At 56.4% G+C, this 51,939-nt stretch carries 45 protein-coding genes and 1 tRNA gene; 42 read left to right on the forward strand and 4 right to left on the reverse strand.

The window, feature by feature from the left end; translation table 11 throughout:
- The first annotated feature begins 92 nt into the window (after positions 1 to 92).
- The 5 genes from A4E19_01660 to A4E19_01680 all read left to right on the forward strand — a co-directional run bounded on the left by A4E19_01660 (position 93) and on the right by A4E19_01680 (position 3,960).
- A complete protein-coding gene (locus A4E19_01660; GenBank protein ID OQW35056.1) occupies positions 93 to 461 on the forward strand; it encodes a hypothetical protein in 369 nt (122 codons plus the stop codon).
- 426 nt (positions 462 to 887) lie between these two features.
- A complete protein-coding gene (locus A4E19_01665; GenBank protein ID OQW35057.1) occupies positions 888 to 2,327 on the forward strand; it encodes a hypothetical protein in 1,440 nt (479 codons plus the stop codon).
- 197 nt (positions 2,328 to 2,524) lie between these two features.
- Positions 2,525 to 2,611 (forward strand) — tRNA-Leu (locus A4E19_01670).
- Positions 2,612 to 2,824: 213 nt separating this feature from the next.
- Complete coding sequence (locus tag A4E19_01675; GenBank protein OQW35058.1) at positions 2,825 to 3,571, forward strand: hypothetical protein; 747 nt, start codon at positions 2,825 to 2,827, stop codon at positions 3,569 to 3,571.
- Between the two features lie 128 nt (positions 3,572 to 3,699).
- Complete coding sequence (locus A4E19_01680; GenBank protein OQW35059.1) at positions 3,700 to 3,960, forward strand: preprotein translocase subunit TatB; 261 nt, start codon at positions 3,700 to 3,702, stop codon at positions 3,958 to 3,960.
- Here A4E19_01680 and A4E19_01685 read toward each other — a convergent pair.
- Positions 3,924 to 4,718, reverse strand: coding sequence for a hypothetical protein (locus A4E19_01685; protein OQW35060.1), 795 nt, complete (start codon positions 4,716 to 4,718; stop codon positions 3,924 to 3,926). The genes A4E19_01680 and A4E19_01685 overlap by 37 nt on opposite strands.
- Positions 4,719 to 4,781: 63 nt before the next feature.
- On the opposite strand from A4E19_01685, the gene A4E19_01690 reads away from it, so the two are divergent.
- From A4E19_01690 to A4E19_01870, 37 genes are all read left to right on the forward strand, one after another.
- Positions 4,782 to 5,585 (forward strand): hypothetical protein, encoded by an 804-nt coding sequence (locus tag A4E19_01690; GenBank protein ID OQW35061.1) that lies wholly within the window; start codon positions 4,782 to 4,784, stop codon positions 5,583 to 5,585.
- 18 nt (positions 5,586 to 5,603) lie between these two features.
- Positions 5,604 to 6,995, forward strand: coding sequence for a glutamyl-tRNA reductase (locus A4E19_01695; protein ID OQW35062.1), 1,392 nt, complete (start codon positions 5,604 to 5,606; stop codon positions 6,993 to 6,995).
- Positions 6,996 to 7,026: 31 nt separating this feature from the next.
- Positions 7,027 to 7,968: a hydroxymethylbilane synthase gene (locus A4E19_01700; GenBank protein OQW35099.1), complete on the forward strand. Its 942-nt coding sequence runs from the start codon at positions 7,027 to 7,029 to the stop codon at positions 7,966 to 7,968.
- 2 nt (positions 7,969 to 7,970) lie between these two features.
- Positions 7,971 to 9,533: a HemD protein gene (locus A4E19_01705; protein OQW35100.1), complete on the forward strand. Its 1,563-nt coding sequence runs from the start codon at positions 7,971 to 7,973 to the stop codon at positions 9,531 to 9,533.
- A 49-nt stretch (positions 9,534 to 9,582) separates the two neighbouring features.
- The gene (locus A4E19_01710; protein ID OQW35063.1) at positions 9,583 to 9,975 is read left to right on the forward strand and encodes a hypothetical protein; all 393 of its coding nucleotides are present in this window, start codon (positions 9,583 to 9,585) and stop codon (positions 9,973 to 9,975) included.
- Between the two features lie 8 nt (positions 9,976 to 9,983).
- The gene (locus A4E19_01715; GenBank protein OQW35064.1) at positions 9,984 to 10,955 is read left to right on the forward strand and encodes a delta-aminolevulinic acid dehydratase; all 972 of its coding nucleotides are present in this window, start codon (positions 9,984 to 9,986) and stop codon (positions 10,953 to 10,955) included.
- 6 nt (positions 10,956 to 10,961) lie between these two features.
- The gene (locus A4E19_01720) at positions 10,962 to 11,906 is read left to right on the forward strand and encodes a hypothetical protein (protein ID OQW35065.1); all 945 of its coding nucleotides are present in this window, start codon (positions 10,962 to 10,964) and stop codon (positions 11,904 to 11,906) included.
- Positions 11,907 to 11,958: 52 nt separating this feature from the next.
- On the forward strand, positions 11,959 to 13,389 hold the full coding sequence (locus A4E19_01725; protein OQW35066.1) for a hypothetical protein: 1,431 nt from the start codon (positions 11,959 to 11,961) through the stop codon (positions 13,387 to 13,389).
- Between the two features lie 5 nt (positions 13,390 to 13,394).
- The gene (locus A4E19_01730; GenBank protein OQW35067.1) at positions 13,395 to 13,937 is read left to right on the forward strand and encodes a hypoxanthine phosphoribosyltransferase; all 543 of its coding nucleotides are present in this window, start codon (positions 13,395 to 13,397) and stop codon (positions 13,935 to 13,937) included.
- A gap of 99 nt (positions 13,938 to 14,036) precedes the next feature.
- On the forward strand, positions 14,037 to 15,848 hold the full coding sequence (locus tag A4E19_01735; protein OQW35068.1) for a cell division protein FtsH: 1,812 nt from the start codon (positions 14,037 to 14,039) through the stop codon (positions 15,846 to 15,848).
- A 224-nt stretch (positions 15,849 to 16,072) separates the two neighbouring features.
- Positions 16,073 to 16,882, forward strand: a complete 810-nt coding sequence (locus A4E19_01740; GenBank protein ID OQW35069.1) for a dihydropteroate synthase — start codon at positions 16,073 to 16,075, stop codon at positions 16,880 to 16,882.
- Positions 16,875 to 18,224 (forward strand): phosphoglucosamine mutase, encoded by a 1,350-nt coding sequence (glmM, locus tag A4E19_01745; protein ID OQW35070.1) that lies wholly within the window; start codon positions 16,875 to 16,877, stop codon positions 18,222 to 18,224. Before A4E19_01740 ends, glmM begins: the two co-directional genes overlap by 8 nt.
- Before the next feature lie 31 nt (positions 18,225 to 18,255).
- Entirely contained in the window at positions 18,256 to 20,766 is a 2,511-nt protein-coding gene (locus A4E19_01750) for a hypothetical protein (GenBank protein ID OQW35071.1), read from the forward strand.
- A 421-nt stretch (positions 20,767 to 21,187) separates the two neighbouring features.
- Positions 21,188 to 22,156, forward strand: a complete 969-nt coding sequence (locus A4E19_01755) for a hypothetical protein (protein ID OQW35072.1) — start codon at positions 21,188 to 21,190, stop codon at positions 22,154 to 22,156.
- 11 nt (positions 22,157 to 22,167) lie between these two features.
- The gene (locus tag A4E19_01760) at positions 22,168 to 22,962 is read left to right on the forward strand and encodes a hypothetical protein (protein ID OQW35073.1); all 795 of its coding nucleotides are present in this window, start codon (positions 22,168 to 22,170) and stop codon (positions 22,960 to 22,962) included.
- A 27-nt stretch (positions 22,963 to 22,989) separates the two neighbouring features.
- The gene (locus A4E19_01765; GenBank protein ID OQW35074.1) at positions 22,990 to 25,128 is read left to right on the forward strand and encodes a hypothetical protein; all 2,139 of its coding nucleotides are present in this window, start codon (positions 22,990 to 22,992) and stop codon (positions 25,126 to 25,128) included.
- Positions 25,129 to 25,151: 23 nt separating this feature from the next.
- A complete protein-coding gene (locus A4E19_01770) occupies positions 25,152 to 26,534 on the forward strand; it encodes a hypothetical protein (GenBank protein OQW35075.1) in 1,383 nt (460 codons plus the stop codon).
- Positions 26,531 to 27,718 (forward strand): hypothetical protein, encoded by a 1,188-nt coding sequence (locus A4E19_01775; GenBank protein OQW35076.1) that lies wholly within the window; start codon positions 26,531 to 26,533, stop codon positions 27,716 to 27,718. The genes A4E19_01770 and A4E19_01775 overlap by 4 nt, the downstream gene beginning before the upstream one ends.
- Positions 27,696 to 28,868 carry a hypothetical protein gene (locus A4E19_01780; GenBank protein OQW35077.1) on the forward strand — a complete coding sequence of 391 codons (1,173 nt, stop codon included), beginning with the start codon at positions 27,696 to 27,698 and terminating at the stop codon, positions 28,866 to 28,868. Before A4E19_01775 ends, A4E19_01780 begins: the two co-directional genes overlap by 23 nt.
- A gap of 36 nt (positions 28,869 to 28,904) precedes the next feature.
- Entirely contained in the window at positions 28,905 to 30,392 is a 1,488-nt protein-coding gene (locus A4E19_01785; protein OQW35078.1) for a hypothetical protein, read from the forward strand.
- Positions 30,392 to 31,363, forward strand: a complete 972-nt coding sequence (locus A4E19_01790) for a hypothetical protein (GenBank protein ID OQW35079.1) — start codon at positions 30,392 to 30,394, stop codon at positions 31,361 to 31,363. Before A4E19_01785 ends, A4E19_01790 begins: the two co-directional genes overlap by 1 nt.
- Before the next feature lie 52 nt (positions 31,364 to 31,415).
- A complete protein-coding gene (locus tag A4E19_01795) occupies positions 31,416 to 32,117 on the forward strand; it encodes a hypothetical protein (protein ID OQW35080.1) in 702 nt (233 codons plus the stop codon).
- Between the two features lie 35 nt (positions 32,118 to 32,152).
- On the forward strand, positions 32,153 to 33,445 hold the full coding sequence (locus A4E19_01800; protein ID OQW35081.1) for a hypothetical protein: 1,293 nt from the start codon (positions 32,153 to 32,155) through the stop codon (positions 33,443 to 33,445).
- Positions 33,445 to 34,287, forward strand: coding sequence for a hypothetical protein (locus A4E19_01805; protein ID OQW35082.1), 843 nt, complete (start codon positions 33,445 to 33,447; stop codon positions 34,285 to 34,287). Before A4E19_01800 ends, A4E19_01805 begins: the two co-directional genes overlap by 1 nt.
- Positions 34,284 to 35,459: a hypothetical protein gene (locus A4E19_01810; protein OQW35083.1), complete on the forward strand. Its 1,176-nt coding sequence runs from the start codon at positions 34,284 to 34,286 to the stop codon at positions 35,457 to 35,459. The genes A4E19_01805 and A4E19_01810 overlap by 4 nt, the downstream gene beginning before the upstream one ends.
- Positions 35,456 to 36,346, forward strand: a complete 891-nt coding sequence (locus A4E19_01815) for a hypothetical protein (GenBank protein ID OQW35084.1) — start codon at positions 35,456 to 35,458, stop codon at positions 36,344 to 36,346. The genes A4E19_01810 and A4E19_01815 overlap by 4 nt, the downstream gene beginning before the upstream one ends.
- A complete protein-coding gene (locus A4E19_01820; protein OQW35085.1) occupies positions 36,343 to 36,594 on the forward strand; it encodes a hypothetical protein in 252 nt (83 codons plus the stop codon). Before A4E19_01815 ends, A4E19_01820 begins: the two co-directional genes overlap by 4 nt.
- A 3-nt stretch (positions 36,595 to 36,597) precedes the next feature.
- Complete coding sequence (locus A4E19_01825; GenBank protein OQW35086.1) at positions 36,598 to 38,529, forward strand: hypothetical protein; 1,932 nt, start codon at positions 36,598 to 36,600, stop codon at positions 38,527 to 38,529.
- Positions 38,526 to 39,749, forward strand: a complete 1,224-nt coding sequence (locus A4E19_01830; GenBank protein OQW35087.1) for a hypothetical protein — start codon at positions 38,526 to 38,528, stop codon at positions 39,747 to 39,749. Before A4E19_01825 ends, A4E19_01830 begins: the two co-directional genes overlap by 4 nt.
- Positions 39,718 to 40,947, forward strand: a complete 1,230-nt coding sequence (locus A4E19_01835; GenBank protein OQW35088.1) for a hypothetical protein — start codon at positions 39,718 to 39,720, stop codon at positions 40,945 to 40,947. The genes A4E19_01830 and A4E19_01835 overlap by 32 nt, the downstream gene beginning before the upstream one ends.
- Before the next feature lie 22 nt (positions 40,948 to 40,969).
- Positions 40,970 to 42,478 carry a hypothetical protein gene (locus tag A4E19_01840; protein ID OQW35089.1) on the forward strand — a complete coding sequence of 503 codons (1,509 nt, stop codon included), beginning with the start codon at positions 40,970 to 40,972 and terminating at the stop codon, positions 42,476 to 42,478.
- A 45-nt stretch (positions 42,479 to 42,523) separates the two neighbouring features.
- A complete protein-coding gene (locus A4E19_01845; protein OQW35090.1) occupies positions 42,524 to 43,231 on the forward strand; it encodes a hypothetical protein in 708 nt (235 codons plus the stop codon).
- 16 nt (positions 43,232 to 43,247) lie between these two features.
- Positions 43,248 to 43,895 (forward strand): hypothetical protein, encoded by a 648-nt coding sequence (locus A4E19_01850; protein ID OQW35091.1) that lies wholly within the window; start codon positions 43,248 to 43,250, stop codon positions 43,893 to 43,895.
- Positions 43,896 to 43,908: 13 nt separating this feature from the next.
- The gene (locus A4E19_01855; protein ID OQW35092.1) at positions 43,909 to 44,970 is read left to right on the forward strand and encodes a hypothetical protein; all 1,062 of its coding nucleotides are present in this window, start codon (positions 43,909 to 43,911) and stop codon (positions 44,968 to 44,970) included.
- The gene (locus A4E19_01860) at positions 44,967 to 46,133 is read left to right on the forward strand and encodes a hypothetical protein (GenBank protein ID OQW35093.1); all 1,167 of its coding nucleotides are present in this window, start codon (positions 44,967 to 44,969) and stop codon (positions 46,131 to 46,133) included. Before A4E19_01855 ends, A4E19_01860 begins: the two co-directional genes overlap by 4 nt.
- A 39-nt stretch (positions 46,134 to 46,172) precedes the next feature.
- Positions 46,173 to 47,204, forward strand: a complete 1,032-nt coding sequence (locus tag A4E19_01865; protein ID OQW35094.1) for an S-methyl-5-thioribose-1-phosphate isomerase — start codon at positions 46,173 to 46,175, stop codon at positions 47,202 to 47,204.
- 302 nt (positions 47,205 to 47,506) lie between these two features.
- A complete protein-coding gene (locus A4E19_01870; protein OQW35095.1) occupies positions 47,507 to 47,824 on the forward strand; it encodes a hypothetical protein in 318 nt (105 codons plus the stop codon).
- Between the two features lie 46 nt (positions 47,825 to 47,870).
- On the opposite strand, the gene A4E19_01875 is transcribed toward A4E19_01870, so the two are convergent.
- The 3 genes from A4E19_01875 to A4E19_01885 form a co-directional block, all read right to left on the reverse strand.
- Positions 47,871 to 48,284 (reverse strand): hypothetical protein, encoded by a 414-nt coding sequence (locus A4E19_01875; protein ID OQW35096.1) that lies wholly within the window; start codon positions 48,282 to 48,284, stop codon positions 47,871 to 47,873.
- A 110-nt stretch (positions 48,285 to 48,394) separates the two neighbouring features.
- Positions 48,395 to 49,870: a hypothetical protein gene (locus tag A4E19_01880; GenBank protein ID OQW35097.1), complete on the reverse strand. Its 1,476-nt coding sequence runs from the start codon at positions 49,868 to 49,870 to the stop codon at positions 48,395 to 48,397.
- Between the two features lie 532 nt (positions 49,871 to 50,402).
- Positions 50,403 to 51,770 carry a hypothetical protein gene (locus A4E19_01885; GenBank protein OQW35098.1) on the reverse strand — a complete coding sequence of 456 codons (1,368 nt, stop codon included), beginning with the start codon at positions 51,768 to 51,770 and terminating at the stop codon, positions 50,403 to 50,405.
- Between the last annotated feature and the right edge of the window lie 169 nt (positions 51,771 to 51,939).

The raw sequence follows: 51,939 nt of genomic DNA on the forward strand, positions 1-51,939 counted from the left end.
AGGGGTGGTGTGTGCATCAACGTGTCGCTACGCCCCGCCCTCGTGTGCAGGGCTGGACGAGTCGGGCCAGCCGGAGCAACGAACGATGGGCCATGGATGTGACGCATATTCCCTGTGGGCAGGATGGCTGGGCACATCTCGCGGCGGTGATCGATTGTCATGATCGGGAAGTGATCGGGTACGAGTTTGCGCTCCGCAGTCGAGCAAAGGAGGCGGAACGGGCGGTCGAAGCCGCCTGTCTACAGCGTTTCAGGACGTTGCGTCCTGTGGAGGCGCCGGTCCTCCGCAGCGACAATGGGCTGATCTTTCAGAGTCGGCGGTTCCGGCAAGCCTGTCGCGACTATCGACTCCAACAAGGAATTCATTACACCGTACACGCCGGAGCAGAACGGCATCATCGAACGGTTCTTTCGGAGTCTCAAGGAGGAATGTGTCTGGCAACACGCGTTCCAGACATGTGAGGAGGCGCGGCGGGTCATTCGGGACTGGCTGCAGTGGTACAACCAGGAACGTCCGCATCAGGCGCTGGGCTATCGAAGTCCAGTCCCATACCGAGCCCAACCATTAACCCAGGTGGCTTGATTTCAGGGGAGCACTACAAGAGTTCAAAGACAGGGATTCATCCAGCACGAAACTATCAGGATCTGACGACATGGGTGGGCTGTTCTAAGAACTCAAAACCGCAGTGAAGCACTACCGCGCTGTAGGGCCTATCGTAGAGAGCAATGGCTCCTATATAGTTAAGTAGCTCCCCAATATAATTATAATTGAAGAGTCAATTGCACGCGGGGAACACAGCCAGGGTTTTGGCTAAGATTAGGCGAAGAGGGATATTGTTATTGAGTGAGCAATTTTGCTCCCAATAGAAAGATCATGGGTAGAAGACCATGGGCATCCAGATTCAGTTCAGCTCTGTCCTCGGATGGCCGCCACTCACATGGGTGGCACAATGTTCAAATACTGAAATGGTGCTCTTGCACGGCAGCCGAGTCGAACTCGAGCAGGATTGGTTTGCTGAAGCGGTATGGCCGGGAGCGTTCGCGGAAGGCGGTTTTGACCAAACGGACCTCGTATTCGGGTCCGGCGGTCGAGTGTACGAAAGTAGCGTCACCTTTGTTTCCTCCGGCTCCACCCTCGACCGCTTGGTTTCCATCCAGGTTGGGAAGCATGTTTACGTCTCAAATTCATTGGTCGCGCTGTGTGCCACGCTGAATCTTTCCGTCGACCCACTCTCGGACGAGTACTATCGAAGTTTCCGGTCGATTCAAGACGGCCTTCAGAAATACAATCATCTCCTTCAGACGTCTCAGGGGCCTCTACGCCTGACATATTTTCATAATCTTCGATGGAACGGCCGCTCGCTCGACGTGATAGAGAAGCCTTTTGGGGACCGCACCTTCGGCACCTTCGAAGCATATAGATTTTTTCTGGAAGCCTCCCTCGGCGCCATCGGCCAGAATATGAGGGACCCGCAACGTAAGTATCCATATCTTCCTCTGGGAACCCTTTCCACGGGGTATGACTCCCCAACTATTGCTGTGTTGGCCCGCGCCATGGGCAATACGCAAGTACTGACGTTCCAACAGGGAAGGGAAGGCTTATGCGATAGCGGCGAAACCATCGCGGCCCGCCTCGGCCTGAGTCCCATCGCGCTCGACCGGACCGCCTGGCGACAGGAACCGTACTCTGAGGTTCCATTTCTTGCCGCCGACGCCTATGGGGAAGAAATGCATTTCGTTGCAGCCCGATCCTATTTGCAAGGACGAGTTTTGCTGACTGGGTATCACGGCGACAAAATGTGGGACGCCGGTGCTCATGATCTGTCGCCACATATCGTTCGGGGAGATCCGACCGGCCTTGCTCTGACCGAGTGGCGTTTATGGGTGGGGTTCCTCCATTGCGCCGTGCCCTTCTTTGGAGTGAGGAATATCGAGCAGATCCATCAAGTTTCGACAGGGGACGAGATGAAGCCGTGGAGCATAGGCGGCGACTATGACCGTCCGATCTGTCGACGAATCGTGGAGGAGGCTGGCGTTGAACGCGGACTCTTCGGCCAAAAGAAGAACGCGACGGCTGTCGTGCTTTGGAATCCCAAGGAGGGATTCCTTTCCGAGGAGTCTCTGCAAGACTACGCGCGATGGTTACGATCCCATGTGACGGGATGGTTCATGATCCCGCTGAATTGGAAGATCAACGCGTACAGTCTACTGTGGCGCTTGCCGGGGGGATGGCGTTTTTCCAGATATCCCCCGTATTTCTTCACTCTCTTTCCCTGGGCACTGGAGCACGCCAAGCGGCGGTATATGGGCATGGGCTCCCAGTTTTGACCGAAATCATGTCGGGGCAGGCTACATTCTGGCTGAGTGGCCACTCCCCGCGCGGTGGATGGCTGGGAGGTCCACGGTTGTAATCACCCTTGATTCCCAATCGGGATCACGCGCAGCTCGGGCAGGGTGGATGCCGATTGACCCTCTGACCGCGGCATGTTAGAAACACACCCGCTCTACTCGAAGAGTGAATGTGCGCCCGGATGGCGGAACTGGCAGACGCGCCGGACTCAAAATCCGGTTCTGGCGACAGAGTGGGAGTTCGACCCTCCCTCCGGGCACCAACGAATGTTCAACTGTTCCACTGTTCCACAGCAAGTACCCTCTTGACAGCGATGTACTATTAGCCTAGTTTCTGCCATATTTCTCAAAGGTATGTATGCCGATTGTGATTTCACTTTGTTCAAGTTAACCAAGCTCGATGAAGATCTTCAGGATGATCGCTCGATTCTTTCTACAGGACGACTTGTCCATTTATATTAAGAAGGAGGCAGCACATGCGTAACGTGTTGGCACTGGGAGCCGCCCTACTGTGTGTCGGCTCAATGAATGTTGCAGTGGCTCAAGAGCGACTTCAGCAGTCATCTGGTGGGTCTGCAATGGGTGTGGGAACGGGGGTAGGCGATGTGTCCGGAAATGCCAATCGCGTCCAGACTTTCGATCGTAATGCATTCCTTGATCGCCTCTCCCTTCCTGAGACTATTTACGGCCGTGTCCTGGCCATAGATTTCCCTGGGGGGAAAATGCATCTGGAAACCGGGGGAAGCTCGCATGACGAAGGCCGAGCTGGCGCTGGAGCGATGAGCTCCATGACGGTGTATTTCGACGAAAGAACCAGTCTGGATCAAATCAAGGTATTGAATAACGGTGATGATATCTCTCTCCAGGTAGTCGAGGCAGTCACACCAAGCCAACAGTATGGGGTTGGGCGTAAGATCGTTCGAGAGGTGTACCTATTGCGCGGCAATGAACGACTCGCTGGATTTGGTGGTCTAGGTCAGAGACCGAATCCGTCGACCGAACGAGCCATTGAAACAACCAGTGGCAGTACGACCGGTGGAATAGCAGGATCCGTCCTTCCTGGAAAGATTACAGGTACCGTGGATACCACCATTGGAGAATATACTGCCTCAGCTCCTTGCTGGAATTGCGAGCCGCAACCAGGTTGGGGCTATCAAAATCAAACCAAATCGGATTATGGAACCGATGCGGCGAAGCCCAATCTTGTGAAGGGGATGCAGTAGCCACATCGTGTTTGCGGATCTGGAGGAGGGGGCAGCTTTGGCTGCCCCTTTTTGTTGGGCGTTATTGCTCAACTCCCAGGTTCTTGATAGGCTGACACACAACGTATTGCGTCGCGTTGATTGGCATGATGAACGATCCACAGAAGATGTCCGAAGCGCCGGTGACCGAACTTGATCTACGGGGGGTAATTTGCCCCTACAACTTCGTGAAGACGAAGCTCAAACTGGAGACTCTGAAGGAGGGGCAGGTGTTGGCCGTGCTTCTCGATGACGGAGACCCTATTCGCAATGTTCCCCGGAGTGTCGAGAATGAAGGCCATACGGTATTGTCCCAGGAACGCATCGACCAGGCCTATCGGGTGTTGATCCGTCGAGAGGAGAGTGACTGAGAGCGGCGCACACCTTGGGCGTTCGAATCCGTCCCGGTTTTTTCCCCAAAAACGATTGTGACGTCCCCACCTCCAGCCGGACTGAGTCTCTCGAGTACTTCACCAACGGTCCCACGAATGATGCGCTCGTTTGGTTTCGTCATGTCATAGGCTACAGCGACAGAACATCGAGGCGAGATCGCCTTCAGGATGTGTGGGACCACAGTCCCAGTACAAAAGGCCACGGTCGGGCCCCGCCTTTTGATGGAATCGATAAGGCTTTGGATGGTGCGTGCGGAGGCGCTCGGCAGATGTCCGAAAAAATAGAAAGAATCGCAAGAGAATCCTGCGGCTGTCAGAGCCGTGATGATGGCGGATGGGCCGGGTATGGGAACGACTGGAATGTCATGCGCATGGGCGGCTGCTACGAGGAAAGAGCCGGGGTCGGCGACGAGGGGCGAGCCGCAATCAGAGACCAGCGCCACGTCAATCCCTTGCCGCAACCGTTGTACGAGAACCGCGGCTTTTTCTTTCAGATTTCTGGGTCCGTAGCTTGTCACCGTCGTCTGAATGCCATGATACATGAGGAGCGCTTGGGTGATCTTCGGATCTTCAGAAGCGATCAGGTCTACGTCGCGGAGGGTCCGCACGGCACGCAGGGTCACATCGTCCGGATGGCCGAGGGAGACTGCCACCACATAGAGGATCCCTTTTCGGTTGGAAGGACTGATGGAAGTCCTTGAAGCGCCTACGTTTTGTTGACTCCGTTTCGCTGGCATCGATATAATCCTCCACTTATCTCGTTGACGCTTGATTATTGGGCATCTTGAAGGGCGTTCCCGATGGCAGCGGTCTGTTTCATGATCACGTTAGTCCTGTACATCGTGGCCACGGTGTCATTTCTTTCCTATTCACTGCGACGTTCAGAAGCCTTGTCCCAGGTATCGTTGGGGCTGACCGCCGTGGGCTTCGCTTCCCATACGTTTGTCCTCGGGGCACGAATGTTTGCCGCGTCGTCATCGGCATCTCCCAGTTTTTCCGAAGCGCTCTCCTTTTTTGCGTGGATGATCATTCTCGTGCTGCTCGTGGTTGAGCTGCGTCATCGGATTCATGTGCTGGGGTCCTTCATGGTGCCCTTGGCCTTAGTCTCCTTGGTCTCGGCGGCCGCCCTTCCCGAAACGGAGCCCACCCTCCAGCCCGTGTTCAAGACCTTGTGGTTTCATGTCACACTCAGCATGCTGGGGGCGGTGGGATTTGCCGTGGCATTCGTCGCCGGGGTGATGTACCTGATCCAGGATCGACTCCTCAAGTCCAAACAGTTCAACGTGCTCTACAGCAAGCTGCCCGCGCTCGACTTTCTCGATCATCTCAACCAACAATCCATCGTATTGGGATTCCCGTTGCTCACGTTGGGGATCGTGACGGGAGCCATTTCGGCCCAATTTGCCCGAGGGTCCTATGTCAGTTGGAATCCGGAGCAAACGTGGGCGCTCGTCACCTGGCTGTTCTATTTCATCGTCCTGCTGGGACGATTGACCATCGGGTGGAGGGCCAAACGTGCGGCTTACCTCACGGTGATCGGGTTCGCTTGCGTGATCCTCACGTTGGTCGGCGTCGTCCTGAAAGGACACGGGACATTGTCGTAACATGCTTTTGATCATCCCATGCATCTGATCGTCGTCGGGTTGAGTCACAAAACGGCTCCGGTCGAAATCCGTGAGAGGTTGGCGGTTCCCGAAAGTCGTCTCGGGGAGGCCCTCACTCGCCTCTGTTCGTATCCCGGCGTCAAGGAAGGCATTCTTCTCTCGACGTGCAATCGCGTCGAGGTCTACTCGGTCGTTGATGACATTGAAGCCGGCTATGGGCGCATTCAGGAGTTTCTCGCCGACACGCATCTGTCGTTGTCGTCCGAGCAGTTGACCCCGCACCTCTATTGGCATACCGGCGATCGGGCAATCGGTCACTTATTCAGAGTCGCGGCAAGCCTCGATTCCATGATCATCGGGGAATCTCAAATCCTGGGGCAACTCAAGGATGCCTTTGAAGTGGCGCTGGCTCATAAGACGACCGGCGTGATCATGAACAAGGTCGTCAAAAAGGCCATCTCCGTGGCCAAGCGCGTACGGACTGAAACGAAAATTTCAGAAACGGCGGTGTCCGTCAGCTATGCGGCCGTCGAGCTGGCCAAGAAGATTTTTTCCAACCTCCACGAGAAGACGGTGCTGTTGGTCGGTGCAGGCGAGATGGCCAAATTGGCCGCGAGACATTTGATTGCTCACGGGGTCGGGCACGTCCGCATCACGACGAGGACCGCACAGCATGCGATCGATCTGGCCGACAAGTTCGGAGGGACTCCCGTCCCTTTCGATCAGTTCAAGGACGACATGGCGTCGGCCGACATCGTCCTGGTCTCCACTGGGGCGGCGCACTATATCCTCGACGCCGAGGACGTGGAACGAGCGGTCAAAGAACGGATGAATCGTCCGATGTTCTTGATCGATATTTCCGTCCCGCGAAACATCGATCCATCCGTTCGCCATGTCGACAATGCGTTCCTCTTCGATATCGATGATCTGAAACATCGCGTGGAACAGAATCGCGCCGAGCGACTGCAGGAGGCGGAGCGGGCTGAACGCATGGTATTGGAAGAAGTCGCCACCATGCTCGACTGGATGAAGTCGTTGGAGGTCACGCCGACGATCGTCGCGCTCCGGAGCCGCGTCGACGACATGAAACGGGCGGAGCTCGATAAAGTACTCGCGCGGTTGCCGCATTTGTCGCCTCAGGACCGCGAACTGGTGGAAGGCCTTGCCTCCTCGATCGTGAATAAATTGATTCATCGCACGATGGTCACGCTCAAGACCGAAATCAACTCGTCGAACGGTCCGGCGTTCGTCGAAGCGGCCCGTCGATTTTTTTCACTTGACCGGCAGCCGCCGCCTGTCCAGCAGATCGAGACCTATGCGGACGCGCCGCGCTATCAAGCTGAAGATTCCGCGGAGTCGGGTGCCGGCGATCCGACTCCAGAACCGTCGATTCATAAACAAGCCCGCTGAGCGCGGGGCAACGAAAGAACCCAACGTGTCAATTCCGAACGGCCAACGCTCAACCTTGGTTCTTGGAACGAGAGGAAGCAAATTGGCGCTCTGTCAAAGTGAATGGTTTCAATCCAAGATTCACGAGGTCATGCCGGAAGTCCGAGTCGTGCTCAAGAAGATTCAAACATCCGGCGACAAGATTGTCGACGTGCCGTTGGCCAAAATCGGGGGCAAGGGCCTGTTCGTCAAGGAAATTGAGGACGCGTTGCTCGCCGGTGAGATCGACTTCGCCGTGCACAGTATGAAGGATGTTCCGGCGCAATTACCCGAGGGGTTGGAGATTCTCTGTGTGCCTTCCCGTGAGGATGCTCGTGATGCCTTAATCAGTCGGGAAGGACGTACCTTTCGGGATCTTCCGCAGGGAGCCACCATCGGGACGGCGAGTCTTCGCCGTCAAGCGCAACTGTTACAGGCCAGGCCGGATCTAAGGATCGCGATGCTGCGAGGCAACCTGGACACACGATTGAGGAAACTCAAAGAGGGACAGTTTGACGCCATCGTCTTGGCCGCTGCCGGTCTGCACCGGCTAGGGTGGAGCCAGACCATCACGGAATACCTGCCTCCCATCCTCAGTCTGCCTGCGATCGGGCAGGGTGCCCTCGGTATCGAAGGTCGAGCCAATGATGCATTCGTGCGGTCGGTTTTATTGCGACTCAATCATCCGCAGACCCACACGACCGTGGCGGCGGAGCGGGCCTTCTTGCACCGCCTGGAGGGCGGGTGCCAAGTGCCCATTGCGGCCCACGCCACCCTGTCCGAGGAGCGGCTGGTATTGGATGGTCTTGTCGCCAGCGTGGACGGGAAGACCGTCCTTCGTGATCACATTGAGGGGGCGCGTCAGCAGGCTCACGTTCTTGGCGTTCAGCTGGCCGAGCGACTGCTGAATCGGGGCGGAGACAAAATCCTGCGCGAGATTTACGGATCATCGTGAACGTGGTACGACGAAGCAAGGGAAAAGTCTACCTAGTCGGGGCTGGTCCGGGAGACCCGGGGCTTTTGACCCTTCGAGGAAAAGAGTGCCTTGAGCAAGCCGACGTGGTGCTCTACGATTATCTCGCCAATCCCATCCTCCTTGCTTATGTCCCGGACCAGGCGGAGCGGATTTATGTCGGGCGGAGAGGCAAGGGTAAATATCCAGAGCAGGAAGCCATCAATCGACTATTGATTGAACGAGCCAAGGCAGGCAACGCGGTGGTGCGGCTGAAGGGGGGCGATCCCTATGTCTTTGGACGAGGCGGAGAAGAAGCGGAGGTGCTCGCCTCGGCGGGGATTGAATTCGAAGTCGTTCCTGGGGTGACCGCTGCCGTTGCCGTTCCCGCGTATGCCGGTATTCCGGTAACTCATCGAACGCTGGCTTCTACGCTGACCATTGTCACGGGACATGAAGATTCCGAGAAGCCTACCACGGCCTTGGACTGGTCACGATTGGCGGTGAATCAAGGGACCGTTGTCTTTTTGATGGGCATGAAGAATCTGTCAACGATCACGTCGACCTTAATGGCCGAAGGGCGTCCTGGGTCGACTCCCGTGGCCGTCATTCGGTGGGGAACGAGAGTTTCACAGCAGACCGTCGTCGGCACGCTGGCGGATATCGTGGACAAGGCCGCGGCTGCACACATGGAGCCGCCGACGGTCATCGTGGTGGGAGAGGTCGTTCGGCTCAGACCTCAACTCAACTGGTTCGAGCGGCGTCCCCTCTTTGGGAAACGGGTGCTTATGACGCGGGCGAAAGAACAGGCCGGCGAGTTGGCGGCTCGGTTGGCCGGCTATGGAGCTGAACCGGTCGAAGCTCCGACAATTAAGATCGTTCCTCCGCTGGATTGGGCGCCCATCGATCAAGCGATCTCCGAGCTAGAGACCTACCACTGGATTATTTTTACCAGTGTCAATGGTGTGGATCGTTTCATGACGCGGTTATGGGCCAACGGGTTCGATGCACGCTGCTTGGCGGGACGACGGCTTTGCTGCATCGGACCTCGGACGGCTCAAGAATTGGAACGGTTCGGCGTAAGAGCGGATGTGGTTCCGGCAGAGTATCAGGCGGAAGGAGTGTTGGATATGCTTACCCGGCAGGGTGTGAGCAACGTCCGAATTCTGATCCCGCGTGCCGAGGTGGCGCGGGAACTGTTACCGGACGAACTGCGCGCTGCCGGAGCGCATGTCGATGTGATTCCCGTGTACCGAACGGTCGCGCCGGACCAAGACTTCCGGGAGTGGCGGCAGGAACTCATGGATCGGCAGATCCATGTCGTCACGTTCACCAGCTCTTCCACGGTCCGCAACTTCATCACGATGCTGGGCGGTGTCGAAGCGGTGAAACCGCTCTTGCGATCCGTCTTGATCGCGTGTATCGGGCCCATCACGGCCAAGACCGTAGAAGGCTATGGGTTGACGGTCTCGATCATGCCGAAGGAGAACACGATCCCCGCGATGGTGGATGCGATCGCCCATCATTTTGAAAGCCGTGAACAGGTGACCACGGCCGCACTGCCGTGACGCACATGCGAGAGATGGACGGTGGTCATATACAAGAAGGGAGGGTGAGATGGTTCCTGTAAAGTCGTTCATGATTCCCCGGGAAAAGTTTGTGACGGTGCCTCGTGATACCGATACCCAGACGGCCGCCCGTATCATGCGTGATCGCGGGATCGGCAGCTTATTCGTGACCAATGACCGGGAGATTATCGGCATCATCACGGATACCGACATGATGCGCAGGGTGGTAGCGGCCGGTGCGGATGCCACGAAGACGACGGTCGAGCAAATCATGTCGGCGCCGATCATGACGATCGAGGAGAGCAAGACGTTGCTGGATGCCAATGATCTGATGGCGCAGTCCCATCTGCGGCATTTGGGAGTCACGCGCGACGGAAAATTGGTCGGGATCATCTCTGTCCGCGACCTCGTCGTGTTCTTGACGAACCTTCCACGGAAGTAAGGCGAGCGATGGGATTTCCGATCCAGCGACTCCGCCGCCTGCGACAGCATGATTCGTTGCGGCGGATGGTCCGTGAAACGTCATTGTCACCGGCGGATTTTATTTATCCGCTCTTCGTCGTGGAAGGGCAAGATCGCCGCGAAGAGATTGCATCGATGCCGGGCCAATACCGGTTGTCCGTCGATCTGTTAGTTAAAGAGGCGGCTGACATTCAGGCTCTGGGTATTCCGGCCGTCATCCTCTTCGGCATACCGGCGCAGAAAGACGAGCGGGGGAGCTCCGGGTGGGACCCGAACGGCATCGTGCAGCGGGCGGTCAGAGCCGTCAAGCAACAAGTCCCCGGATTGTTGGTGATTACCGATGTCTGTATCGACGAATATACGACTCACGGGCATTGTGGAATCGTCAGGGATGGGAAAATTCTCAATGATGAAACGCTCGAGTGCCTCATCACCATGGCTCGCACCCATGCGCAGGCTGGAGCCGATATGGTTGCACCGTCTGACATGATGGATGGTCGTGTCGCGGCGATCAGGCGGGAATTGGATCGATCCGGGTTCCCTGACCTGCCGATCCTGGCGTACGCAGCCAAATTCTCTTCGTGTTTCTACGCGCCTTTTCGTGATGCTGCTTTCTCCAGTCCTCAATTTGGGGATCGGCAGTCCTATCAGATGGATCCGGCCAATGCGCGCGAAGCGCTGCGCGAGATCGAGCTCGATATCGAAGAAGGCGCCGATATCGTGATGGTCAAGCCGGCGGGGCCTTATCTGGATATCATCGCGATGGCCCGTGCTCGCACACTGCTTCCTGTGGCGGCGTATCAGGTGAGCGGTGAATACAGTATGATCAAAGCGGCAGCGAGGGCGGGGTGGCTCGATGAATCACGGGCCATGATGGAGTCGCTGTTGGCGATCAAACGGGCGGGTGCCGATCTGATTCTGTCATATTTTGCGAAAAACGCAGTCAAGCTCCTCCATTGATCGACGATGAACGTGACCCGCGGATATTCGGACGAGATCGTGCGGCCGTATCCGGTGGGGACCATCGGGAATTTCGACGGACATCATCTCGGTCACCGTGCGCTCTTGAAACAGGTAGTCGAGACGGCACGTCATGCCAAGGGAACGGCGCTCGTTCTGACGTTCGATCCCCACCCGGTCAAAATTCTTGCGCCTCACGTGGATCTGCGGTTCTTGACGACCGGAGAAGAGAAACGTGCTCGTTTCGAACAGGCCGGAATCGATGAGGTGGTCTCTTTGGATTTCACACCGGCTTTTGCATCCTTGTCTCCGGAGATGTTCGCCGAGCAGGTTCTCTTCAAAGGGCTCGGCCTGAAAGAGATTTTCATCGGACAACATTTCGTGTTCGGACACAAACGAGCCGGACAAATCGACGATTTGATCGCGCTCGGCGAACGATTTGGCTTCCTTGTCCATCCGATTCCTCCCGTGATGATGGATGGAGGAGTGGTCAGCTCGACGAAAATTAGACAACTTATTATGGCCGGACAAGTGGACCGCGCGGCTTGCTTGCTTGGTCGGCACTACGCGTTGAGCGGAGTCGTATCTCCAGGCGACGGAAGAGGGCGAACGTTAGGATGTCCGACGGCCAATCTTCGACTGCCTCCAGACCGTGTGGTCCCCGCCGACGGAATTTATGCCACGGTGACGATGATGGGCGAGGAACGGCATGATTCAGTCGCCTACATCGGCACCAGGCCGACTTTTGACGGCGGTGAACGGGGATTGGAGGTATCCATTCTGGATGGGGTACACGAGCTGTATGGACGAACGCTCACTATCGAGTTTATCGGTCGTATCCGGGGCGATGCTCAGTTTGAGAGCGGAGAAACGCTGAGCCGACAAATCGCGGCCGACGTGAGTTCTGCGAAGAGTATCCTCCGTCGATATCATGAAACAATCAGAGGATGATGAGTTCTTGCCACCGACCCTAAACCGATCCACCAACCCAGTGGTCTGGCCAATGGTCTTGCCTTCCCTGTTGCATCGGGTCGTTCAAACGGTTCGGTCCAGGAACCTCTTTCAATGCGGACAGCATATCGTGGTCGCTATCTCCGGCGGTCCGGATTCCGTCGCCCTGTTGTCGATCCTGCATCGTCTTCGGTCAAGTTGGGACCTGGCCCTCACCGCCGTTCATTGTAACTATGGACTGCGAGGAGTGGAGTCTGAGGCCGACCAACAATTCGTGGAGAATTTCTGCGAAGGGCTCGGAGTGCCGCTCCATGTGCGACGGGTTGGAATCGACGCCGGTAGACGCAAAGACTCACTGCAAGCTGTGGCTCGTGACCTCCGCTATCGGGTGATGCAGGAGATCGCCGACAAGTATAGGGCGGACCGTATCGCCGTCGGCCATACGGCGGACGATCAAGCGGAGACGGTCTTGCTATGGATGCTGCGCGGCGCGGGGCTGACCGGTCTTTCCGGTATGCCGGCGTTTCGCGATAACAAGATTGTTCGGCCTCTCTATGAGACGAAGCGCCAAGAAGTCTTGACGTATCTTCACACGGCAGGGCTGTCATTTCGTGAAGATTCCAGCAATGTCCAGCCGCGGTACTTGCGGAACCGAGTGAGGAAAGAACTGATTCCACTTCTGACGCGGCTCGCCCCTTCCAGCGTGGATGCGCTCTGCAAACTTGCGGATACTTGCAGGGAAGATGATCGTTATCTGGATCAGCAGGCTGATGCCCTTTCATCCTCGGCCGTGAAACAAGACTCTGCCGGAGGTTGGGCAATCGATCGGGGACTTTTCCGGGGGCTTCCGATGGCGCTTCAACGGCGTTGTATCAGAAACCTCTTTCGACAGGCGGACGATCGATTTCGCTCCCCCGGTATCCGAACGGTTGACCGCATCATTCGCTTGGCCTCAAAACGGGGAAGCAGCTCCAGTCTCGACGTGAAGGGAGGACATGTTGCCATCAGCGGCCACGATCTCCGATTTGTTCCGCTTCGTGAAGGAACGAGCTCCCCTGCGAGACCATCCCATGTCAGATGTCAGAAGCTGTTGTCCATACCCGGAGAGATCGTATGGCCTGAAACAGGCCAACGACTTCAGGTACACCAGCAGACAATTGGTTGGATGTGCGGTCCTCTCGGAAAGGATCGAATTCTGGTGGATGCCGATCGAGTGTCTCAGCCGCTGACGGTACGGAACTGGATCCCGGGAGATCGATTTTGTCCCGCCGGCATGGGAGGCCACTCAAAAAAGCTGCAGGATTTTTTCACGGATCTGAAGATACCGATCGCCGCTCGATCGCGCATTCCCTTGGTGGTGGCTCCCGAGGGAATTCTGTGGGTCGTTGGACATCGTCAGGATGATCGTTGGGTACCAACTGTGGCCACGCAACGCTGGTTGGTTTTCACGACTGATCGACGACCTCTCGGGGAAGGAGATTGAGTGAGATGGAACGGATGTTTGGACGTCCGATCGTGACACAGGAGCAAATGCGGAGCCGCATCCGCGAGTTGGGAAAACAGATTAGCGCGGACTATGCCGGGAAAGATCTTGTCCTGGTTGGAGTCTTAAAGGGAGCCTATGCATTTTTTGCCGATCTGGCGCGAGCCATCCGAATTCCGGTACAGGTGGATTTTATCATCGTAACGAGTTACGGAACACAAGCGAAGTCCTCCGGAAAGGTCAAGCTCGTGACCGAGCTCACCGAAAACATCAAAGATAGAGATGTGCTGCTGGTCGAGGATATCGTCGATTCGGGGTTGACGATTCAATATCTTATAAAGGCGTTAGGGAAGCAGAAACCGAGAAGCATCAAAGTCTGTACCCTGCTGAGTAAGTCTGAACGCCGTGTCGTCAATGTGCAGGTTCAGTATATCGGGTTCAGAATACCGAACCAGTACGTCGTCGGTTACGGACTCGATTACCAACAAAAGTACCGTAACCTTCCTTACCTCGCGGTGCTCGATCAGTTGAGTCAGCAAGACGAGTAGAGTTTTCCGACGAGCTGTTGTCAATCTACGTAAGGCTGTGTTAACATCACCACGATTTATGAATACCTTGCGTCCAACGTTGTCGCGAAGGAGAACTGGATGAATTCCCGGGTCAAGAACTTGCTCTTCTGGGTAGTGGTCGGCTTGTTCATGATTCTCCTGTTCAATCTATTCAGTGTGCCGACTCATGCACCTGAAGAAGAAGTCATATTCAGCGATTTCATGGCAAAGCTCGATAAGGGCGATTTTGAAAAAGTCATCATCAAGGGCAATCATATCAGCGGGGTCCTGAAGGACAAGACTCGTATCCGTACCTATTCAGCCGATTATCCTGACCTTGTCAAGGTTCTTCGTGAAAAGGATGTTCAAATCGAGGTTAAACCACCGGATGAGAGTCCGTGGTACATCACGTTCCTTGTCACGTGGGGGCCGTTTATTCTTTTCTTAGGCCTCTGGTTTTTCCTGATGCGTCAGATGCAGATTGGGGGCAACAAGGCTTTGTCCTTCGGGAAAAGCCGCGCCCGTATGCTGACCGAGGAACGAAAGAAGGTCACCTTCTCCGATGTCGCGGGCTGTGACGAGGCGAAAGAGGAAGTACTTGAAATCATTGAGTTCCTTAAAGATCCTCGCAAATTCCAAAAACTTGGCGGACGGATACCCAAGGGAGTGCTCGTCGTCGGCCCTCCAGGAACAGGAAAAACTTTGCTTGCGAAGGCCATCGCTGGGGAAGCCGGGGTGCCGTTCTTTAGCATCAGTGGGTCGGATTTCGTCGAGATGTTTGTAGGTGTCGGTGCCTCGCGGGTGCGTGATTTATTCGAACAAGGGAAGAAGCATGCCCCGTGCATCATTTTCATAGACGAAATCGATGCCGTCGGAAGATTGCGGGGAGCAGGTCTCGGTGGCGGACACGATGAGCGGGAGCAGACCCTCAATCAGTTGCTCGTTGAAATGGACGGTTTCGATACAACCGAGGGCGTCATTCTGGTCGCGGCGACCAATCGCCCCGATGTGCTCGACCCGGCTTTGCTGCGACCTGGACGCTTCGATCGACAGGTGGTGGTGAATCGTCCGGATCTCAAGGGTCGTTCAGAAATCTTGAAAGTCCATACCAAGAAGGTTCCAATTGCCGCGAACGTCGAATTGGAAAAGATTGCCAGGGGGACACCAGGGTTCTCTGGCGCAGACTTGGAAAATCTGGTGAACGAAGCGGCGCTATGGGCGGCTCGCCAGAACAAGAAAGAAGTCGAAAACATCGACTTCGAAATGGCCAAGGATAAGGTCATGATGGGTGCTGAGCGCAAGAGCATGATTCTTACCGAGGAAGAAAAACGGGTTACGGCATACCACGAAGCTGGCCACGCATTGATGGCGAAGCTCCTTCCAGGAACCGATCCTGTTCACAAAGTGACGATCATTCCCAGGGGGCGAGCGCTGGGTGTGACGATGCAGCTGCCGACGGACGATCGGCATAACTATTCCAAAGAGTTTCTCTACAACACGTTGGCGATTTTGATGGGTGGACGCGTTGCAGAAGAACTGGTATTTAAACATGTTACAACCGGAGCTGGCAATGATCTTGAGCGCGCGACCGACCTGGCTCGCAAGATGGTGTGCGAGTGGGGGATGAGCGAGAAATTGGGCCCCCTGACTTTTGGGCAAAAGGAAGATTCGGTGTTTCTCGGACGAGACTTCACCACAAAACGAGATGTCAGCGATCAAGTGGCCCTCGAAATCGATTTGGAAATCAAACGCTTTGTCACGGAAAATTACGAACGCGCGAAACGTGTGCTGACCGAACAGATGACGAGTCTGAAAGCGTTGGCGGAGGCGCTACTTGAAAAAGAAGTGCTCGACGCACCGGAAATTGATCAGATTCTGTTGCAATCCTCCTCTCAAACAGTTCCAGCCTAAATATATTGCGCCAATGGCGCATTGATGGCGGAGCCGTCGTGCCTATGGTGCCGTGTTCGGCGCCGCGTTGTGTCCGGGGTGCTTTCCGGATAACTGGAGCGACGGACTGGATCGTCCTTTCGCCGGTGTAATAGTTGGATCGAACACCACCACAGGGAATCACGGCGCAACAGTGGTTTTCTGCCAGAGGGCAAAACATTCGTTGGGCAGGACGTCCACTCATTATGGGCGTCGTCAACATCACGACGGATTCCTTCTATGATGGAGGACGATATGCCCAGCCTGACCTCGCGCTTGCTCATGCATTGGAGCTGATCGAACAAGGGGCCGACATTGTCGATATCGGCGGGGAATCGACTCGGCCTGGCGCAAGCCCGGTCAGTGAACAGGATGAACTGGCTCAGGTCATCCCGGTCGTTGAAGGTTTGGCTAAGCAGGTGACGATTCCGATTTCAGTCGATACCACGAAGTCGTGCGTGGCTCAGCGCGCCTTGGATGCAGGCGCATCGATCATCAACGATGTGAGTGCCCTACGACATGATCCACAGATGGCCTCCGTGATTGCCCGGTGCGGCGCAGCCGTCGTCCTTATGCACATGCAGGGAACCCCTCAAACGATGCAGTTGGCCCCCCATTATTCAGATGTCGTTGGCGAAGTATCGAAATTTCTTGAAGAACGCATGGAGATCGCCGTTCATGCCGGCATTGCGCGAACCAATATCCTGCTTGATCCAGGATTCGGTTTTGGTAAGCTGGTGCACCATAATCTGGAGCTTCTGAGGGGGCTGCCATCCTTGACGGCGCTGAACCGTCCGCTGCTGGTTGGTCTGTCTCGGAAGGGATTCATCGGGCGCATTGTGGAGAAATCCGTTGTTCACCGAGAATGGGGGACCGCAGCGGCGGTGGCATTGGCGGTCGACCGCGGCGCTCACATTGTTCGGGTCCATGATGTTGCGATGATGATCGACGTAGTCAAGATGGCGGCGGCGCTGAATCCATGCTGGTCATCTTGGGGACAGGAGCATGATGCGTAAATTATTTGGAACCGACGGGGTTCGAGGCGTGGCCAACCTCGATCCCATGACCAGTGAAATGGCGATGCAGCTCGGACGAGCCGCCGCCCACATTTTCATGCGAAGAGCGGGCCGTCATCAGATTGTGATTGGGAAGGACACCCGTATCTCTGGCTACATGCTGGAATCGGCGTTAATGGCGGGAATCTGCTCGATGGGCGTCGATGTGTTGTTAGTCGGCCCGATGCCGACGCCGGCGATCGCATTTTTGACCAGAAGTCTACGGGCGGACGCCGGGGTGGTCATTTCCGCGTCGCACAACCCGTATCAAGACAACGGAATCAAGTTCTTTTCAAGCGATGGGTTCAAGCTTCCGGACGAAGTGGAGGCTCGTATCGAAGAACTGATCGTGTCCGATGAAATCCGTCATCTTCGGCCAACGGCCGATCTCATAGGCAAAGCCTATCGCATTGACGATGCAGAGGGACGCTATATTGAATTCGCGAAGCGGTCGTTACCCAAAGACTTGGATTTTCAAGGGCTGAAGCTCGTTGTGGATTGCGCCAATGGTGCCGCGTACAAGGTGGCTCCGACAGTTCTCAGGGAATTGGGAGCCACGGTTGAAGTGATCGGCAATAAACCGGACGGGATGAATATCAATGCCGGTTGCGGCGCTGTCCATCCGGAACTGTTACAAGAGTCGGTACGCCGTTACAAAGCAGATGTCGGTATCGCCTTGGATGGTGATGCCGATCGGGCCGTTTTCGTCTGTGAACAGGGAATGATCATCGACGGGGATCATGTTATGGCGGCCTTGGCCCTGGATCTTCATCGAAACGGGCTCTTAGCCAAGCAGACTTTGGTCGGAACCGTGATGAGCAACTTTGGGCTGGAGCTGTCCATGTCGAAAGCAGGCGTCAAACTGATTCGAACGCCGGTCGGCGATCGGTACCTGCTCGAGCGAATGTTGGCGGAAGGATATAACTTTGGAGGAGAACAGTCAGGACACTTCATATTCCTTGACCATAACACCACGGGGGATGGCCTTATCTCGGCTTTACAGATGTTGTCCTTGGTGAAGCGAACCAAGAAACCGTTATCCGAGTTGGCCATGGCGATGACCGCTGTTCCGCAAGTGTTGGTGAATGTGCATGTCACGAAGAAGCCGCAATTGGAATCGATTCCAGACATTGATCGTGCCATACAAGAAAGTGAACGTCGCCTGAACGGGTGTGGACGGGTGCTCATCAGGTATTCAGGGACTGAGCCGCTGCTACGCATCATGGTGGAAGGAGAACAGTCCACCATGGTCAAGGAAATGGCCGAGGATCTTGCCAGGGTCGTACGAAAACATATCGGTTGAGCGTGCTCTCTCCTGGACATGAGGGAAGCTCATGCTCCCGTCCCTCGCGGCAATGTTTTTCCTCGGACTGCTGTGCGGAGCACAGTTCTCCTTTTTCCCGTTCTCCGTGCTCGTTCTGTTAGCTGGCATCGCCGTTGTATTCGGCATTCTTGAACGAATCGGTTCTATCGATCAGCCTTCCGCACTACTCCTGTATTCCGGCCTTCTCTTCGGAGCAGTGTATTGGAGTGTCACCACTCCAACCCCGGTGTCTTCCCCGATACCGCCGCCTCTTCATGAGACCGTTCAAACTCCGGTCGTCGGTCGAGTCATGGCTCCCGTTCAGCACGGTGTAGGGCGTCAGACGATCGTGGTTCAGACGGATGGACCGAATTCTGAGCCAAGGCGCATCCGCCTCGTATGGCGCGATCCGGGCATCATGCTTTACCACGGTGACCGGATTTCGTTTCGGGGCAAACTTCACCCTCCACGAGGATCGTTGAATCCTGGTGGATTCGACTATGCCGCTTATATGGAGCATCAGGGTATCGACTTCCTCACGACCGTGACCGGTGCGCAGGCGGTGACGCTGGTAGATGCGGGGTCTCGAATGGGCTTGTGGATCGTATGGAACCGGATTGATCATTGGAGAGCCAAGGTACGTTCAGCCGCTATCAACACATTGAGCCAGCCCGCGCGAGGGCTCTTCCTCGGCATGATCATCGGCGAACGAGGCTATCTCGAACCCGAACTCCAAGATTGGTTCATGGTGACAGGGACAGTCCACCTGCTTTCTATCTCCGGTTCACATCTTGGGCTGGTGGCCATCGTGGTGTTTTGGATTGCAAAACGACTTGTTCTCGGACTTCCCTCCACGCTGTTGTTGACGCTATCGCGAACGGTCACGCCGTCGAAGATTGCCATCCTGTTCGCCTGGCCTGCGGTCGCTCTCTATGCGTCGCTCGCGGGAGCCGAGTTGGCGACCATGCGTTCGCTCGTGATGATCACGTTGGCCATGACCGCCATGTGGATTGGCCATGAACGTCATCTTGGTCATGCGATGGCTGCGGCCCTGTTGGCGATTCTCTTACACGAGCCCCGGGCGATCTTTGACATTTCCTTTCAACTCTCTTTTCTCTCCGTGCTCGTGATGATCAGAATGATTGTATTCACACACCTACGGGAGGCCGATGTTGACAGTCGGTTAGGAGACCGCTTTATGCGTCAGGTGCTCATCGCGCTGTCGATGAGTGCGGCTGTGACCGTGGCGACCTTCCCCATGGTTGCGTTCTACTTCAATCAGGTTCCGTGGATGGGGATCATCACCAATCTGATTGCCGTTCCATTTACCGGTATTCTCTTGGTACCCGTGGGACTACTTGCGGCTCTGTGGACGATCATGACAGGGGCTGAATCTTTGATCGGTGGATCAGCGATAGAGCAATTGTTCGGGTTGATGGTTCTGGGGTTACAGTGGTGTGCCCGATTCCCAGGGGTGGAATGGTATGTGGCCGCACCGTCAATACCGGCCATCGCCCTGTTTTATGTCGGGTTGCTTGTGGCAAGTTTTCGGACAACACTGTGGCGAATCCGAGTAGCGGGCGCCGTCTTGACGATAGTGTTGATCGGTTGGTGGTTGAGCCCCACGGTCTCGCGAGCCGACGGTGATCGTTGGCGCGTGACATTCCTTGATGTCGGACAGGGAGATAGTGCCGTTGTCGAGTTGCCGGATGGTCAGACTGTATTGATCGACGGGGGAGCTCGATATGAACGATTTGATATGGGGAAAAACGTGGTTGCACCGTTTCTTTGGAGCCGAAGGGTTCATCATATTGCCCACGTCATCGGGACTCACCGGCAACTTGATCACGTCGGTGGGTTGGTTTGGATACTCCGGCATATGTCGGTTGGACGATACTGGGATGGAGGGGTAGAGCGATCTGAGAAATTCATTGCGGACCTTCAAAGCACCGTTCAGGATCGACAGATCGAGCAACACACCGCCGTGCGTGGCCAGGACCTGGTTCAGTCCGGTCTGTGCCGCCTCAGCATTCTCAATCCACCAGACGCCTCGGCGATCCGTGAACCGACTCGGCTCTCTAGCGGGACTACATTGAACAATCTGTCCATCGTCTCGCGACTCCAATGTGGAATCCATTCCATTCTTTTTGCGGCCGACATTGAAACAGCTGGACTGAAGCAATTGAATGAAGAGGGGTACCAACCGGTAACTATGCTCAAGGTGCCTCATCACGGAGCGCGCAGCTCGCTGGATCGGGATTGGCTTGAGCACATCCGCCCGCGGTATGCAGTCGTTTCAGTCGGTGCCGGCAATCCTTATGGACATCCGGCGGAGTCCGTACTGCAAGCCTATCAAGACCTACGTAGTACAGTGTTTCGGACGGACCGGGATGGAGCGATCTGGGTCACAGGACGGCTTTCAACATCCGAGTTCACGGTAAGCCGGATGCGAGATCTCATTCTTCAACCGGTTGACGTTCCTCATTGCTTGTGGCGTTGCGAGAGGTTGAATTGGCATAGGCTTTTTCTCCAACTCTCTTAACAAGAATGGTTCCCCCCCGCTCTCCTAGCCCCATCCTCTGGAGCTGTTCCTTTTCTGTACAAGACTGGTAATGGATGACAGTTTTTGGCTCTTTCTTGTAGGAATGCTGGAAAAACATAGCAAAAGCATCAACATTTTCGCATCGTTATCGAGATGCTAGCAAGGCATAGCATGTGCAGAAGTTCCATGCCGGACCGGTATGTTGTTCACATGGAGTCGCGATCATGCCTAAGCTTGTTCGCATCGTTGTTCAGCTTCCTGTCGAGTTGAAGGAGCAGCTCGACGCCCTCAAACAACAGGGATACACGACAAGTGGCTTTATCCGTGCCACGTTGGAGCGGGAGCTGAATAAGCTTGGCTCACAATCGGATTCTGCCATGAAAAAAGTTGTGGGTAAGTAAGGCCATAATGCACCGGAGCCATGGGAGCACACACTGGGGTGGCACGACTTTCTGACCTGATCCGAGAGCGCGTACCTGATTCGCAGCGTGAAGGTCCGGCCTCCCCGCAGGGCGCCGCATCTCTGCCTGCCGCCCGTGCATGGTGTGCTTCGGCGCGGCAGGAGTTAAAGAAAATCAAAGAAGCGGTATGTTCAAACAAGAGTCCGCATCTCGGGGCATGTCTTGATCTTGCCCGACACTTGGTGCCGCTTCTCCATCACGGCGACGAACTCGTCAGATGGGCGTTGGATGGCCGGACCGAGGACTATGTGTTGGACAATGCATTGCACGTCGCTGTCTTGGGAGCAAAAGTGGGAGTAGGGCTGCAGTACTCGCAGGATGATTTGGAGCAGTTGGTGGTGGCCGGTCTCCTGCACGACATCGGTATGTGGACCCTTCCCGTGTCACTCGTCGAAAAGAAAGAGGCGCTGTCTGAGGACGAGCGGGATGTCTTGCGTACCCATCCCGAACGAGGCCGCCGGATTCTGGCCAATCACGGTGGTGTGTGGGAATGGGTTTCGACGGTCAGTGCTCAAGAGCATGAACGGTGGGATGGAAGCGGATATCCCTGTCGTCTAAAAGAAAAGCAAATTGTCGAGCCGGCGCAGATTATTGGAATGGCCGACACATTGGACGCCATGGTGACGATAAGGCCGTATCGTACCCGTCTCACGCCTCATCAGGCAGTCCGTGAACTCCTTATCCATACCAAGACGAAGTTTTCTCTACGTGTGTTGAAGGGGTTGGGCGATCAGATCACGCTCTATCCCGTGGGAACCCATGTGCGCCTCAATACCGGGGAGAACGGAACGGTGACAAGGGTCAATCCGCGCCATCCCCTCCGGCCCGTGGTGACGATGGCGAAGTTCGGCGAATCGAATGAGATGGATTTGTCCCTTCGTTCGTCAGGACACATTGTGGAAGTTCTGCAAACCACGAGTGCCTCGTAGGGAGAAGCGGTATGCGGAGACTTCGGAAAGAGCTGGGAGTTGTCGGTGTATTGCTCGTGGGGGTCGGTCTCCTGCTGCTGGGTGGTTGTCGAAATCCTGGACAATCGACGTTGCCTCCCTCGGCAGTGAATTCCGTTCCCCATGCGTTCCCTCCCTTGCCGAAAGGCGATGTGTATGCAGATGAGACGGTTCCGACTGCGGATACACCGATTGAAACGGGGGATACGCTGGAAATCGTCATTCGGAGAGGGGCGGGCGAAGAAAAGTACAGCAGCCTGGTACGCGAGAACGGATCCGCCTCCGTCGGATTCATGGAAGTCGATGTCGGAGGAGTCACCGTGGCTGAGGCCGAACGGCGCGTACAAGAGGCGGCCAGGCCCTTTATGAGGGAGCCTCGAGTTCAGATTGCGCTCAAGAAGAAGCTGCTCAAGCTCAAGCGAGTCTTCGTCTTTGGAGACGTCAAAAAACCGGGGATGATTCCCATGGCTCGGAATATGACGGTTCTGCAGGCATTAGCCGCCGCAGATAACTTTCAAGAGACGGCACTGTTGGAAGAGATTCGTGTGGTTCGCGGGGGCGATCTTGCCAAGCCGCAAATTCTGACGGCGGATCTGGCGCGTGTGTTCACGTACGGGGATCTGTCACGAAACATTCCACTTGAGGAAAACGATGTCATTTTTGTCCCGCGCGAACAATTGGGAGATGCAAGGGAGGCGGCGTTGAAGATCATGCCCATACTTCAAGTGGCCATCATGCCGATTTATCCGGCCTATCTGCTTCCTGCATTGACCACGTTTAAGCCGTAGAGTGGCGACGGGAGACGCAGGCGACGCATGGCACAGTACGAACTGAACGTCATCGACTACTGGCTGATCCTCAAGAAACGCAAGTACCTGATCTTGCTTGCCACCGTCATGGTGGTGTTGTTCACATTCCTTTTTTCGGAACTGCTCAAACCGAGTCCGATTTACGAGGCCACTGCGAGGGTGAAATTTGAGCGCAGCACGACGATGGCGCAGCAACTCTTGGAGTCCTTGTCCTATTCCAACTTGAACGATCTGGGAACTCAAATCGAATTCATCCGAAGCTTCCCCGTCATGGAACGTGTGGCGGTTGATCTTGGGCGAGTGACCCGCGACGCATCTGATGAAGAAAAGCGTTCCGCGGCTTACTTGAACATCGTCTACAACCTCGGGCAGGAAATTACGGCGCAACGCGAAGGGGATACCAACATCATCCGTATTTCGGCCGCTTCGGATCTGCCGGAACAGGCGGAACGGATGGCCAATTCCGCAGCGACGGCCTACCGTGTGGAAAATATCGCCACGCGTAATCGACTTGTCACCGAATCAAGACGGTTCGTCGAAGAACAACTGGATAATTTGGAGAAGCATCTCAATGATTCCGAAGAAGCGCTGCGAGCATTTAAGGAAAAAGAGGGGCAGGTGTTTCTTTCGGATGAAGCCCGAGCGGCGTTGGACACCTTCACGAAACTTGAGGAGCAGTATAACGAGGTCATGCGTAAACGGGCCGAAGGTGAGCGCCAAATCGATGTCTTGAAACGGTCGGATGCCGTCATCGGTAATCAGACCGGGCGGATTTTCACGGAAGAGCAGAATGCACTCCTTACGATACTGAATCAACGGCTGTTGGACCTGATTCAAGAGCGAGACACGCTGCTCATCAATTACACGAACGATCATCCGCAAGTGACCGAGCAACAAAAGAAGATCGACAACGTGAAGTCCGAGATGATTCAGGAGCTGAAATCGAAGGTAACCACCCTTATTGATCGGGAGGATGCGCTGCGAGAACAGCGCGATCACTATCGACAGCGGTATCTCGGGTATCCTCGTGCCGCGATTCACATGAGTCGCTTGGAACGCGAAGTGAAGGTCAATACGGATCTCCTGGCGACCCTGAAGGCCAAGCATCAGGAACTGTTGATTAAAGGGGCGGAGCGGATTGAAGAGGTGACGATGATCGCCCCCGCCATGACGCCATCGGATCCCATCAATGCCTCGAACACGGCATTGAACCTGATGGTCGGATCCCTAATGGGATGCTTCCTTGGCATCGTACTCGCCTTCGGCAGAGAATCGTTCGACACGTCCATAGGCACCATCGAAGGCGTCGAAGAGTTTCTTAAAGTTCCTGTCTTGGGAATCATTCCCCAGTTTGACCATACGGTGCTCAAAGACATGGCCCTGGAGGCTCTGCCTCACGATACACCGCCGTCCGTGGTGGACAGTGTCTCGAAACTGATTTGCCTGCTGGATCCGAAGTCCGTTGTGTCGGAAAGCCTGCGCTCGCTTCGGACAAACATCCAATTCGCCAGCCTGGATCGCAAGGTCAAATCCATTATTTTCACCAGCGCGGCATTGGGCGAGGGCAAGAGTACCTGCGTCATCAACCTGGCGATCACCATGGCACAAGAAGGCATGAAGGTGCTGTTGGTGGACGCCGATCTCCGCAAGCCCATCGTGCATCAACGACTCGGGCTGGACCGTGAGCCTGGCTTAGTCGACGCATTGCTTGGGACCACATCATGGCGATCGTATGTCCGCTCGGCCACAGATCTCATGCTCGGGGCTGTCGGAGTCGATCGAATCATGAATACACCGGGGTTGGACAACCTTCATGTTCTGACCAGCGGATCAGAGTCAGAGAACCCAAACGAGTTCTTGAACATCAATAAGATCAAAACGCTGATTTCAGAGATGCAGGAAGACTACGACATCGTGTTGATCGATACGCCGCCCATTCTTCCCGTCACCGACGCGGTAGCCTTCAGCTCACGTGTGGACGGGACTATTTTGGTGTACCAGGTCGGCAGAATCGGGCGCAACGCGCTTAAGCGTGCAAAGTTCCTGCTCGACCATGCCCAAGCGAATGTCCTCGGGGTGGTCTTGACCAACGTGAAGTCGGAAGTGACACCGGATTACGGACTCTATCGGTACGAGTACCGGTAACCCGACGGAGGAGCCTCCGTGTCATGCAGCAAGCCGCCATCAGTCCCCAAGACAGCCTGGTCGTCACCGTACTCGCCGCCGCCATCGCATTAGGCCTCACATTTACGACTCCCACCGTAGGCATGCAAGCGGTCGCGGGCTTTCTGATCGTGCTGACGGCCTTCACCTCCGTATCCGCTGCTCTGTATCTGCTGATTGCCTCCATGCTGTTGTCTCCAGAGGTTGCCATCGGACGGATCGAAGGCCGTGGTGTCGGCGGGCGAGAGCTGTCGTTTCGCATGGACGATGTTCTGTTAGCCATTATCGGAGTCAGTTGGGTGGTGAAGAACATCATCTATCGTGAACTGGCGTTGTTTCGCGACACACCGCTCAACCGTCCCATCGCCGCCTACATGGTGATCTGCGTCGTCTCAACGTTAGTGGGCGTCCTCAACGGGCATGTCAGGCCGATGACCGGGTTTTTATTTGTGCTGAAGTACTTCGAGTATTTCTTCGTGTTTTTTATGGTCGTCAATCATGTGCGATCTCAACGACAAGTGGTCGGGCTGGTGGTCGCCCTTCTTGCCGTCGGTCTGATCGTCAGCTTGTACGCCATTTCACAGATACCGAGCGGCCAGCGTGCCTCAGCGCCTTTTGAGGGCGACATCGGAGAACCGAATACGTTGGGCGGTTATTTGGTGTTTCTCCTCGCCATCATGACCGGACTTCTGCTGCATGTGCAGTTTGGCCCGATTCGGGTGGCATTGTTAGTGCTCAGTGGTTTTGCCGTGTTGGCTTTAATGGCCACCTTGTCGCGCTCGTCGTACCTGGCCGGTGGTGTTTTGCTGGCAGCGGTGGGATTGACTCAGTGGAGACGCCCGCGCGTCCTCACGGTCCTGCTCATTACCATCATGCTCATTCCTTTACTGGCTCCGGCGAACGTGAAACAACGTGTCAATGAAACGTTCTTCGGGCGTCAATATGGCGGAGAGATCAAGGTGGGGAACGTGGGATTGGACCTTTCGACCACGGAACGATTGAAATCCTGGGCCTACGTGCTCAAGGACTGGGTTCATGATCCGATTCTCGGGCGAGGAATCACCGGCTATGCGTGGGCCGATGCCCAATACGTCAAAATCATCGGAGAGACCGGTCTGGCTGGGTTAGTGGCCTTTGGTTTCATCATCTACCGTCTTTGGCGCTGTGCGCGCGAGTCGTTCATGTCTCAAACCGATTCCTTCGCCAAGGGATTGGCCCATGGGTTTCTCCTGGGCCTGATCGCCATGCTGGCCCATGGGATCGGAGCCAATACGTTCATCATCATCCGAATCATGGAGCCGTTTTGGCTTTGTGCCGGATTGGTCATGGTATTGCCGACCTTGTCGGTGCAGGCGGAGTCACCGATCACGCCTCAGGAGGCCGTGTGACCTGGTTTTTCTTTTGTTATTGGTATGAACCCGATGCCCCGCAGGATCCGGTGGGACTCGTACGAATCTGGACGTTGGCCGATGCTCTGACAAAAGCAGGGGACCGCGTGACGGTTTTTCCGCCTCGCTATCGATCGGCATTGATACAACGGGCTTGCGCCATCATTCCAATTCATCTGCTCCATCTGCCGCTGATGCGTCCGCTGTCCTATGCGGTGTTGTCGTTCGTGCGTGGGCTGATACGAGCGTTCGTGACCAAGCCGGATATCGTGTATTACCGATGGATGGACAGCCCGCATGCATGGCTCTTGGCAAAATCACTCAGCGTGCCATGCGTGTGCGAGGTCAACGGCGAACCGGTTCCTCCATGGCCTGACGGTCGAAAGACGTTTGTACGAGGGCTCAAGCATCTGTTCGCTCAGCTCACGTTGAAACGGTGCGATCGCATTGTTGTGCTGACGGAAGGGCTACGAGTATTGCTTCAGGAACGCTACGGGGTCCCTCACGACCGGATCCTCGTGCTTCCGAGTGGTACCGATGTCCAACGGTTTGTCTCACGAGATGCGACAGCGTGCCGCCTGGAACTGGGTCTCTCGCCGGAGCGTCCCTACATTGGGTTCATTGGAAGCGTCTATCGATACCAAGGTTTGCGGTGCTTGCTCGATTCGATGACGATGGTCAAGCAAGCCTATCCCGCCGCTGAGCTTTTGCTTGTGGGGGACGGTGAGGCGACGGAAGAGCTGAAGCAACAGGCCAAGAAAATGGGGTTGGAGGGCAGTATTACCTGGGCCGGTCGAATCCCGTACGGGGAGGTGCCGACGTGGATCGGTGCGATGACCGTCTGTGTCGCACCATTCCGCGGGGATCGAGGCGAAACGTCGCCGGTGAAACTCTTTGACTATTTGGCCTGTCATCGTCCGGTAGTGGCCAGCGCGATCCCGAGTGTCGTCTCGATCTTTACCGCAGATAGTGGGGTGCGGCTTGTCCGACCGGACGATGCTCGTCTGCTGGCCGATGCGATCCTGGTCCTCTTGAATGATCCGACCCTGTGTGGATCGTTGGGTAGACAGGGGCGCCAATTTATTGAAGAGCGGTTCTCATGGATGGCCATCGCCAAGCGGCTTCGACAATGGGTGAGCGAAGACCTTGGAGTCATGCGGCATGCACATTCTCACGTATTGTGATGAAGACATCGGGGTGGCGGCCGGTGGTTCCCGGCAAGTGGTGGAACTTGTCAAGGCTCTCGCATTGAAGGGGCACGAAATCACCGTCGTGGCTCCGGAGCCTCAACGACCACGGCCCTCCGTTCCTATTCTGACGAAGGTCCAGACTGCGTTCGTTCCAGTTGTGCGGTGGGGAGGGCTGCGTCCGGTTTCTTTTCTCTATGGTTCAATGCGGATACTTGAACAGCTTCTGCGCACAAGGCGTCCTGATCTGCTGCTGTGGTTCGATTCGCCGGGTCAGATGGCTCCGCTCTGGGCGCTGAGGCGCGGCACTTGTCCTGTCGTGTATTTCGTCAATGGACTTCCTCTCGAGGAAGTGCGAGGGGTGTGGCGTCACCCACCATTTCGCGGTCTCCTGTCGTATGGGCTTCGGCTTGCGTCCCGAAAGGCGAAGGCCTTGGTGAGCGTGTGCCCGGAAGTGTTGACCGGTCTCGGCAAACTTGAACCTATCCGCACCAAGCCATGTGTCGTGATCAGGAATGGAGCTGATCCGCACATTTTTTTCCCTCAATCGCACGAGAAAAGCAGGGCAGAACTCGGCCTCTCTTCACCGGGACCCTATATTGGATTTGTCGGAGGGTTTTTCCCATGGCATGGCTTGGAAACATTGATCGAGGCCATGGCCATCGTCGCAAAGTCATTTGCCTCGGTTCAATGTCTCCTTGTCGGCGATGGACCGACCAGGAAACGTCTGGAAGAGTTCGTTCGGGAGTTACGACTTTCGGCGCACGTTCATTTTCCGGGGCGTGCCGACTTCGATATGGTTCCAACGTGGATTGCCGCTTTCGATGTCTGCGTCGTGCTGCACCGCCAGACTCGTTCCTATCCGGGCGATTCGATGAAGTTGTGGGAATACTTGGCTTGCGGGCGTCCGGTCGTCGCGACGGCTGGACCAGGGTATGGGGAGACGGTCGAGGAGTTGCACTGTGGTGTATCGGTCAAGCCCGATAATCCCGACGATCTTGCCCGTCACCTGCTGTGTCTCTTGGACGATCGTCCTCTCCGTACCGGCATGGGGGAACGGGGGCGAACGGCGGTGATTCGGCGCCACACGTGGTCGGCCCGGGCCGCTCAGCTTGAACAGGTGTGTTATCACGCGATCGCGCCATGAACGCGGCGGCGTAAATCCATCACGGTTTTAAAGACAATGGCGGACTTGTCGGCGAAGGGCATCCAGGATTCTCAATTGACCGCGGTGCGCTTGCGCCATCGGATTCTCCATGCCGGCTGGTGGGCAGGGGGAGGATTCCTGCTCGATAAAGTCATTGCAGCTGTTCAATTAGCGGTACTCGTGAGAATTTTGACTCCTGCCGATTTCGGTGTCATGGCCGCATCTGCCGCCGTCTTGCTGGCGATACTCACGATCAGCGAGTTGGGGCTGGATTCAGCCCTTATTGCCAAGGAGAGCGTCAGCGAAGAAGATCTCACCGCGGCTTGGACGCTTTCGATCGGCAGAGGGCTTGTGATGGCGGCCATCATCTGGATCCTGGCAGGGGTGATCGGAGAGGCTATGCGCATGCCGGCGTTGGAGGCTCTACTGCGTGTCCATGCATGGGCCCTGATCATCCAAGGCCTCCAAAGCCCGGCAGTGGCGCTCATGATGAAGAAACTGGATGTGCGCCAACGAGTAGCGCTCGACATCGTCCGGCGTATCACTGAAGCCGTGGTTACGCTGACGATCGCCATCCTCTATCGATCAGTTTGGGCCTTGGTCATCGGACAACTGGCCGGCTTGGCAATGGGGAGCCTCTTATCGTTTCGAATCGCGCCGCTTCGTCTCAGTTCGTCCATCCCTCGATCGGCGTTCTCCTATTTCGTTCAATACGGCAGACATCTCAACCTGACCACGATATGCGCCTTCGTCGTCATGACCGGGGGGGAACTGGTGATCGGTCGTCTCTTGGGACCGGAAGAGTTGGGATTGTATCAGGTGGCGCTGGCCATTCCGCTCTTGATCGGCGCCCGCGCCACGGCGCTTATGCAGCAGATCAGCGTACCGACTTATGCTTCGTTGCAACGGGATCAGTTCGGTTTGCTCCGTGTGTTCGATCTGCAGATGGGACTTATCGGCATCGTTTATATCCCACTTGCCGTCGCCATGGGTACCTTGGCGCCCATCATGGTCCCGATTGTGTTCGGTGCGCAATGGACCGGCATCAGCGATTCGCTGCAAGTGCTTTGTCTTTATGCCGTCTGTGCCGGTTATGCCAGTGTCATGGCTTCATTGCACTATGGTCTGGGACGTCCCGATCTTCAGATGAGAAGCTGGTGTGCCCAGTGTGCGCTGTACGCGACGATGATCATTCCGCTGACGGTGTCATTCGGAGTGTTCGGCGCAGCCGTCGCACTGACGGCTAGTTATGGTTTAGGCCTGGCTATGCAGCTGATAGACACGAGTCGACTTCTTGGTGCTTCGGTCCATGAGACATTTGTGTCGCTTGGGCGAACGGGACTCATCGGCCTCTTGGCCGGTGGATTGCTGTGGGTTGGAGCCGCTCAGGAGCATGTTCCCATTCTCTGGACGCCGAAGATCGTAGCCGTGGTAATGGCGGGAATCTTTGGTTGGTACCTCTGGCGGATCGAGCGCCCACGCCTCCTGACATTGTGGAATCGACAATCACAGGCAGGGGTGTAATGCCCGACGGCTCCATGGATCTATCGGTTGCGATCGTGAGCTACAACACCAGAGCGCTCACGCTTGATTGCCTCAGATCGGTATTCAAGTCCGTGGGTGAGATCCGGTTCGAGGTCATCGTCGTTGATAACGATTCCGAAGACGCGACGGTGGATGCCATTCGAACCAGCTATCCCATGGTGCGCCTCATCGTGAATCACGAGAACCGAGGGTTCTCGAAGGCCGTCAATCAGGCGGTGGCGGTGAGTAGGGGACGGCATCTTCTCATGTTGAACAGCGATACAGTGGTACGGCGGATGGCGTTGGATCGGATGGTGGCGTGCCTCGACGGAGATTCGAAGATCGGCGCCGTGGGGTGCAAACAATGGACGGGGGATGGTCAACTGTACCAATCCTGTTTCCCGTTCCCCTCGGTACGGGATCATCTCATCCATGCATCCTTCTTTCAAAAATGTGCTCCTGCCTGGCAAGGGGTATTGGCGGCCAGCCAGGTCATCGATTGCGCGACATCACAGGATGTGGACTGGATCAACGGAGCTTGTTTGATGGTCCGGACCGATCTGATGAGGGCGTGCGGCGGATTGGACGAAGGCTACTTCATGTATTTTGAAGATGTGGATCTGTGCCGGGCGATTCATCGTCGTGGCTATCACGTGCGACACTTGGCCGACGCGGACATTGTGCATTTGATCGGCCGGAGCGGAGAACGCGATCGTGCCAGACTGAATTTTGTGTGGGAGTTTAGTCGAATCCGATACGTGGAAAAGCATTTTCCGCCGTCCAAGCGGTGGATCATGAAAGTTTGGATCGCCGTCGGCGCGGTCGTGCGATCGATCGCTGCGGTCAGCCGTCACTCGACGGTTCCGAATGACCGATCACTCAACATGTATGTGTCGATCGTCCGACGTCTATGGCAAGGCGAACGGACGATCAAGTCTGAGCCTGCGTGGATCGGGCCGGGCAGTGGATAAGGGGGAATAGGTGGAGCGAAGGACCGCCTGTCCGACCGACACACAACATGTTGTGAATCTTTCAGGGTATGTGTGGGCGGCTCGCCAGCTTGCTCCGCTGGGACAGCGGTGCATCCTAGACCTTTCATGCGGCACCGGCTATGGCAGCGACTATTTGGGCGCCTGTGCGGCCGGTCGAATCGTGGGGATCGATTGTGCTCCGGACGTCGTCGCCAAGAGTCGGTCGGACTATCCTCGGTCGAATGTGGCGTTTCTTGCGATGGACGCTTGTGCGCTCGCGTTTCACGATGCGTCTTTTGACGGCATCGTGTCACAAGACACCATTGAGCATGTTCAGGATGAGAACCGATTCGTTTCCGAGTTGACTCGGGTCCTGAAACCGAACGGCATACTCGTCATATTTACGCCGCATGGAAAGGGACGTGGTGTGATCCCCACGGATCCATACCATATTCGTGAGTATACGCTGAACGAATTTCAGGCGCTCCTGCGGCCGCACTTCTCGACGATTCGCTGGTACGGACGACGTCAAGGGGATCGTCTCCAGAGCGTGGAACGTTCCATGGATGCCCTGCGTAATTGGGACCCTGCGGGAGTCCGTGCTTGTGTGCCACGACCAGTTCGGCACTGGCTTGGAAGCGTGCTGAGCCGATTACAGGGAGGGCCTGCCTTACATGAAATCGTTCCCGACGATATCGAATATCGTGAAGGGGTCGCCGCCGACACCAATTTGATCGGGGTCTGTATCAAATGAAGCTTTCTGATTGTTCAAACACGAGAACGCCTTGGATGGTCGTTTTCTCAGCCATGGTAGTCGGTCTATTCGCCCGAGCCTGGGTCATGGAGCATGCCAAGGGCCATGCTTTTGCGGTCGATCAATTATTCGATGCCTTGGCATGGAATCTGGTGGTCCTGCATCAGTTCACGCTCGATGGAATCAATCCGGCGGCGCACGTAGGCCCTCTCTATCCGGCGGTACTCGCGTGTTTTTATATCGTGGTGGGTCATCGCCCCGAATGGGTTCCCCTTCTGCACGTGTTCTTCGATCTTGGCACCGCTTGGTGCATCTATCGAGCCGCGACAGCCTTGTGGGGATCAAAGATCGGAGCATGGACTGCATGCGTCGTGTTCCTCTATCCCGCCTATTGGACCTATGATCCGAGGATTCGGACCGAAGCGCTCCTCACGTTTCTCATGAGTGGCTGGCTTTGGGCTACCCTCATATGTGTTCAAAATCCATCCAGGTGTCGCTATGCATTGGTGGGTCTTGGAGCTGGTCTCACGATCTTATGTAAACCAGTGGTGCTGGTTCTGGCGATATTACTAGGTGGGCTTATCTGGATTGGCTCAGGGCATCTCGTACACAAGATCGGCTATGCCATGGTATATGGCGCAACGTGTCTCATGCTGGTGGTTCCATGGACCCTCAGGAATTATGTTGAATTTGATCGCATCGTCCCTGTCTCGGCTGGGTTTGGGGCGGGATTGTGGATGGGGAGCGATCCGGTCTCACGAGGGAGCTGGCCGATGCCGGAGAAACAAGAACAGGCCATCTGGGAACGTGCCGGCATCACGCCGCTTTCCCATGCACATGCGATGTACGACGTATACACAGACCGACAGTTGCGTGAAAAGGGCATGAAGCGAATCGCAGCCGATCCGATGGGCTATATCGGGTTGATCGCCACAAGAGTGTGGGATTTCTGGATCGGAAATTCGTGGTACTTGACCGGAGAAGCGCAGGGGGTGGCGTCGGGGTTACGAAAGGACGCGGCGGAGCGAGGATGGATCGTGGCGCTCTACAGCCTGGTCAAACGTCTACTGCTCGTGCCCGGTTTGATCGTGACGGCGGCGTGCGGTGCCTGGGTGTATCGAGCGCGATGGCGGGAGCTTCTGCCTCTTTATCTTTTTCCCATTGGACTCACGGCCGGGTATGTTCCGTTCACCGTGGAGGCCGGCCGCTATGCCCTACCCGTATTGCCGTGTTTCATGATGCTTTCGGTGGCGTTGGTGTCGCGATGGAGGGCCGTTCAATCATTTCTTGTGCATAGACAGGCTGTTCCACAAACTACGAGCGTGTGATGGCCTACGAACTGACCAGGCATCGGTTTGTCGAACTTTTGAGAACATACCATCCGTCTTCTTATGAAACGTTTGGACAAGATGACACACGCTTCACGATTCCGATGCACCATGCGATGAAATGCCGCGACCGATTACATGTGGCGCTGAAAAGCGGCTTGCGCAGATTGGCGTCCCAGCAACAAACGATCGTCGATCTGGGACCGTTTCCTGGGAGTCTGTTGCGAATCTTGCGTCGACTGGACTACACGCGCAAAGCCCGATTGTTTGGCGCTGGTTTGATGATCTCAGACGAGTTCGCTCACTTTATGCAGCGTGATGTGGACGCGGACATTCTCACCGTCAATCTCGATCCGGCCGGAGGCCAGTTTCAGGGAAAAGGGTATGCCGAAAAAGTGCCGCTGCCGGACAATTCGGTGCAGCTCGTGTTCGCCCTCGAAATCATCGAGCACCTCACCTCGCCGGTTCATTTGCTCGCGGAGGCCTATCGCATAGTGCCATCAGGCGGGCATGTGGTGATCACGACTCCGAATGTGACGCGGATCGGGAACGTGTTCAAGCTTCTCATCGGTCGGACGCCGAACGACCGCCTGGCTCCGCCGGGATACAACAATCCGGATGACGAGTGGAGACCCCATGTCCGCGAATATGCGATGCACGAACTGGTTGAGATGCTGAGCCATGCCGGATTCGACATCGCCGAGACACGGTTCTTTCTCGGTGAAGATACACAGCGGTGCCGACAGTCTGTGGGACAGCGTGGTATCGACTGGGCGAAATGGCCGTTCTACCTTGTGCCCCATTTGCGGGGCAGCCTGTTGATCGTGGGAAGAAAACCATGAAACCGGTCATTTGGGCGGAACTTGCCGGATCAGCCGGCTACGGCGGCGGAGAACGATATCTGGAACTGCTCTTTGAAAAATTGGACCGCAGCCGATTCACTCCGCTCTTGATCTGTCCGGAGCCGGGGCCGCTTGCCGAGAAAATGATGGTGAAAGGGGTCCCGACCGAGGTCGTTCACCTTGCGCCGCTCGTCAACCCCTTCGCACTGATACGGTTGACATGGCTATTGAAACGGAAACACGTCACGATTCTTCAGACCCATGGAGCCCGTGCAAACGTGTATGGGCGGCTTGCCGCTTGGTTGGCAGGGGTTCCCTGTGTCGTGTCGACCGTGCACAATTCCATCAGAGACTATGACGTGAGCTTCGTGAAATACTGGATCTACCGTAATCTGTTTCGACTGACGCTCCCATGGGCGGATCGAGTGATATGTGTATCGGAGGCTCTGAGGCGGGATGTGTTGGCCGACTGTCCCTCCGCTACGGCAGTGACGACGACGGTCCGGAATGGCGTCGATCCGGTTCGGTTCTCCGGGTCGGGAAACCGAGACAAGATCCGGAAGGAGTGGTGTGTGGGCGAGGGGCCTGTCCTCCTGACTGTGGCGAGACTCATGACACAAAAGGGGCATCGGTTTCTCATCCAGGCCCTTCCAGGGCTGCTGGCCGAGTGGCCATCACTGGTCTGTTTCATTGTCGGAGAGGGAGACGGTCGGGAAACGCTTCGGGACCTGGCCCGAGAGGAGGGTGTTGAGCAATCCTGCCGGTTTGTAGGTCCTCGAAACGATGTGGTCGACTGGTATGCGGCGGCTGATGTGGTGGTCCTGCCCTCTCTTTCAGAAGGGTTTCCGTTCGTGGTGTTGGAAGCGCTGGCCATGTCTCGTCCGGTTGTGGCGACGCATGTCAACGGTGTTCCGGAAATCATTCGTGACGGCACTACCGGTTTGCTCGTGCCGCCGCGGGACCCCCATGCTTTGGAGACGGCTATTCGGAAGGTACTTCGAGATCCCGGCTGGGCTGCTTGTTTGGGAGAGGCTGGGCGACGAGAAGTCACGGCATGTTTTACCGTGGGAAAGATGGTTCACGATACGATCAGAGTGATCGAAGAAGCCATGCCGGCGCTATGTCGCTCATCCAGCATCGTTCAGGGGCACGTTCAAAAGGAAGCGGCATGACGACGGACCTCGCCGACCGAGAAACCGGGATAGGCTGTCCCTGCGGAACCACTGAACCGGTGATCGAGGCATTTACGACTCCAACCAGACGATACGTTCGCTGTCCGGCCTGTGACCTGGTGTTTCTGCATCCCCGCCCGACGCGGGAATCAGTGGAGGCGTATTTTCGTGATACCTACGACGGCGACTATGGCGCGGTCGAGGCGTCGGATGATCGAGAACCGGTCTATCGGAGCGTGTTGGAACACGTGACCCTGTATCGGTCGTCACCGGGATCCCTGCTGGATATCGGATGTGGAGACGGGAAATTTCTCCTTCTCTGCCGACAGGCAGGGTGGAGCTGTTCGGGGGTCGAATTATCGGCGCAGGCTGCGATGCGTGCGGCTCAAAAGGGAGTAGCGATCGTGTCACCGCACGCGCTCGAAAGGGGTGAATGGGCGCACCGCTTTGATGTGGTGACGTTGGTCAACGTCCTCGAAACCGTGGCGGATCCGGTGGTCATGCTGCGCCAAGCCGCTGCTGTTTTGGCCCCCGGAGGACTTGTGGTGGTGCGCGCCACAAACGGGCTATTTCATCTGCCCATGCGGACCCCCGCCCGCTGGATGGGCTCACAATACGATCAGGCATTTCACTGGTATCTGTACACGGCCAAGGCCTTGGCGACACTCATGGAAAGTATCGGCCTCATGATCATCAGTTTACGCAATTCCAGGCCGAGCCGAGGACCGCTTTCACCCGTGCATCCATGGTTGGGCCGATTGAAATGGACCGTGAGTCGATCCTTGTTCTGGCCGATTGCGCAGACTCTCTATTACATGACGAATGGCCGCGTCGTCTGTGCCCCATCGTTTGAAATCGTGGCGCAGCGTCCAAGGAAGGGAAGATGAATTCACCCTTTAGGCGCCAGCGGTCTTGGAGACATACATTGCGCGGATGGGGGGTCATTCTGTTTCTTTGCCTGTTGGGGGCGGCGGCGGCGCTCGGTGTGCGGACGTTGCTCGAGTCGGTCGGAAGCGCCAAGCACACTCGATATGAACCGGTGGACGTTCCACCTTCATCGGTCTCTCCGCAGCATGAACGTGAACGGCAGGAACTGGAACGCCGAGGCCGTATCGTATTTGACAAGGGGAAGTAAACAATGTGCGGCATTTGCGGGATTATCGGAGAAGACGACGGCTCTGCTCTTCAGCCGATGTTGCGGCGTCTGATCCACCGGGGACCGGACGAGGAGGGAATCTATCGCCGACCGGGTATCGCGCTTGGTGCGAGAAGACTTCGGGTGATTGATCCCGAAGGGGGACAACAACCGGTGAAAAACGAGACCGGTAGCGTGTGGGCTGTCATGAACGGGGAGATCTACAATTATCGGGAATTGCGGCAAGAGCTTCTGCATAGAGGACACCGACTCAAGACGCTCGGTGATACCGAAGTGCTGGTGCACCTGTATGAGGATGAAGGATTCCAGGCGTTTCGTCGCTTGCGAGGGATGTTCGCGGTGGCGCTGTGGGATGAGGAACGCCGTGTCGCGTGGCTGGTCCGTGATCGCCTTGGGATCAAACCGCTGTACTACACGATACGGCATGGCAATGCCGGTCGGGACATGTCCGTCGCATTTTCATCGGAGATCCCCTCTCTGCTCGAAGCCGTGCCGGATTGGCGGCTCAGATCGGAGGGGGTTGCCGAGTACCTCATGCATTTGTATGTACCGGGACCGGACACGATGGTTGCAGGTGTTCATCAATTGCGTCCCGGAGAAGCGATGAGTATATCGGACGGACGCGTGGAATTGATCCGGTACTACCGTCCCGAAGAAGCGTTCGAACCGAACACACGCTGCATAAGCAAGGAGGCGAGCAGCGAGATATTGCATACGTTGGAAGAGACAGTGAAAGCGCACTTGGTCAGCGACGTCCCATTGGGGTTGTTTCTATCGGGCGGGATCGACTCCGCGTCGTTGTTAGCCATGATGGCGAGGCAACAGGGCGGTCAGATCAAAACGTTTTCGATCGGGTACGAGCATCCGTCCGACCAATCCTTCAATGAGTTGGACTCTGCGCGATTCGTGGCCGATCATTTCCAAACCGCACATTCGGAGACGATTCTGAGACCGAATGCAGCCTCGCTCATCAGGAAAGTAGTGGAAGGGATGGGGGAACCGTTTGCGGACTCGTCAGCCATTCCTACCTATCTCGTTTCGGAGGTCGCGCGACAGACTGTCACGGTGGCGCTTTCAGGTATCGGAGGGGATGAACTGTTCGGTGGGTACCCGCGCTATGTCGGCCTCCGAGCCGCTGCGCACTATCAACGAGTCCCTCGTGTACTCCGCGAACGCATGGCTCGATGGAGCAGCCGGATCGGTGAACAGGGGAATGCCCGTGACCATGCCGCCCGCCTAAAACGCTTTCTCAGCAATGGACATCTGCCGCTTGCGGAGCAATATCGCCGGTGGACCACGTCCATTCCCACCGAATGGGACGGCCCTCTCTGGGGAGACCGTTTGGAAACGATCGTTCCTCATGACCGGCCGCCTGGGTCCGCGGAGGTTCCGTTCGACCGGTGGCCATCATCCGATCCGGCGGACTGTGCCATGGGCGTCGACTTGCAGAGTTACCTTCCTGACGATCTCCTGCGCATGGCTGATCGCATGAGTATGGTGCATTCACTCGAGTTGCGTGTTCCGTTTTGTGATCATCACTTATTGGCCGCAGCGCTGCGAATTCCCTCTTCGGTACGATTGACCGGTTGGCAAGTGAAAGGGTTTATGCGCCGCATGATGGGCGGCCTGCTGCCGGATCGAATTCTTCATGCCCCCAAGCGAGGGTTCATGGTGCCGATGGCTCGATGGCTACGGGAGGACCTTCGTGAAATGGCCCATGACCTGTTGTCGGACAAGCTGGTGAAGGATCGGGGGTATGTCAAACCGGCGTACGTGCGGTGGTTGTTCGAGAAGCATGAGGGCGGCCATCGAAACTGTTCCGATCAATTGTATGCGCTGATGGTGCTGGAGCTCTGGCATCAGGGGGTGCGTGTAGACTCCGTTGAACGAACGGCCGTGACGGCGATCGTATGAATATTTTGTTGGTGGCGGAAGTTTCGACGGAGCGAGTCATCGGTGGAGCCGAACGGGTCCTTCGCAATCAGGGGCAGGGATTGGCGACACTCGGACATCATGTGGAACTGCTGACGCGGGCTCCTGAGGGTGCATCAGCGGAGGTGATCGAGATGAACGGCATTCGAGAATGGCGCTACCCCGTCAACCGCCAGCACGAAGCGGCGTTTCTCTGGTCTTCAGTGCGTCGATCCGTCGAACGGTTCGATCAGCTACGCACGACCGAACCACTGGATGCCGTCATCATTCACCAGGCATTGGCAGGACTCGGTCCGATTCTGGCTCGTCGTCACGCCGCATCAAGATGGATCTATGTCTGTCATTCTCTTGCCCACGAGGAGTACGCGGCCAGGCAAGAGCCGGCTCGTTCGACTCTGGCGAGCTTACGCCGACAGGCCAATCTTAGGGCAAGGCGGTCTGTCGAGCACGCGGTCATGTCCCGCTGCCACAAGGTGGTCGTGCTCAGCCAATTCATGCGTCAGCGAGTCATCGGCACGCACGACATTGCCGTCGATCGTTTGGCCCTCATTCCAGGGGCGGTTGATCCGCAAGCGTTTGCGCCCTCAGAAGACCGACAGGCTGCCAAGGCGGTGCTGAACTTCCCAGCCGACCGCACGATCCTCTTTACGGTTCGAAATCTTGTGCCAAGGATGGGGCTCGAAAATCTGCTGGGTGCGATCGAGATGATGAAGGGCTCACAGCACAAACTGATGCTGGTGATCGGTGGGGAAGGCCCTTTGCATGGACAACTTCAAGCAGTCATACGACGGAAAAGACTGCATGACTCCGTACGCCTGGTCGGGTTCATTCCCGAATCCCTGCTCAGTCGATACTATCAGGCCGCGGATCTCGTCCTGATCCCAAGTCTCCAATTGGAGGGGTTCGGGCTCGTGATGGTCGAGGCGATGGCCTGTGGAACGCCGGTACTCGGTACACCGGTGGGGGCGATTCCGGAAGTCTTGAACCAAGTTGATCCCATCCTTGTCTCTGAAGGCGTCGATGGTCGGTCGATCGCACGGGCGCTTGAACGGGTCTTGAGACGCTTACAGGAACCCGATGAAGCGAGGCGGTTGACCCAAAAGGGTCGTGCCTTGATTGAACGCCGGTATAATTGGACACAACATTGCAACGGGTTGGTGAGCTTGTTGGATGGTCCTCTGCACCATCGACTGGCGGCATAGAACTGAACAGATGGCGGTCCAAAAAGTTGTCCATATCATCACTCGGTTGGATCAGGGTGGCTCGGCTCGGAATACCATGCTCACCGTGCTGGGACATGATCGCACTCGGTTTGAGCCGGTTGTGATAACGGGACAAGCCGGGCGGTGGGACGCGCAGGGAGGAATGACAGCGACATTGGACAATCTTCGGCTCTTGGAAAAAGAGATGATTCGTTATCACCTGCTCCCATCGCTGGTTCGCCATATCAGCCTCAAGGCCGATCTGGAGGCGCTGTGCCGACTTGTTGCCCTGTTACGGCAGGAACGACCGCACGTCGTGCACACGCACACATCCAAAGCAGGGGTGTTGGGAAGGTTGGCTGCATGGATCACGAGGATTCCCGTGATCGTTCACACGCCACACGGGCACGTGTTCTATGGTCACTTCGGCTCGTTCGCCTCGTGGATCTTTCTGCAGATTGAACGATGTCTGGCATGGATCACCGATGAGTGGATCGCCCTGACGGCTGCCGAAAAGCTGGAACACCTTGAGCGAGGAATCGGGGTGAATGATCGATTCGCTGTCATACCAAGCGGCATCGATGTCGACCGTTTCAAGCAGGCTCGGACGGCGGGGAAGATGATACCGGAATGGTTCGATTGTCCAGCTGAGGCCACTATTATTGGTTCCGTCGGCTGGTTAACGGATATTAAGGGGCATCGGTTCCTCGTCGATGCCGTCGCTCGGTTGAAACGGGAATACCCTCGTCTGCATCTGGTCATACTCGGGAGCGGGGATCGGCATGATGCCCTGTTGAATCAGGCACAGGGTGCCGGAATCGGTCAGGCCGTGCACTTGGTCGGCCATCGGGAAGATGTCGCTCTCGCATTGGCCGGGATGGATTGCTTCGTGTTGCCCTCGCTCAATGAGGGGATGGGGCGGGCGTTGATCGAAGCCATGGCTGCAGGACTTCCAGTGATCGCCAGTCGTGTGGGGGGAATACCGGCTCTGATTGAGGATGAAAAAAGCGGCCTTCTTGTTCCGGCCGGGGATAGTCAGGCGCTAGCCGCCGCCTTGCGACGGATATTGTCCGATCCCGCCTGGGCATGGGCGTTGGGACGGGACGCGAGGGAGAGTATTGGAGCAGACTACGGCGTTCCCTCCATGGTCTCGGCCATTGAAGCGATCTATAGAGAGGCAGCCACTGGCCATGCGTAGAGTGCGCCGAATACTTGCACCCATGCTGCTTGCCGCCGTGATGGGTTGTGCGGAAGTCGCCGCAGCGGTAGCAGCCGCGACGGTTACGCAACAGTACGCCCTTCGCAGTGCCATCCATGTACATAGCACGATGAGTACGGGATCCCTTAGCCTGGAATCGTTGGCTAGGCGAGCCGAGGAACAACAGCTGGATGTCTTGATCCTTTCTGAAAACCTCGCATTACGCTATGACTATGGCATCGAGCCCCTGGATGGATTTCTGAAGTTCCATGTCACATTTCCTTCAGTTATGGAATACGGCATCCAACGATTTCTGGATGAAATTCGCGTGGTGCAGCAGCGCCATTCGAATCTAATCATTATTCCAGGAGTCGAGGTCGCTCCCCACTACTACTGGACCGGCTCACTGCTGCACGGCAACCTGACCATGCACAACGCACAGCGAAATCTCCTTGTGATCGGGCTGGAAAAAGCCGAGGACTATGAATATCTGCCTTCCCGAGGAAATTGGGGTTCGTTCGTGTGGGGCCGGCGGAGTGTGGTGAATGGACTCCCTCTCCTCTTGTTGGGCCCTGCCGTCTGGCTATGGAAGTTCAAGGGCACAAGATCCTCTGACAGGAGATGGCCTACCTCTCGCCTGCGGCTTGGCATTGCCGGCTCTCTGTTGGTGGCATGTGTCGTTCTGACGGCCAATGCCTGGCCGTTGAAAGTTCCCAGGTACAGTTCTTATGACAGCACGACCGGGTACCGACCGTATCAGGCGCTGATTGATCAAGCCATTGCGCGGGGCGCGTTGGTGTTTTGGTCGATGATGGAGGCGCGAGATTTCAGCCGGCACTCCTTTGGCCTGCTGGGAACGGTCACGGTGAAGACGGAGCCTCATCCTGAGGCCGTAGCTTTGACAAGGGGCTACACCGGATTTGGGGGGGTGTACCAAGACGCCAGACGAGTCATCGAGCCTGGGGGTGTCTGGGACCAAATGCTGATGTCGACGGTACAGGGGCAGGAACAGGTTCCAACATTGATCGGAGAAGTGGCCTTTCATGGACTGACGGATCCTGGAAAGGACCTGGATCGAGTGTACACAATCATCCAGACGTCCGAGCGAACCACAGCCGCCATCTTAGCGGCATTGAAGGCAGGACGAGCCTACGCGGTCGCGAGAGGTGATCAGAATATTTTGCTGCGGCTTGACGAATTTTGCCTGTCGAACAATGGACAATCCGCGAGGATCGGCGACACGCTGTACGGAAGTACGAGGGACCCCATTAACGTCCGTGTTGGAGTTTCCGCTATCGATGGAAAGTCGTATGCGACGAAGCTGCGCCTCATTCGATCCGGCCGGGTGATCAGACAGATCGAAGGCCACACTCCTTTGTCGGTGGATCTTACGGATCATGACGCTCCGCCGGAAAAGCGGCTGAACTATCGGGTGGAAGTCGTCGGCAAGGGCGGGGAATTGTTGACTAATCCAATCCATGTCTCACGGACGGATGGCTCGATCACAAATGCTCGACGAATCGTTTTCTGACTGTCACAGAAAGTCGGACGGCAAGAGGCTGAGGGTAGGAGAAGCATGCGCGTGACCATTCACCAACCGCAATTTCTGCCGTGGCTCGGTTATCTTGACAAGATCGATCAAGCGGATCTCTTCATTCTGCTGGAAACCGTCCAGTTTAAGAAGAACGAATGGCAAAATCGAAATCGTATTCGAACGGCGACGGGGTGGCAGTGGCTGACGGTTCCGGTGCTCCAGCACTTCGGGCAACGGATCGATGAGGTCTTGATCAATCCGACCGTATCCTGGAAAGCACAGCATCTCCGCGCATTGGACCTGCATTATGCTCGGGCGCCGTACCGCGACCGATATATGACGCAGTTACGCGAACTCTATTCGGCATCCTGGAACAAGTTGAGCGATCTCAACAAGGCGACCGTGCGATGGTTGCTTGAGGCCTATGGAATTACGACCCCGGTCCATAGCGCCGCCGACTATGTGGCGCGAGTCGAGCCGACGGATCGGTTGATCGACTTGTGCCGCGCGGTCGGTGCGACCCGGTATCTTGCCGGAACAGGTGCCGAGCATTATATGGATAAACCGCGATTCGAATCTTCCGGTGTCCGACTTGAACTGCAAGTATTCAAGCATCCGATCTATCGTCAGGTGTACGAGCCGTTCGAACCGAATCTATCCGCACTGGATCTCTTGTTGATGCAAGGGCCCGACGCGCTTGCGGCGCTGCGTCGCGCGAGAGCGATGGACCATTCCATGATGAGTGTGTAGGTGTAGGGGGTTAGGTATGAGGCATGCCGGCGTTAAAGAACCGATGCGCATTCTGGCACTGGGAGCCCATCCCGACGACATCGAAGTGGGGTGCGGCGGAACTTTGATTAAGTACGCCGAGAATGGCCATCGCATTTTCCTGATGGTCATGACACAAGGTGGGGCCGGCGGAAATGTGTCGGTTCGTCGAAAAGAACAAGAGCGGTCGGCCAAACTCCTTCAGGCCGAAGAAGTGTTCTGGGGAGGCTACCGGGACACGGAAGTGCCTCTTGGGCGAGATCTCATCCAGACCGTCGAGGAGATCGTGCGGAAGATCGATCCGCACTTTATCTTCGTTCACTACCATGATGACACCCATCAAGACCACCGGCATTTGGCGATGAGCACGATCACCGCCACCCGATACACGAAGAACGTTCTATTTTATGAGGGACCGACCACCCAGAACTTCGCACCGACGGTATTTGTGGACATCCAGCAGGCATTGGATCGGAAAATTCAGGCATTGGAAGCGCATGCGTCCCAGGTGCAGAAAACCAATATCGAAGGAATCAGCATCGCGGATCTGGTGAGGTCGTCGGCGCATTTTCGTGGCATTCAAGGTCGTGTGAAAACCGCGGAAGGGTTTCTCCCGCTGCGGTTGTTCATTAACATCGGAGTATGATTCGTTACCGACGATGATTCCCCACTCGCGCCCCTCCATTGAAGCGGATGAGATTCGCGCCGCCGTCGAGGTGCTGCGATCCCGTCAGTTGGCTCAGGGAGGGATGGTCGAGCAGTTTGAACGGGGGATGGCCGCCTATGTGGGTTTGGCTGGGGGAGTCGCCGTCAGTTCCGGGACGGCGGCGCTCGAGGTCGCGCTTCACGTACTGGGAATCGGACCCGGCGATGAGGTAATCCTTCCCAGCTATGTCTGTGCCGCCCCTCTGTTGGCGATTCAGCGTGTCGGAGCAATGCCTCGAGTGGTCGATATCGACCTGGACACGTTCGCGATCGATCCGACCGCAGTGCGGCAGGCTCTCACATCAAGAACCAAAGTGGTGATCGTTCCGCATCTGTTCGGTCTTCCCGCTGACCTGACGGTTCTTGAACGGTTGGGCGTGCCGATCATTGAAGACTGTGCGCAGACATTGGGTGCGATGGAACAGGGACGGTCCGTGGGCTCCGTCGGCCTGTTGACGGTCTGCTCGTTTTATGCCACCAAGTTGCTCTGTACCGGTGAAGGAGGGATGGTGCTGTCGCGGGACGAAAGTCTGTTGGAGCGGGCACGCATGCTCAGGGAATATGACGAAGCGCCTTCTCTGCGTCAGGCAGCGGCCAATTTCAAAATGACCGATCTCCAGGCGGCGCTCGGCTTGGCACAACTGAACCGCCTGGGATTCTTCCTTGAACGACGCAGCTGGCTTGCGGACGAATACCGGGCCACGTTGAACGGCGCCAGGCTCGTGCACCCCATCGTGCCGGACGGGCGTACGCACGTGTACTACCGGTTCGTCGTGCGTTTGCAGGACCTTCGAGATGAGGTGGACGGGATAAACCGCGTGATCGCACGATTCGAAAACCGTGGCGTTCAATGCCGGAAGCCGGTCTTCCGATCACTCCATCGCTATCTGGGGTTGGACGGCTTCCCGGCCTCGGAAGAAGCGGAACGTACGGCGCTCTCGATTCCACTGTTCCCGTCGCTCACGGACGAAGACGTGGCTCATATGCATGGAGCGCTGCGCTCGGAGTGGTCATGAAGACGCTGGAAACCGACATGTCTCCTCCCTTCTCCGCTTCGACATGGCGGTGGATCACACCGGTCGTGTCCGGTGCGGCGCTCGGAGCCATCGCTCTGACCATTCCTTCCGTGCGGGAGATCTTTCAACTTGAAGGTCTGCGATGGTTGTATATCTTTCTCTTTGCGTTTCTCGGCACCGGAGCCTTGACCCCGCTGATGGTGTGGATCGGCCATCGATGGAACTTGGTGGATCTCCCGGCTGACCGTAAGATCCACGTGCTTCCCACGCCACGGCTCGGCGGGCTCGCCCTGTATGGCGGCTTCGTCGGGTCACTCCTTCTGAATTCGATTGTACCCGATTGGATGGTAGCCATTCTCGCGGCCGGTTCTCTGTTGTTGATCATAGGGGTGCTGGACGATATTCGGGAGTTGCCGGCCTCCGTCAAACTGGCTGCACAATTGTTAGCGGCCGGCATCGTTGTCGCTTCGGGAAAGATCTTGACTCTCTTTCCTGCCGGACCATTGGGTGATGCAGCCGACATTCTGTTGACATTCTTCTGGATCGTGGGAATTACGAACGCCTTCAATTTTTTTGATGGTATGGATGGACTGGCGACCGGTCTTGCCGTTCTCATGGCCGGATTCATGGGGGTGGTTGCGTTAGAGACGAATCAAGCGGGGCTTGCCTGGCTTGCCATTGCCATGATGGGGGCAGGTCTGGGATTTCTCCCGTACAACTTTCGAGGCACGAAACCGGCAGTCATTTTCCTGGGTGACGGCGGATCGACTTTTATTGGATTCACGCTGGCCTGTCTGGCCGTGAAGGGAAACTGGGCTGACTCGAGCCCCATCGTGTCGTTTAGCAACCCTCTGCTGATATTTGGCGTGCTCATCTATGACATGATCCATATCACCATAGAGCGAATCCTCACAGGAAAGGTGAAGTCTGTAAAAGAATGGCTTGATTACGTCGGGAAGGATCATCTTCACCATCGCCTGGAGCGAGCCCTCGGTTCACGGCAGGCCAGCGTGGCTATGATTTTTCTCTTTACGATCTGTCTCGGCCTGGCAGCATTGGCGCTCCGCCATGCCGGTCCGATGGAGGCGGTGCTGCTTCTTATTCAGGCCGGGTTGATTGCCGCAATGGTCACTGTGTTGGAAATCAGCGGTCGACAGAGATAGGACTTGCACTCGGGCGCCATTCCCGCTAGAAGATCCCACATGGTCCCGACCGTTGAATGGAAAGACGGCGCCGTTCGCTTACTCGATCAGAGCCGGCTCCCGCAAACGATTGAATTTCTCGACTGTCGTGACTATCAGGCAGTGGCTGATGCGATCCGCACCTTGAAGGTCCGTGGCGCGCCGGCGATCGGTGTGACGGCGGCAATGGGTGTGGCCTTGGGGGCTCAAGCGATCGACATCGCAGACCGTACACTTTTCACGCAAGCGGTCCTCAAGATTTGTGACGAGCTGGCCTCGACTCGGCCAACAGCCGTCAATCTCTTTTGGGCCATTGAGCGGATGAAGCGGAAGCTGGAAACACTACGCGATTGTCCGATCTCCTTGCTCAAGAAATCGCTTATTGAGGAATCTCAATCGATACTTGAAGAAGATATTGCGCTCTGTAAAACCATGGGACGCCATGGAGCGGAGCTGATCAAGGATGGGCAGACCGTCTTAACGCATTGCAATGCCGGCTCTCTTGCGACGGCAGGATATGGAACTGCTCTGGGAGTGATCAGATCTGCTTGGGAACAAGGTAAGAAAATCAATGTGATCGCAGATGAAACTCGTCCCGTGCTTCAAGGTTCTAGACTCACGGCCTGGGAGCTCATGCAAGATCACATTCCCGTCACGTTGATCACTGACAGCATGGCCGGCGCACTCATGCGGCAGGGGAAGATTCATCTCTGTGTCGTCGGCGCCGATCGAATTGCAGCAAACGGCGATGTGGCCAATAAGATCGGCACCTATTCCGTGGCGGTCTTGGCGAAAGCCCACAACATTCCCTTCTATGTGGCAGCTCCCTATTCGACCATCGATCTCCAAACGAAATCGGGTGCCGATATTCCCATTGAACAGCGAAATCCTCTCGAAGTGACCAGCATCCACGGCAGCCACCCGGTCGCACCGAAAGATGTGGCCGTCTACAATCCCGCCTTTGACGTGACCCCAGCCGAACTCATTACCGGCATCATTACTGAACGAGGGGTCTTCAAACCTCAAGAGCTTCGTCAACGTTTTGTTGTCTGATTCTATTCCGGCCGAATAGGCTGGCAAGGATGCCTTCTGTTGTCCGGACAGGCACTGCATGGGAAATGGGTTGAAGGCGCGTCGTACCTTGCCTGTTACGAGCCCACAATGGAATAAGGATTGTGACGGCGGCAAGGGCTAAGGAGTTGATTTCCTCTTGCCAAGATTCCGCTCAAGGACAATATGTCCTTGGCCCGGTCAATCCGCGTGAATCGTCTCTCTGGAAAGTCTTAGTTTTCACCGTTTCCCTGTCGTTTTCGAGGCACGTCGCTTGCGTGATTGCATCGGCAAGGAGGATGGCCATGCAGATTCTCGTCAATACCGACAATCATGTAGTAGGGACGACAGAGATGAGGCAAAAGACGGAAGGCGTGATCCGAGACACACTGGCACGGTTTGGAGGGCAAATTACCAGAGTGGAAGTCTTCTTCACGGATGAGGACAGTGGCGTCCGCTCCACTGATAGGGATAAACGCTGTTTGATCGAGGTGCATCTGGGGGGTTTGAAGCCGATCGCCGCAGGGGAACGGGGGGCTACCATTGAGCTGGCCCTCAGCGCTGCTGCTGATACGATCGAAAAAACGCTCGATCGCAGGCTCGGACGACTACACGATAGGTAGAAAGGAGGCTCTCATCCGGCAGAGTGAGGAGAGTGATGCCGATCGTTCAACCCTTCGCGCAAGCGGCCTCCCAAAAGCCTTGATTGATCGTTCCCGGTTCTATGGGAACCCAGTGACCTTCACTCGTGTGTCGACCTCCACCGATCACCTCAGCCGTCCCCATGTGTCCATAGAAGTCCGTGGCCGCCAGCGTTCGTACCAGTTTCCCCTCGCAATCGAATTGCTTGGTGAGTTTGGTCGAGTAAAAGCGGGTGGGGGTTCGGCCTCCCTGCATGGCTTTCCAATCGATCAGGGCCGAAAGAACCACCCAGTCACCCTCTCGGCGGATGGAGGCAATGTCGATATATGCCGTTTGCAAGGGGTGTGATTGATATCGATCATCAAGGGCCACCCATTCAGCCAGTGCAGAACCCTGTGCCACGATTGTAACGGTGAGGGAGAGCGCGATCCAATAGAGCATGAGTGATGCTTCCGTGAGGCACGTATTGTATCAGCCGCGTCGCCGCTCATGGAATGAGCTCTCCTGAGTATTCAGGAGGGCTCATCGGACATCAAACAGCGCTGATGGCGCTAACACTTGTTGATCCGGGGTCTTGGTTGCACCTTTGAGCGGAATTGGTCGATTCGATCGGTGATGAAGCTGAATCGTTTCTTCGGCGGATAGGGGAATCGATAGGCCACCGGTTCTTCTTGTGGCGGCAAGTGGTTCATGTCGCGGTACACATTCACCGGCGCCGAATCCGCCGCCAAATGAAACATGGAGCGATAGCCCAGTCCGCAGCCCGCGATGTTGAGTAGCTCGCCGAACCCGTTCTGAGAGGCCCGCTGGACGGCTCTCTGCCCGATGGACTTATACGAATAAAATTGCCCCTTCGCCCACTTGTGTCCCCAGTACAGTTGCTCGACGGTCATCTTGGCCGGCTTGTAGACCACGTGCTCCCCGGTATAGGCGGTCCAATTCTCCGTGAGGATACGGCCGGCCGCTTTGAGTTCCGCAAACTGTTTGGTTCCGGGGTAGGGAGTCATGATTCGCCAGAGCGCCCCGGCTAATCCCATCTTGGTCGCCCATTCCGCGGTCCGCTCGAAGTCATAGACGTCTTCATGGTCCAAGCCGCAGATAAAACCAGCATGGATGTCGATTCCCTGATCATGAATCCGCTTGATCATCTCCTCATACAGTTTGGCTTGATTCTGCTTATCGACGGACTTGAGCGAATCTTGGTTGATCGATTCGATTCCCATGAACATCGCCGAGCATCCGGATTCCTTGAGGGTCTTGAGCAATTCAGGATGATGGGCGACGTACGTGGCGCTCATCTGGCTCATCCACTTTTTCCCGAGCGGCTTCATGGCTTGGCAGAGTTCTCGGGTGTAGGCCGGGTCGGACAACAAGTCATCGTCCCAAAACATCACCATCGGCCCGTTCATTTTCTCCACGAGTTTCACCACATCCGCCGGCGGTTTTTTTCGGAACCCATATTGGCCGCCACCTAAGGCCAAATGAATCGAGCAAAACGTACAACGGTAATTGCACCCTCTGGTTGCGGTGAGTGCATCTCGGAACATATAGCCGGGCGGCAAGAGGTCCCAGCGCGGAGGCTTCTCATCCCACTTCTCCACCATGTAGGGCATCCGATACTGCTGTTGCATCTGACCCTTCTTGAAATCCTCGATCAGCCGCGGCACGGTCAGCTCGCCTTCACCGATCACAATGGCATCGGCGTGTTTGATGGCTTCATCCGGCAGCGTGGAGGGATGGATGCCACCGAGCACGACCTTGGCTCCCCGCTCGCGGAAGAGCCGTGCCACCTCATAGGCCCGAACGGCGACGACGGTGGTGACCGTGATAAACACCAGATCGTAGTCGCGCGTGAAATCGATCGGACCGACGATTTCATCTTGGATTTCAATATCCCACTCATCTTCAGGAATGAGCGCGGCGAGCGTCGGGAGGTTCAAATTAGGAGTGCGGAACAACTTCCAGACCGAATCCCATTTCTGATCTTCAGGGTGTGGAATAATGAGACCGATCTTGTAGTGCCCCATACGCTGTCCTCCTTAAAGTGTTTAGGTGAACGCCGCTGCTTAATGCCTCCTTGGTCGTCATCCCTACGTAGCTTGTATCACCCCACCCTCTGGGTACTACCTGGCGATTTCCCTAGGGGCGGACGAGCGGGCGTCGTCAATTCGCGAGGCGCGACTGTATCGATTGAAAAAGATTGAAAGTCGAGAACACCACGTGATTGGGAAGGAGCATGTGGCTCTGATGAGGCGGACGGCAAGACTTGATTCTGGCTTTCGGGTACTCCTGGAGGCTCGGAACGCAATACAGGTAATGTGTGGAAGGTCGGTGAAAATGCCGGTGAGTAGGACGTTCATCGCGCACCACTGGTCCGTGGGCGCTACACTAGCTTGTCATGCGAAAGGAATCAAGAGTTTTGATGTGCGATAGAGAAAATATACGCATAAGGCCGAATGGAACGCAGAGGTTCATTCGCCATCCAAGCGGTGAAAGAGGTGTTTGTGAGGGAGAACTTGGCAGCGTAACAACCCATAGGTTTTTCTTGAACGCATGGCGTTAGCCGATTTCATGGAGTTTCAACAAGTTTGTGCCGCCTATTTGTCCCGTCATGCTTCCGGACACGATGACCATCTTCTCGCCGGGACGGATCAGTCTTTCTGTCTTGAGTCGCCGTTCGGCCTCAAGGATGCGCGCGTCGCCGTCTCCAATATACGACATGATGAATGCGCGGACTCCCCAGTAGAGCGCCATGCGCTGTCGGATCGGTTCGGTGGGAGTGAAGGCCAGAATCGGAGCATTCGGTCGCTGCTTCGAGATCAGTCGAACGGTCGTCCCGCTTTCGCTGAACGCCACGATCGCAGCGGCATCGATGGCCTTCGCGGCGAACGCCGCCGCGACGCATGTGGCTGCCGAGATCGAAAGGTGTTCCACGTCGGTCTGACGTTGGAGCACGACCCCCGGCGCGACGCCGGCTTCGGCCGCGCGGATAATGCGATCCATCACTTGAACCGATTCAATCGGATACGTCCCGACGGCTGTCTCGGCCGAGAGCATTAACGCGTCGCTTCCGTCGAAGACGGCATTGGCGACGTCCGAGGCTTCCGCCCTCGTGGGGCGTTTGTTGTGGGTCATCGATTCCAGCATCTGCGTGGCCGTGATGACCACACGGCGCCGCCGATTGGCTTCGGTGATGATCCGCTTTTGCAGAAGCGGGACGGCTTCGGGTCCCATCTCCACGCCCAGATCTCCTCGCGCAATCATGACCCCGTCCGCCTGCTCCAGGATCTCGTCCAACGCGGCGACGGCTTCGTTCCGTTCGATCTTGGCGATGATCGGCGTGTTGGCTCCGTATCCCAACAGGACCGCGCGCGCCATGACGATATCCTGGGGGCCGCGCACGAAGGAGAGTGCCACATAATCCACTCCCTGTTCGACCCCGAATCGAATGTCATCCCGATCTTTCTCGGTCAGAGTCGGGGCGCTCACCGCGGTGTCGGGAAGATTGACGCCCTTGTGTGAAGTAACGGTGCCGCCGGTCACGACGGAGCAGTCCACCCCAGCCTCTCCGATATGTTCTACCAGCAACTCAATCAGTCCGTCGTTGATCAACACTCTGGCCCCAATACGAAGATCGCGTGTCAGAGACGGATAGGCGATCGGAATTTCAGGGAGCAGGGAGTGGGGGAGAGCCGGTCCATTATGCCGCTCATCGGACTGGCCCAACGTGCGTAAGCGCACCGATTCACCGGTCTTCACGTCGAGTCCATCCTTCGGCAGCTGGCCCACACGAATCCTGGGACCTTGCAGATCCTGGATGATCGACACGGCCGACCCGAGCCGCGCAGCTGCCTCTCGGATGACGCTGATCGCCGCGGCATGAGACGCATGAGTGCCGTGAGAGAAATTCAGCCGAGCGGCGTTCATGCCGTTCTCAATCAAGGATCGCACGACGGTCGGTGAACTGCTGGTTGGTCCGATGGTACAGACGATCCTGGCTTTTCGCATGCGCATGTGGGAAGACCTCCACGTCACTCTTGTCCAAAATAAGTTCTCAACAGACCCCGGCTTGTGAGTAGGATGGGTTGTTCAACGA

This window comes from Nitrospira sp. SG-bin1 (assembly GCA_002083365.1).
Taxonomy (GTDB): domain Bacteria; phylum Nitrospirota; class Nitrospiria; order Nitrospirales; family Nitrospiraceae; genus Nitrospira_D.

What these genes read in the sequence shown, in the direction of transcription:
- A4E19_01660 (OQW35056.1), top strand. Translation starts at nt 93, where the DNA reads ATGGATGTGACGCATATTCCCTGTGGGCAGGATGGCTGGGCACATCTC.
- A4E19_01665 (OQW35057.1), top strand. Translation starts at nt 888, where the DNA reads ATGGGCATCCAGATTCAGTTCAGCTCTGTCCTCGGATGGCCGCCACTC.
- A4E19_01675 (OQW35058.1), top strand. Translation starts at nt 2,825, where the DNA reads ATGCGTAACGTGTTGGCACTGGGAGCCGCCCTACTGTGTGTCGGCTCA.
- A4E19_01680 (OQW35059.1), top strand. Translation starts at nt 3,700, where the DNA reads ATGAACGATCCACAGAAGATGTCCGAAGCGCCGGTGACCGAACTTGAT.
- A4E19_01685 (OQW35060.1), bottom strand. Translation starts at nt 4,718, where the DNA reads ATGCCAGCGAAACGGAGTCAACAAAACGTAGGCGCTTCAAGGACTTCC.
- A4E19_01690 (OQW35061.1), top strand. Translation starts at nt 4,782, where the DNA reads ATGGCAGCGGTCTGTTTCATGATCACGTTAGTCCTGTACATCGTGGCC.
- A4E19_01695 (OQW35062.1), top strand. Translation starts at nt 5,604, where the DNA reads ATGCATCTGATCGTCGTCGGGTTGAGTCACAAAACGGCTCCGGTCGAA.
- A4E19_01710 (OQW35063.1), top strand. Translation starts at nt 9,583, where the DNA reads ATGGTTCCTGTAAAGTCGTTCATGATTCCCCGGGAAAAGTTTGTGACG.
- A4E19_01715 (OQW35064.1), top strand. Translation starts at nt 9,984, where the DNA reads ATGGGATTTCCGATCCAGCGACTCCGCCGCCTGCGACAGCATGATTCG.
- A4E19_01720 (OQW35065.1), top strand. Translation starts at nt 10,962, where the DNA reads ATGAACGTGACCCGCGGATATTCGGACGAGATCGTGCGGCCGTATCCG.
- A4E19_01725 (OQW35066.1), top strand. Translation starts at nt 11,959, where the DNA reads ATGGTCTTGCCTTCCCTGTTGCATCGGGTCGTTCAAACGGTTCGGTCC.
- A4E19_01730 (OQW35067.1), top strand. Translation starts at nt 13,395, where the DNA reads ATGGAACGGATGTTTGGACGTCCGATCGTGACACAGGAGCAAATGCGG.
- A4E19_01735 (OQW35068.1), top strand. Translation starts at nt 14,037, where the DNA reads ATGAATTCCCGGGTCAAGAACTTGCTCTTCTGGGTAGTGGTCGGCTTG.
- A4E19_01740 (OQW35069.1), top strand. Translation starts at nt 16,073, where the DNA reads ATGGGCGTCGTCAACATCACGACGGATTCCTTCTATGATGGAGGACGA.
- glmM (OQW35070.1), top strand. Translation starts at nt 16,875, where the DNA reads ATGCGTAAATTATTTGGAACCGACGGGGTTCGAGGCGTGGCCAACCTC.
- A4E19_01750 (OQW35071.1), top strand. Translation starts at nt 18,256, where the DNA reads ATGCTCCCGTCCCTCGCGGCAATGTTTTTCCTCGGACTGCTGTGCGGA.
- A4E19_01755 (OQW35072.1), top strand. Translation starts at nt 21,188, where the DNA reads ATGGGAGCACACACTGGGGTGGCACGACTTTCTGACCTGATCCGAGAG.
- A4E19_01760 (OQW35073.1), top strand. Translation starts at nt 22,168, where the DNA reads ATGCGGAGACTTCGGAAAGAGCTGGGAGTTGTCGGTGTATTGCTCGTG.
- A4E19_01765 (OQW35074.1), top strand. Translation starts at nt 22,990, where the DNA reads ATGGCACAGTACGAACTGAACGTCATCGACTACTGGCTGATCCTCAAG.
- A4E19_01770 (OQW35075.1), top strand. Translation starts at nt 25,152, where the DNA reads ATGCAGCAAGCCGCCATCAGTCCCCAAGACAGCCTGGTCGTCACCGTA.
- A4E19_01780 (OQW35077.1), top strand. Translation starts at nt 27,696, where the DNA reads ATGCACATTCTCACGTATTGTGATGAAGACATCGGGGTGGCGGCCGGT.
- A4E19_01785 (OQW35078.1), top strand. Translation starts at nt 28,905, where the DNA reads ATGGCGGACTTGTCGGCGAAGGGCATCCAGGATTCTCAATTGACCGCG.
- A4E19_01790 (OQW35079.1), top strand. Translation starts at nt 30,392, where the DNA reads ATGCCCGACGGCTCCATGGATCTATCGGTTGCGATCGTGAGCTACAAC.
- A4E19_01800 (OQW35081.1), top strand. Translation starts at nt 32,153, where the DNA reads ATGGTCGTTTTCTCAGCCATGGTAGTCGGTCTATTCGCCCGAGCCTGG.
- A4E19_01805 (OQW35082.1), top strand. Translation starts at nt 33,445, where the DNA reads ATGGCCTACGAACTGACCAGGCATCGGTTTGTCGAACTTTTGAGAACA.
- A4E19_01810 (OQW35083.1), top strand. Translation starts at nt 34,284, where the DNA reads ATGAAACCGGTCATTTGGGCGGAACTTGCCGGATCAGCCGGCTACGGC.
- A4E19_01815 (OQW35084.1), top strand. Translation starts at nt 35,456, where the DNA reads ATGACGACGGACCTCGCCGACCGAGAAACCGGGATAGGCTGTCCCTGC.
- A4E19_01820 (OQW35085.1), top strand. Translation starts at nt 36,343, where the DNA reads ATGAATTCACCCTTTAGGCGCCAGCGGTCTTGGAGACATACATTGCGC.
- A4E19_01825 (OQW35086.1), top strand. Translation starts at nt 36,598, where the DNA reads ATGTGCGGCATTTGCGGGATTATCGGAGAAGACGACGGCTCTGCTCTT.
- A4E19_01830 (OQW35087.1), top strand. Translation starts at nt 38,526, where the DNA reads ATGAATATTTTGTTGGTGGCGGAAGTTTCGACGGAGCGAGTCATCGGT.
- A4E19_01835 (OQW35088.1), top strand. Translation starts at nt 39,718, where the DNA reads ATGGTCCTCTGCACCATCGACTGGCGGCATAGAACTGAACAGATGGCG.
- A4E19_01840 (OQW35089.1), top strand. Translation starts at nt 40,970, where the DNA reads ATGCTGCTTGCCGCCGTGATGGGTTGTGCGGAAGTCGCCGCAGCGGTA.
- A4E19_01845 (OQW35090.1), top strand. Translation starts at nt 42,524, where the DNA reads ATGCGCGTGACCATTCACCAACCGCAATTTCTGCCGTGGCTCGGTTAT.
- A4E19_01850 (OQW35091.1), top strand. Translation starts at nt 43,248, where the DNA reads ATGAGGCATGCCGGCGTTAAAGAACCGATGCGCATTCTGGCACTGGGA.
- A4E19_01855 (OQW35092.1), top strand. Translation starts at nt 43,909, where the DNA reads ATGATTCCCCACTCGCGCCCCTCCATTGAAGCGGATGAGATTCGCGCC.
- A4E19_01860 (OQW35093.1), top strand. Translation starts at nt 44,967, where the DNA reads ATGAAGACGCTGGAAACCGACATGTCTCCTCCCTTCTCCGCTTCGACA.
- A4E19_01865 (OQW35094.1), top strand. Translation starts at nt 46,173, where the DNA reads ATGGTCCCGACCGTTGAATGGAAAGACGGCGCCGTTCGCTTACTCGAT.
- A4E19_01870 (OQW35095.1), top strand. Translation starts at nt 47,507, where the DNA reads ATGCAGATTCTCGTCAATACCGACAATCATGTAGTAGGGACGACAGAG.
- A4E19_01875 (OQW35096.1), bottom strand. Translation starts at nt 48,284, where the DNA reads ATGCTCTATTGGATCGCGCTCTCCCTCACCGTTACAATCGTGGCACAG.
- A4E19_01880 (OQW35097.1), bottom strand. Translation starts at nt 49,870, where the DNA reads ATGGGGCACTACAAGATCGGTCTCATTATTCCACACCCTGAAGATCAG.
- A4E19_01885 (OQW35098.1), bottom strand. Translation starts at nt 51,770, where the DNA reads ATGAACGCCGCTCGGCTGAATTTCTCTCACGGCACTCATGCGTCTCAT.